Raw genomic sequence first — 57,671 nt, 5'->3', positions numbered from 1 at the left:
TGGGCATTGAAGAGAGCGGGCAAGGTCTCGGCGAGCACCCCGGCGGTGTCTTCCTGGCGGGTCTCCTTCCAGGCGCCGGGGATGTTCCAAACGCCGCGCCCGGTCATGATCATGGTGCGGGAGGGAGTGCAGACCGCCCCCGACCAAGAGCCCATTTGGTAAGCTCCCTCAAAGACCACGCCTTGCTCGGCGAGGCGGGAAAGGTGCGGGGTCTCCAGCGGGGACTGGGGATCGTAAATGGTGAGGTCATAGGGCGATTGGTCGTCGACGAGGATGAACAGGAAGTTAGGTCGCTCCCCGGCAAGGGCCACCGGACCTGCGACAAGACCCACAAGACCAGCGAGCGAAGAGAGGAATGGGATTTTCGAAAACATAGAATGAGGGACTTAGCTACGCGCGACCCCCTCTCCCCTTTCACCGAGCGTGCTCACCCTGTCGCACAGCGCTTTGCCCCCGCCAGCCGCCCCTCGCAGACCTTGCTACGGTGGATTCAGCCCCCGAAGCCCTCGAGGACGATCTTGCCCCGAGCGGTGCCGCTCTCGATACGGGCATGCTGCGCGCGCAGATTGGCGGCGGTGATGGGCCCGGCGACCTCGGTGAGCGTGCTCCGAACCTTACCCGCATCCACCAGGGTGGCGAGTTCGTTGAGCAACTGCCCCTGCCTGGCCTGGTCGGCAGTGGCAAAAACCGGGCGCGCGAACATGAATTCCCAGTGGATGGAGAGGGCCTTGCGCTTCATCACTTTCAAATCGATCTCCGCCGGATCATCGATGAGCCCGACGCGCCCCTGGGGTGCAATCAGCTCTGCGATAGCCTCCCAGTGCCGATCCGTCTGCGTGGTGGCAAAGACAAAACCGGGCTGCCCCAAGGGCGAAAGCGCCGCGAACTGGGCCGCGAGGGGCTCGCGATGATCGAGAACGTGATGGGCCCCGCATTCCTGCACCCAGGCCTTGGTCTCGGGTCGCGAGGCGGTGGCCACAATGGTGAGGTCGGTGAGCGCGGCCAGGAGCTGCAAAGTGATGGAGCCCACTCCCCCCGCCCCACCAATGACGAGAATGAGGTCCCCTCCCTCGGGCGTGGGACGCCGGACATCCAGCCGGTCAAAGAGCATTTCCCAAGCGGTGATGGCAGTGAGAGGCAGAGCAGCGGCTTCCGCAAAACTCAGGTTGGCGGGCTTGCGACCCACGATGCGCTCATCGACGAGATGGAACTCGGCATTGGTGCCCGGGCGAGCAATGCTGCCGGCATAGTAAACCTCGTCGCCCACTTGGAAGCCCTCCACCTGCGGCCCCACCGCACTGACCACACCCGCGGCATCGTAGCCCAGCACCTTCCAACCGCCATCCTCCGCGCCCAGGCGTTGGCGCACCTTGGCATCGACGGGATTGACCGAGACCGCCCGCACTTCCACCAGCAGATCCCGCCCCGTAACCACGGGCTTCTCCAAAGTGACATCCTGAAGGGCGTCCTCGCGGTCAATCGGTCCGGGATTCTGGTAGGCGACAGCTTTCATCATTGCCGACACCCTAACGAAAAAAGCCGCCGAGGAAAGACCCCGACGGCATTTTGGCAAAATTTCAGATTTTCACTTACCAGCGGCGACCGCGATCGTAGCGATCATAGCGGTTGTAACGGTCGTAGCCCCGGCGATAGTCGTGGTGATAGCGGTTGTGACGGTCGAGTTTGCGCTCGGCTTCCTTGCGTTTGTCCTTCTCCTTGCCGTAGTGGTAAAGAGAAAGGCCTGCAACGCCTGCAGCCACGAGAGCCGCGGTCTTGGGAACATCAATGCCGCCAGCCTGACCTCCGTAACTGCCGCCATAGCCGCTGTTTGCATAATAGGGATCGCTAGCACAGGAGGCGAAAAGGAGGGCGATGCTGGCCAGCGCGGTCGATTTGAGGACTTTTGCTTGCATACCCTCTTCAACGGGGCCCGGGGACGAGGTATTCACGGCTCGCCGAAAAAAATTTCGTCACCGCTGCCAGGCTTGCCAGAACTCCTCCGTTTGCTCAGCAGAAGGGATGACCTCGACCACAGTCGTCCCCGGGGGCAGCTCCTCCAGGCATTCCATCTCCTCGCGCGAGGTCACCCGCCGGTAAGCTAGCCCCCACATCGCGGCCCATTCCTGCAAATTCCGCCCATGGGAAGCGGTCAACCATTCGCGGGCCCGGGGGTCCATCCCTTGCAAGCGGGGCAAGCGATCGAAGATTCGCCCCCCGTCATTGTTCAAGACGACGAGCACGCGCTCTTCCTGCGCCACCCCGGCCAAAAGATGCGGCGCGGCCAAGTCATAGAGCACTGTCAAATCACCGAAAATCGCCCACGCGGCCCCTTCTTCCACCGAGGTCCCCAGCCACGCGGAGAGCTGGCCGTCAATGCCATTGGCCCCGCGACAAGCCCGCACCAAGGTGAGGGGGAAGTCCCGCTGCGCGAAATCGTTCCACTCGCGAATGGGCAGGCTATTGCCCAGGAAAAGGGAATCGGCGCGGGTGGCGTAGAGCGACAGCTCGCGCAGGAGGGCAGGCTCGGAATCCGGATGGGCCTCCAGCAATTCGTCACTCGAATTGGCCCGCCCCCGGCTGGCGGACAGGTGCTCGAGGACATCTCCAACCTCGTCCACTTCACCCAGGCCCTTCACCACCCGGGCCGGCTCGCCTTGAATCACCTCGCTGGCCCGCGCCAAACCCGGAAATCCCGAGCGCGTGATGGAGTAGACCTCGATTTCCGGTCTTTTTTCCAAATCCCGCCAAAAACGCCCCACCGGCACTTCCCCAATGCGCAAAACCTTGCCGGGGGGATTGTCCCGCAGCAGCCGATCGCCATCGACCAGTTGTTGCTCGCCCAAGGCCTCGCGCAAGCCACTGGTGGCATCGGCCAGCACGGGCGCTCCCAGATTCTGGCAAAAGTAGAACACCTCTTCCCGGTCCTGCTCATCCAGCCCGCCCACTAGGACAACCAGCCCTTTGAAAATTCCTTTCCGCAACCACTGGGCCAGCGGCGCGACATTGAAGGAGGTGCGCTCCCGCACGCCTTCCTCTACCGGGCCCGGCTGCCCCAAGTCGTCCTCTTCTTCCAAAGGGATATTGAGATGAAGCGGCCCACGGCCCTCCCAAAAGGTCACTCGATCCGCCGCATAAAGCCCGAAGATACCTTCTTGCTCAATTGCCTGGGGAGCCCCCGTGCCTCGAAAACTCTCCGGTCGATCCGCCGAAATGACTACCAGCGGGCGCTGTTGATAATAAGCCTCCACCACTGCGGGCAGCAGCTCGGCCACCGCGGTGCCACTGGTCACCACCACCGCACAAGGTTCGTCCGTGACCATGGTCCGCCCTAGAGCGAAGAACCCCGCCCCGCGCTCTTCAAAATGAGAGTAAACCTCGGCTCCTTCAATGCGAGCAATCCACTCCAGCAACGGGGCATTGCGCGCCCCGCCACACACCACGAATTGGCGCAACCCGCGCGCCAACAGCTCATCCAATTCTTTGCCCGGCTCCATCGCGGCCAATCAACCACAGCAAAGCCGGATTGGGTAGAAAAACCCCTTACTGCGCGGCAGCGGCATGAAGCGCCTTGCGCACGGGAGAGTCGTCCGAATTCGGGAAGTTCGCCCGCTGCACGAAGAGCAACTGGTAATTCCCCGCAACAGGATCGAACCACGCCTGCGTGCCATAGGCCCCGCCGTGACCATAGGTGCCCGGCGAAAGCGACTCCGATACCCCTTGGGGCTCGCGAATGACACAGCAGCCCACGGCCCAGCCATTGCCGGGAGTGAATCCCACCGCCAAATCACCGGTATTGACCGTGCGCAAGGTCTCGACGGACTCCTCCTTCAACAAACGCTCGCCATCCAGCTCGCCGCCACGCAAGAGACAGCGCGCGAACTGACCGTAATCCTCCGCCGTGGAAAAGAGCCCGCCATTGGCGAGAGGTAGCCGGGACTCGTCCTCCAAGGGCTTGCCGCGCAGAAAATGAATCTCACTTGCAAGCAACTCCTCACCCTCTTTGCGGTAACTGGTGGCGAGACGCTTCTGCTGCTCCTGGCTGGGGTAAAACGTGGTGTCCCCCATACCCAGCGGCGCGAAAATTCGTTTTTCAAAAAACTCCGGCAGCTCCACCCCACTGACGACCTCCACCACCCGGCCGGCGGTATTGATACCCGTTTGGGAATACTGCCAGCGCGAGCCGGGCTCGAATTGCAGGGGCTTCTGCGCCACCAGCGCGGTCAATTCATGAAGCTTGCTGATGCGCCCTTGCTCCTGACCGTTCAGCTCCGAGAGTCCGGCGGTGTGATTGAGACATTGCCGCAGGGTCACCTCCCGTTTTTCCCCTTCCGCATTCTTCAGCTCCGCAAACTCGGGGCAATACTTGCTGATGGGATCGTCGAGACTGACCTGACCGTCTTCCACCAACATCATCACCGCCACTCCCGTGACGGGCTTGGTCATAGAGGCGATCCAGAACAAGTCATCGGGCTTCATCTCGCGCTGCTCTTCGCGATTCGCCCAGCCTTGCGCCGCCAGATGCCGGGTGCCCTCACGACCCCCCACCAGAGTCACCACCCCGGCCATTTCTCCCGCCGCCATCTGCTCTTCCATGGCGGTAATGATTTTCTCATTCTTGCCAAAAATCGGCCCGGAAAGAAAAAGAGCCGCCCCCACCGTAAAAAGTCGCTTCATCATCCCCCACTCTACGGGAGATCACAAAGCGACCTGACGGGAAAATTGATCGCAAGCCAACTTACTCCGGAACCGGGAGTTCAAGCAGCTCGATCTTGCGGAATTCGATAGGCGCGCTCTCCGCTTGAAGGGAAATGGTGCCCCCTTCCAGCAAAGTGCCATCATCGAGCTGAGGGTGCTCATACTCAAAGACCACCTCGCCGTTGACGCGATGGATGATCTTCTCACTGCCATGAGCCTCGATTTCCAAGGTCACCCACTGATCACCGGGGAAGGTCTTGGATTGAGAATTGATGCAATGGCGCTTGTCCACCTTGCCTTCGTAGAAAATCTGCGTGCCCGGCGAACACACATTGGCCGTGGGGCGCTCCCCGTTTTCGCGGCCACCAAGCAGCTGCACTTCAATGCTGTTGGGAAAATCCTGATCCTTCCCCATGCTCTCGGCGGATTGACCATGAATCATCACTCCATTGTTTCGCCAAGCCCAGCCCGGCCCCTCTGCCACCTGCTCACCCACAAAGCGATATTCCACCCGTAGCTTGTAGTGAGAGAGCTCCTTTTCGTAAAAAAGGTGACCGAAAAGTGAGCCCCATTTCTCGTAGTTGTCATAGCACACCTTGAGCAAACCATCCTCCACGCGAAAGGTGTCCTTAGCATTTTCCCCCAACTCGTAGCCCTTGAACTTGGGCGTCCAGCCAGTGAGGTCCTTGCCATTGAACAGGCTTTTCCACTCTCCAGAAGCTTCCTCCGCCCCGGCTACCATCGTGCCACAGAGCGCAAGCGCCCCCATTATTGCATTTTTCATCATCTTGAAATCTCTACGCAACTTCCCCGCCAAACATGCAGGGAAATTTCCGGGTTCATCCCTCTTCACGCGGTCTCTCCTTCGTGACGCACCTCCACGGTGAGGGAAATTCCTCCGCGCGCGCCGAAGGCTCCCTTGATTTCCATCTCGGCCGGCTCGCAAACGGCGACCAGATCATCCAGAATGGTATTGATCACTTCCTCATTAAACGAGGCCGTGTTGCGCCAACTGGCGAGGTAGAATTTAAGCGACTTGGTCTCTACGCACCACTTGCCCGGCCGATAGCGAATCACGACATGAGCCGAATCAGGCTGGCCCGTCACCGGACAAAGAGAGGAAAACTCCGGGGCATCGAGGTGGATCCAATAATTGCGCCCGGGGCGGCAATTTTCGAAACGGTCGAGGATTTCACGGGAAGGACTGGTAGGGAGCGCGTTCTCGGATTTGCCGAGAAGTTTCGGTTCGGACTTCATCACTGGGCCGAAAATAGCTTTTCCATCTCGATGAAAAAGCGAAAAGGCCTCTTTCGTAAAAGAGCACTATGAACCGCCGACATTTCTTGCGCGATTTGGGCATTTCCTCTGCCGCTCTGCCCTTTCTCAGCAGTTTGCCCAGCTTTGCCGAGACAGCTACGGTCGGCCAACGCAAGCAGCGCCTGCTCATCGTCTTTTCCCCCAACGGGACCATTCCCGATCTCTTCTGGCCCAGCAACGATGAGGGCGGTCAACTGCAGCTCTCCCCCATTCTCAAGCCGCTGGAACCCTTCAAAAAAGACACCCTCGTCATCAAAGGACTCGCCAACAAAGTGCGCGGTGATGGCGACAGCCACATGCGCGGGATGTCCTGCCTGTTGACGGGGGCACCCTTGCTGAAAGGGAACATTCGCGGGGGCGGAGGCAATCCCGCAGGCTGGGCTTCCTCTCTCTCCATCGACCAGGAAATCCGCAATTTCCTGCAATCCCGGGACAACACCCGCACCCGCTTCGGCTCCCTGGAAGTCGGCGTCGCGGTCCCCAATCGCGCCGATCCCTGGACGCGCATGTCCTACGCCGGCGCCAACCGCCCCATGGCCCCGCTCAATGATCCGGAGGAAATGCTGGCCAAGCTCTACGGTCACTCCCAGGACAGCGCCACCTACGCCTCTTTGCTCGACGAATTGGGGGCCGACTTCAAGAAAGTGGCCAAAGGGCTCCCTCCCGAAGACCGTGCCCTCCTCGATCAACACCTCACCCTAGTGCGCCAGATGGAGGAGGAAATGAAAGCCGCTGCTGCCAGTGGCGAGCTGGTCCACCCCGAGCCCGAAATCGACCCCAATATCGAGCTGGTCAATGACAACACGCCCGAGATTGCCCGCATGCAAATGGACCTCCTCGTCAACGCTCTCGCCAATGACATGGCCCGCATCGGTTCCTTACAATTCATGCGCTCAGTCGGCCAAGCCCGCATGAACTGGCTCGGCATCGAGGACGGCCACCACTCCCTTTCCCACGAACCCGATGGCAACGAGCAAGCGCGCGAAAAGCTGGTCAAAATCAACACCTGGTTCGCCGAACAAGTGGCCTATCTCGCTCAAAAACTCCGCGATACCCCGGAGACCCATGGCGAGGGCAACATGCTGGACAACACCACCATCGTTTGGGTCAACGAGCTGGGCAAAGGCAACAACCACACCCTCGACGATATCCCCATCGTCCTCATCGGTGGCGGAGCGGGTTTCCAGCGCAATCGCTTGATCACCCTCCCCGAGCGCCAGCCCCTTAACCGACTCCACCTCAGCTTGGCCCAGTCCTTCGGCCATCAACTCGAGACCTTCGGCGACGCCCAACTGAGCCAAGGCGGAGCTCTCAACCTCGGCTAGCCGAAGCGCGTGGGGTTCAGACCCGCAATCTCGATTCCCGGCGCATCTCCGGCCACGATTTTTTCCACCAGACTTCCCGTCACCGGGGCCAAACTCAGCCCCATCATGGCGTGCCCGGTGGCGATGATGACATTCTCCCGTCCCGGAACGCGCCCGAGATAGGGCAAGCCATCCGGGGAGCAAGGCCGCAACCCCACCCAGGGCTCAATACCGACAAAATCCTCCGGTGAAAAGTCGGGGTAAAAGCGACAGAAGGATTCAATCACCCCTTGCAAGCGAGTCCGGTTCAACGAAGTGTCGGAACCACAAATCTCCATCGTGCCCGCCACTCGCAGAGAATCTCCCATCGGCGTCACCGCCACCCGACCTTCTTTCAGGAGGCTGCAAATCTGCACCGCTTTGCGCGGCTTCTTGAGAGTCAGACTGTAGCCCTTTCCCCCTTGCATGGGCAACTTGAGCCCCAAACGCTTGGCCAGCGAAAGCGACGCAATCCCGCCCGCCAGCACAAACTGATCGCCCGCAACCTCACTCCCCTTGGTCGTGCGCAAAGCAACCACGCGTCCGTTTTTCTCCACAAAATCCGTCCCCTCTTCCGCGAGAAAGACTCCCCCTGCCGCTGCGATCTCCTGCCGCAGAGCCTCCACAAAATCAAGGGGACGGAGATGGCAATCTTGCTCGAACCAAACCCCGCCGAGAGCCTCCACCCGCGCATCCGGCTCAAAATCTCGCAGACGCTCTTTTCCAAAAACCTCCACCTGCAAACCCAGTCGCTTGGCCTCCTCCGCGACCTCAGCTTCTTCCGCCAAACCGGCCTCGCTCTGACAAAGCATGAGCAAGCCGCGCTCCTGAAGAGAGAAACCACTCGCCCGAGCCAACTCAACGTGCAAGCGGCGGCTCTCCAAGCCCAAATCGCGCAAGAGTTCCTCGCTCCGCTTGACGTGGCCCGCGTTGGCATGACGGGCAAAAAGCCACAGCCAGCGAGCCAGCGCGGGGTCGAGACGCGGACGCAAAAAAAACGGGCTCTTCGGATTCAGCATCCACTTCAAGCCCTGGCCAATCACTCCGGGAGCGGCGAGGGGAATGAAGTGACTGGGCACGATCATGCCCGCATTGCCCTCCGAGCACCCCGAGGCTAAGGAAGCATCGCGCTCCACCACGGTCACCCGTCGGCCTGCCTTCGTCAGATAATAGGCACTGGCCAGGCCGACCACTCCGCCCCCGATCACAACCACCGATTTTCCCTCTTTTTGCATCCTACTTTTCTTCGAGCAATTAGACGGCTTCCCGGCTCAATGAACCATCAACCAAGCGCCAGATCCCCAGTGGATTGGCCGATTGCAACTCCGGTGGCAGCAGGCTTTCGGGCACGGCCTGCCACGCCACTGAACGAGTGAAGCGCCCAATGGCCCGGGTGCCCACCGAGCTACTCCCCCCATCGGAGGTGGCGGGATAAGGGCCGCCATGCACCATGGAAGGACAAACATCCACCCCCGTGGGAAACCCGTTCACAATCAACCTCCCTGCCCGGCGCGAGAGCAAAGACAGCAACGGACCGGCCTCAGCTAGGTCCTCCTCCGTGCCATGCACGCTCGCCGTCAGCTGCCCCTCCAGGGCCGCCGCCGCCGACAGAAAATCGTCTGTCGATTCACAGTCGATGAGCAAGGTCGCCGGACCGAAGACCTCTGCGCTGAGTTTCTCGTTTTGTAAAAAATCGGCAACCCCGGTCTGGAACACCGCCGGTCCCGCTTGACAGCCGGAGGCCTCCACCGCGGCCGTCTGGGTCACCCCGGGCTGAGCGCCCAGCTCACCCGCCGCACGCTCGTAATTTTTGGCAATACCCTCATGCAGCATGGTCGCGGCCGCTGCACCCGCCATCCCCGCACTGACCGTTTTGGCAAAATCCTCCTGCCCCGTGCCCGCCGTAAAGACGAGCCCCGGACTGGTGCAAAATTGCCCCACCCCCAAGGTCACCGACCCCACCAAACCTTCCGCAATGGCTTGGCCCCGCTCGGCCAAGGCTCCTGGCAGGATGAAAACCGGGTTCACCGAACTCATCTCCGCGAAGACCGGAATCGGCTCCTTGCGGGCAGCGGCCAGATCCATCAGAGCGCGCCCCCCCGTCCGCGACCCCGTGAAGCCAATGGCCTGAATCCCCGGATGCCGGGCCAAGGCCGAGCCAAGCTCAATGCCATCATCGAAAATCAGAGAAAAGACCCCCTCGGGCAATCCGCACTTGGCCACCGCCGCTTGCACGGCCCGACCCACCATCTCGGCCACCCCAGGATGAGCGGCATGAGCCCGCACCACCACCGGACAACCCGCCGCAAGAGCCGAAGCGGTATCACCACCGGCCACCGAGAAAGCCAACGGGAAATTACTCGCGCAAAATACCGCTACCGGGCCCCGCGGCCGCTGCATGGAACGAAGGTCGGGCTTGGGCACGGGCGCTCGCTCCGGTTGCGCCAAGTCGATACGCGCATCCACCCAAGAGCCCTCTTCCACCAAATCGGCGAAAAGACGAAGCTGACCCACAGTGCGCCCTTTCTCCCCGCGACAACGGGGCTCGGGCAAAGCGCTCTCCGCCATCATCCGAGGCACGATTTCCTCTTCCAGAGCGTCAATCTCTTCCGCAATAGCCCGCAAGAAAGTCGCGCGCTCTTTTCCCCCAATCTCTCCGTAGCTCGCAAAGGCCTCTACGGCCAAAGCAACCGCTTGCTCCACTCCTGCCAGGTCCTCGGCATGAAAAACAGTTTCCAAGTCCTCACCTGTGGCCGGGTTCTTCGCCTGCCAACTGCCACCTTTGCCCGCACCCTGCTGCTGACCAATGAGAGAATATCCTTCTAATTTCATAAAGTTATCTTTTTGTATCGAGTCCCTGCGGAAATTCTACCCCGAAACGATAAGGATCGTCGGTCCGCATAATGAAGTTCGTCTCGGCCGTCACAAAGGCCTGCCCGGTGACAATGGGGGTGATAGTGCGGGCGTCAAGACGCTGGTAGCGCCCCTCGAAGCAGGTGCCCAATATCCCCGCTTGGCGAAAGACCTCTCCCTCCGCCAACTTTCCGGACGCCGCCAGACAAGCCAGCTTGGCACTGGTGCCCGTGCCACAAGGCGATCGATCATAGGCTTTCCCCGGACAAAGGACAAAATTCTGACTATCCGCCGCCACTCCCGGAGCAGGGGTCGCAAACAGTTCCACGTGATCGATCAACCCGCCATCTTCACCCCGCAGCGCCGAAGCATCGAGCGCCTGCCGCACCGCCCAGGTGAAGCGAGTCAACTCCTCAATGGCACTCTGGCGAACGGGCGGTCCCTGTCCCTCAATGAGAAAAAACCAGTTCCCCCCCCAGGCGACATCTCCCACCACCTCGCCATACTCCGGCACCATCACGGCCACATTTTCCAAGTAACGATAGCTGGGAACATTGCTCACCGTGACTCGGCCATCCGCCGCGATCTCGGCAGTGACTACCCCGATGGGCGTTTCCAAGCGATGAACTCCCGCCTCGATCCGCCCCAGGTGCCTCAAAGTCTCCATCACCCCGATGGTGCCATGCAGACAGCCATTGAGATAGCCAGTATTGTTGAAAAAAACCACGCCCGACACACAGCTCTCGTCGGTCGGTTCGCAAAGATAAGCGCCCACCACGGCCTCGAAACCGCGGGGCTCGTGAATCAGAGCACAGCGCATCCAGTCCGCCTCTTGACGCAGATAATCGCGGGCCGCCGCCGCCCCCGCAACAGGAGCCTCCGGCCCTCCCGCTACGACCACCCTCGTAGGTTCCCCCGCCGTATGCGAGTCCACCACCTGCAAGCGTAGACCGCTCGCCTCCTCTTTCGTTCCCTGGCTCACGGTCGTTTTCAGTGCCCTTTCCCCTCCCAAGCGCTCCACCAATCGCGAAAGAGCTTCCACTGGGTGTGCAAGAACTGCCGCTGACTGTCACTCAGGGAATCGCTGGCATAGAGCTGATGACGATACTCCTCGTGCCCTTCCAGCACCATTAACTCCTTGTAATGCAAAACCAGGTCCGGCTGCTCATCGAAAGTCGACAAAACGGTGAGAGCTTCGGAAAGCTCCTGCGCCCATTTGCGAGCCTGACCATCCCCGGCAGCCGCGGCTTCGCATAACTCCACAAAACGCAGAATCTCCTTGGGCAAAGCATTGCCCACTCCGGTAATCGCTCCCTTGGCCCCACAGTTCACAAAACCATGGTAAACCTGCGTATCGACCCCTGCCATTAGAGTGAGTTCCGGGTCCCCGCTCGTGATGAATTCCGCCGCATAACTGAGAGACTTGGCGCCTCCGAACTCCTTGAAGCCCACCAAACTCGGAAACTCCGCGCGCAAGGCGAAGAAAAGATCCGCTTTGGTCTCGAAGCCATAGTAAGGACTGTTATAGATCACTGCTGGCAGCTCACCGCCGGCCTGAAGAATCGCGCGAAAGTGTTCCTTCTGCGCCGCCGGAGAAGCCCCCCGCGAGAGCACACGCGGGATCACCATCAGTCCCTGGGCTCCCACTTCGCGAGCATGGGCGGCATGTTCGGCCGCCAGTCGCGTATTTTGCGCCCCGGTGCCCACCACCACGGGCACTCCGGCCTCGACGAGACGCCGCACTCCTTCCTGCCGTTGCTCATCGGTCAAAAGCGGCCAGTCTCCCATCGAACCACAGTAGACCACTGCCCGCATACCTTGGGCGATCAGGTCCCTGGCAGTCGCGACCAGAGCCTCATAATTTACTTCCCCCGCCTCATTGCAGGGCGTCATCAGGGCCGGAATACATCCTTGAAAAATCGGAGCGTTCGTCATCTCGCCACCCAAGATAACGAAAGACCCCGCCCCCCGTCTTGATGGAAAAGGCAACGAATGTTGGCTTTTTGTTCAAGAGGGAAGCGGAGCCGGGGATTTCAGGGGGACCCGTGGGGAAAGGTTAGAAGATCCACATGAGAAGCTTCACCACCGCAGCCACGATACCGACGAGGCCACCCAGGATGGCGAGGACACTGGCAAAGCCTCCGCGCTTCGCAGGCGAAAGGGCGACAACCACACCAAAAAGTCCCGCCACGATAGCTAGACCGGCAAAGACAAAGCCGAGAACGGCTCCGGTGGCGAAACTCAATATCGCCGAAATGACGGCTACGATGGACGCAATACTAAAGGTTTCCGGACGGCGAGTGGTGACTTGTGTTTCCATAAATCTCCTATCGCATCCTCCAAGCCAACCGAGCCTCCCTCTCAATAAAGCTCAGAAAATCAGGCATCCGAATGCAGAAGATCATCGCGATCCGGAAAACGCTCCCTCTCATTCCGTGCGAAAAGAGCCACTCAGTTCAGGCAAAATGCACGATTTCACCGCGAAAAAAGAAAAGGCGGCGCACTTATCATCTAAGATGACCTTTTAGCTTCCAGAGGGTCCCACGCACATGGTAGATGCTATCTTATGAAATTTCCCTTGGGGCTCCTTCTCTTGTTAGCCTTCATTTTCCCCCTTTCTATTCAAGCTGAGGACGAGTTCTCCTTTCCCGAACTGAAAAAGTGGGCCTTGGAGAATCAGGAAAAATTTCCTTTCGCAGAGACCGGACGAAAGAACGGAAGCCCTTTCGCCCCCCTCACTACTTTTCCTGAGCTCGACCTCAACCATCAGGGAAAAGCCATTTCCGGCCTTCGTATCACTCTGCCCGATTGGACCGATGAGAACCTCGCATTGATGTTGACCGCTCCGCCCATTGCCGAATCCGGAGTCTTCTTTAAAACCGACTCCTTTCACTTTAGGGTCGTCCTTTTAGAGGATTCCAAAAGAACTTTTTACTTCAAGAGAAAGTTCTTCAGCAACCCTACAGCGAAGAGATATAAGGTCTTCCAATCTTTTTATCCCGACCGTGAGCAGTTTGTAGCCCAAACAATTTTTCGGCAAGACGAGCGGTCGGGAACCCTCCCCGGGGACACTCTTCTCGTCTTAATCCTTGACGACGAAAGCAAAAAGCTGCCTAAGACTGAAGTTGCCTTCACCATCGAGTCTGAACGCGGCTTGCGGGAATGGGGACAACTTCCCACCGCCCTCTCCGATTACGGTCCAGGGGCAAACTTCATCACCATTGAAGGGGAGGACCCTGGCAAGGCCAGCGAGCACGTCGAGAAAGCATATCAAATTTTTATCGCAGAGGGAGAAGAAGAAGCCAATCGATTCCTAGATGAAATCTTCCTCCATTTTCAGCAACGCGGTGGTAAGTATCAGGATTGGCACTCGGCTTTGTGGCATTCAGCCCAATACCGACATAAGAACGACAAGAACTGGAGCATCGTTGCCTACGGATATATTTACAAACAAGCGAAGAAGTGGGACGCCTATGAGCGGGGACGGACCATCGCTTCCAATTTAGCAACTTCTTATAACACCCTCTATCGCCATGCCGAAGGGCGAAAGCACATGGACATGTTCTACTTTCAGATGCATCGCATGGGCTACAGCTTTCAAATCCAGGATTATCCAGAAACTGGACCCGGCATTCCAATTCTACCCAACACACGCACCCGCGAGATTCCCCTCGACCCTCCAACGCCGATTTCTATTGTCTGGCAGTATGGCTTCCCCTACATCATGGATGACCTGCAACTGGACAGAACACACGTCTCGGCGCTGGAGGACCACGCCCACTACCTCTACCTCTCCGGCGAGCAAGAAGCAGCTATGGAATGGCGACTCTCTCTTCTCAATTTGCTCGAGCGGATGAAAGGTTTCAAAGAAGATTACGAAGTCGATGAACGTTGGTTGGAAATCAACAACTCGATTGCCTCCCAACTCTACGAACTCGGATACTATGCTGCCTCTTATTATCGCTATCAAAAGACGATCCACAGCAACGGTTTAAAAGCAGGCGCCTACGGATATCGCTCTCATCAATCAGCAAAAATCGGGATGGCCAATTGTCGCTCCGCCATTAGCTATGCAGAGGATGGTGAAATGGAACGCATCGCTAACGTTAAAGAGAAAATCCGGAAAAACCCTTTCCTTAACAAAGCGTCTTTTCAAAACGCCGAGTTGGTGGAAGCGAAGCATTACCTCATCCGCGGAGAAAGAGAAAACGGCATGGCTATTATTGATCGGTTGGCTGACGAAGAAGGCTACATCCCCGCCAAGGTGCAACAAGTCATCTATCACATCCAATCAGGCACCACCGCAGGCATGGAAAAAAAGCTCCTCGCGCTCCTCAAGCTTTACCGCGAACAAGGACTAAAAATCAAAGAGTGGCGACTCTATGCGGCTTACGCCGATCTCCTCATCCTGGAAGAACGCTGGGAGGAAGCACTCCAAATGCGTCGGGAAGCGCTGCGATTGACCCGAGCATTCGGTCTCACCGTGCATGAGGCTCACCAGGCCGCCCGACTTTCCCAGCTTTTACAGGCTTTCGGGCAAGAGTCGGAAGCAGAAGAGCTCGCCCGGGCAACTCGTGAAGTCGCACGGAACAAAACCCTCATTCCCCCATTCAACCGAAAAGTCATCGAAGGCATCCTCAGGAAAGAATTGCCACCCATCAGCCTCGCCTCGCGAGACGAAAACGCAAAGGCCAGCACCCATCTGCAACCGAATGCCGCCGTGGTGGTGCCCCTTGCCGCGAGCGGCGGCTATGGCAAGCTCACCCTCGCCAACCTTTCCGACCAAGCGGTCACCGGTCAACTGGAGCTCTCCGGCTTGCCCTCCTCTTGGCAGGAAAATGCGCTGGAAAGCGAAGTCACCATCAGCATCGGCGCTGGCGAAGCCCGCGCCCACCGCCCCCTCACCCTCGCTCCCGGCACCTTTTTGCTCCTCTCCCTCAATAATGAAAATCCCTATCAGGAAGGCGAACTTCTTGTCGAATGGCAACCCGAGGGCGAAAGCTCACAACGCTCGGCCTGGACCTTCAGCACAGCGGAGGAGGGCTTTAACAAAGCTGTTATTGATGCCGGTCACTATCACCTCAATGAGTTCTACGGAGTCCCGGTTTATCACCACTTGATCAAGCAAGCTGCCACCGACGAGGAAGACATGACCTTCCGCGTCCAGTCCTCCGCGCCTGCCCGCATCGAAGTTTACGACCTGGAAGACAAACCCCTCCTCGTCGACAACAATGGGGACGGCAATCTGATCGGAGCCGGAGACGGCCTCTTTTCCGACCAAAATCAGGATGGCCTGGTCGACACCCGATTGCGAAACGGGCTAGGAGCCATCCGCTTGCAAGTTTACCCCCAAGCCGGCTTGACGACAGACCTCACCTTGACCCTCTCCGGCCTCATCGACGGGGAATGGAGCGTCCTCGCAGAAGACACCCTGACCAACAAGTAAACTCTTCACCCCTTTGGGAAAATTGACCTTGGCAGAACTTTTCCCCACGGCCTCAGCCTCCTCAAACGCCCTTGGCTCGCCGCAAGCGGGTGGTGAGAAATCACAGGCAGAGTGGATTTGATGAGATTCATCACGTTCTCACCGGGAACTCCCTACAAATCTCTTCTTTTCCATTTTCTGCCAAGAGACAGAATCAAGCGGTGGTGCATCCAGATGATATCCAGGGCGAATTCCTCGCCAACCTTGCGCAACCTCTGTGGGGAAGCGAAATTTTTGACGAGGTCAGCGATACCGTGGCCTTCGTGAAAGATGCAGCCGGACGCTACCTGGCGGTAAACGAAACGCTAGTGCGCCGCTGTGGTGCACGCGGCAAGGCGGACCTCATCGGCAAAACTGCCCAAGAGGTTTTCCCCTCACCCCTGGGAGAGGATTTCACCCGGCAGGATCTCGAATTACTGGCCGGAGGCCCGACAATCCGCAGTCAGCTGGAGCTTCACCTCTACCCCGGGGGAGAGAGCGGCTGGTGCCTCACTTGGAAGCGAGCCCTTTTTGGCAAAGGAGGGGAAATCGTGGGGTTGACCGGTATTTCGCGCGACTTGACCAGCACGTCCGACGAGGCAGAGGAACTGGGCGAACTGGCTCAAGTCTTGCGCCATATTCGAGACCACCTCGAGGAGCCCCTCACGCTGGAGGAGCTCTCTCTTGCCAGCGGGCTTTCGCCCTTTCAAATCGGGCAACGCATCAAACGAATCTTCGGGCTGACCACCCGGCAATACATCACCCGAGCACGCATCGAGGCCGCCCGCCATCTACTCAAAAGCACCTCTCTTCCGCTGAGCGAAATCGCCCTACAGTGCGGCTTCAGCGATCAAAGCGCCCTCACCCGACAGTTCAAGCGCGCGGTCGGCATCACTCCAAAAATTTATCGCGACCAGTGAGTGGGACGAAGGAATGATTTGGCGATGCTTTCTACCGTGGCAGACGACCAGCGGACACCGCCCTTGCAGAGCGGAAAAGTTGGTAGAACGATAGTTAGAGCCCCATCCTAGGCAAAAATGACTTTTTCGCTTTCTTTTTTCCAAAAAAATTATCAGATCAAGTTCATGAAAATATTTTACTTGCTCGCTTTCAGTGTCACCTCCCTCTTCGGAATGGATCTTCCGCGTCATGTCTTCACTTTAGACAAACTCGCTGAAGCCAAGGCCGAAGCTTCTGAAAACAAGCAACCGCTGATTTTTGTTTATACGGATTTAGGCACGACGTGAGGCCCTTGCTTGGCTTCCAGTTCGGAAGCTTTCAAGACGTTCCGCCGAGTGGGTCCCGTGGTTTATGTCGACTCGGAGAAGGGCCAGATGGGACAGGCCCCTCCCGCAGTACGCACTTTGTCCTCCGAGCCCCACATGGGTAATACTATCCCCGTAGTCATGGTCACCACTGCAGACACCGAAGTAGGCCTGCAGGGTTTTAGCTACAGTGATCTCTCCGATTGTCGGGGTGCGGTGCGGGACCTGAAGAAAACCATCGAGGGACGTGATGTCACCGGGGCAAGCCCGCCTCCTGGTCCTCAACCCAATGACGAACCCTCGGGCTCGGCAAAAACCTCCTCCACCCTATTGGCGGAGGAACAGAGCTGGACCAATGCCGAGGGCAACACCATCACGGCAGCAGTCCTGATGGCGGACGAAAAAACGGTGACCTTTCTTTTGCCCAACGGGAAATCAGTGGGCTACCCCATCGCCAAACTTTCGGCCGCTTCTCAAGAAGAGGTGAGAGCTCTGCTGAAGTAACACCCCTTCCTACCTTCGGGTTTTCACGGCGACTGCTTCCCGGCCAGAGGGAGAGCAGTCGTTTTTCTTCAGTCAAAATCTGTCGTCAAGTCCTCTTGGGCAACCTTGGCGAAACAGCGTTCGATCTGGCTCGCCATCACCCGGGCTTCCGACAGCACCGGCAGCTCCTCGCGCGCAAAGAACTCCACTCCCGCGGTCTCCATGGTCTCCCGGGCCTCCCCACCGATGATCTCGCAGAGGAAAAACATCTTATAAATGCTGTAGGGGTAGGGAGGCGGATTCCCCTGTTTCTCACGGTCCCAGACGGCGAGAAGCTGACGAACCTCGACCTCAAATCCTGACTCTTCGTGAACTTCGCGCGCGACGGATTCGGCGGCGGATTGATTAACGTCGGCCCAGCCTCCCGGGAGAGCCCAACGGCCGCCGTCGGCCTTTTCGCTGACCAACATGACCTTTCCATCACGCAAGCAAAAGGCCCGCACATCAATTTTGGGGGTGGCATAGCCAAAATCCTCCGCCCGCCAATGATGCAACTGCTCACGAGTGAGAGTCCCTAGCCCCGTCATCAGTTCGCCAGACAACTCCAGCAAACGCTCATAGCGCTCCCGGTCATAAGGATCTTTTCCATAATGAAGGCCTGATTGGGCCAGAGCTTCGAGCTCACGAGCAAGGTGCAGAGCGTCCATAGGGGCACTCTGGACAGCTCGTTTCCTTTCGCAAGATTGGATTTCTCAACTCCCCACAACTGTGTCGGAAACCGGATCGTAAGGCACGGGGACGTCTTCCACCTCCCGCCAGGTCTCGGGCAGAATCTCGCTGCCCTCCGCTATTTGCCCTTGGGCCTCGTGCGGATCACCGGCCTCGGCGATGTGGAAGAGGGCATCTCCCTCATCGGCCACGCCCTCATTAGTCCGGCCAATGAGAATCCCGTTGCGGGTTGCCAGCACCGGTTGTTCCTCTTGGCCCATGATGTCGGCCACGAAGCCCAGGGTATCGCCCTCATGCACACCACGGCCCAAGGCCATCAGGGGAGTGAAGAGGCCGCCGGAAGGGGCCCGCTCCCACCAGCTGCGGCGGCAAAACACCGTCTCCACGGGGGTCGTCAGCCCCCGCGTCTTGGGCAGCATCTTCAACTCGCGCATCACCCGGATAACTCCGCGGAGACCGTATTTGATGGAGCCCGCATCAAGGCGCAGGGCTTCCCCTCCTTCGAAAAGCAGACAAGGTTTGCCTGCCTTGCGACACTCGGTGCGGAATGAGCCCTCTCGCTCACCCGCCAGCAGAGTCGCGGGGGCGGCGAAGACTTCAGCCAATTCCCGGGAACGCTTGTCCCCTTTCGTCACCCGCAATTGGGGCAAATTCGGCCGATTGACCGCCCCGGTATGGAGGTCGATGACGCAGTCCGCACAGGGAATCACGCACTCGGTCAAGGCGCGGGCAATGCGCCCCCCCACCGAACCCGTTTCCCCACCGGGAAAAAGACGGTTCAGGTCCCGCCGATCGGGCAAATAGCGGGAACGGGCGGCAAAGGCAGGACCGCTCACCACTGGAATCGCGAGCAGGGTGCCCCGAAGCGAACGGAGATAGTTCGAGGACAAAAGCCGCCGAATGATCTCCACCCCATTGAGTTCATCACCATGGACGGCGGCAGTGACCAGCAGGACCGGGCCTTCCTTCTTCCCCTGCACCACATGCACGGGGAGCGCAAGATTTTGCCCGGTGAGGTAGCGCCCGATGGGCAGAGTCACCATCTCGCGCTGGCCGCCTTTGACCGTGACTCCCTGGAACTCATAGGAGGGTAGCTTCTTTGCCATGGCGAGTTAACCTTTTCCGCGGGTCTTGGTCTTGCCTTCCCGCGCGTTCTTTTCGATGTGCAAGATGATGGAATTGGCGATGTTCTTCTTGGTCGCCACCTCAATACCTTCCAAGCCAGGCGAGGAATTCACCTCCATAATGACGGGGCCGTGATTGCTTCGCAGCAAGTCTACCCCGGCCACTCCCAACCCCATGACCTTGGCGGCCCGGACGGCGGTCGCGCGCTCCTCGGGAGTGATCTTGACCAAGGTGGCATTGCCGCCCCGGTGCAAATTGGAGCGGAATTCGCCCTCCTTCCCCTGTCGCTTCATGGAAGCCACCACCTTGTCGCCAATGACAAAACAACGAATATCAGCTCCACCCGCTTCCTTGATGAACTCCTGCACCAGAATGTTCACATTCACCCCCCGGAAAGCCTCGATCACGGATTCCGCCGCTTTATCGGTTTCCGCCAAGACCACGCCGACACCTTGGGTGCCTTCCAGCAGTTTCACCACCAGAGGAGCACCGCCAGCCACTTTGATCAAATCCTTGGTCGCCTTCGGGTCGCGCGCAAAGCCAGTGACCGGCAGACCCACCCCGCGACGGGCAAGGAGCTGCAAACTGCGCAATTTGTCCCGCGAGCGGGAAATAGCCACCGACTCGTTGACCGAATACACGCCCATCATCTCGAATTGGCGCACCACGGCGGTGCCGAAAAAGGTGTAGCTCGCTCCAATGCGGGGAATAACGGCATCGAATCCAGACAAGTCCTTGTCTCCAATGAAGATTTTGGGGTTGTGGGCGGCGATGTTCATGTGGGTGCGGGCGTAATCAATGACCTGCACCTCGTGACCGCGTTCGGTGGCCGCTTCGACGAGACGGCGGGTGGAATAAAGCTTCGAATTTCTGGAGAGGATACCAATCTTCACACGCGAGCGATAACGCTCCTCATGGACTTTGGCTAGTCATGAAATGCAAAGTGCCCCGAAAAAAACAGGATTTTCCCCGGAATCATGCAAAGCGCAATCCCATCGTCTCCTTTCCTCCCCCATTCCCTACTAACTCCCTAAAAAAGAACCATCGAAACAACTATTGTTTTTGACCCAAACTGATAACAAAACACCTTAGGCTCGACTTCCGAAAAAAAACGCCGCCCCAGTTTCCCGGGACGGCGTTCAGATAAAGTTTGCCTGTAGACGGCCTAGTTCATGAGCTCTTCGAGCACATCCCCCATCCCGGCCACGACCTGATTGGGGTTCTCGACAAGGCCGGCGGCAAGAAGAGCGTTATCAGCGAGCTGCTTGGCGACTTTTTCCGCCAGCTCGGGTTTGCTCTCGCGGAAGGTGGCCAGCTTTTTGATGAGGCTGTGGCGGGGGTTGACCTCCAGATTGGCCTTCAGGGCAGGAGCATCGGTGCCCATGGCCTTCATCATGGCGCGCATGTGAGCATTGGGAGCATCCTTGGGCGTCATCGCCACCACAGCGTGGCTGACGAGGCGTTTGCCGGCCTCCACTTTGGCCACTTTGTCACCCAAAGCGCCGCCCATCCAGGCAACGAGACCCTTGGTGCTCTCCTCATCGAGAGCCTCCCCTTCTTCGTCGGCCACGTCATCAAGCTCGATATCACTGCGATTGGCGGAGACGATCTTCTTCTCTTTATAGGTGCCGAGAGTCTCGAGCACATAGTCGTCGACGGACTCGGTGAAGAAGGCGACTTCGAGGCCGCGCTTCTTGAAGGCTTCGAGGTAAGGACCGGTTTCGATGCCTTCGCGATTGGGGCCGACGAGGAAGTAGATTTCCTCCTGCCCGTCCTTCATGCGATCGATGTATTCCTGCAGGGAAGTGCTCTTGCCGGGCTCGGTCATGGAGCTTTCGAAGCGAAGCAGACCGGCGAGGGCTTCCTGGTGCTCGTAGCTCTGCACCACGCCCTCCTTGAGGAAGCGGCCGAAGCGCACGTAGAACTCCTGATACTTCTCGGGGTCGCTCTTGGCCTCTTTTTCAAGGAATTTGAGGAAGCGCTTGGTCATCACGTCCCCGAGCTTGCGCACGAGGGCGCTGTCCTGCATGGACTCGCGGGAGATATTCAGAGGAAGGTCTTCGGAGTCGATGACTCCTTTGAGGAAGCGCAACCACTCGGGAAGAAGATTCTCCGGAGCAGCATCGATGAGGACCTTTTTGCAGTAGAGGCTCACGCCGGGAGGGGTCTGCCCCATGCCCATGCGCTCCATATTGTCGTCGGGGACGAAAAGGATGGAATTAATCATCAGCGGCGCATCGGCGCTGAAGTGAAAGGTGTAGCGGGGGTCCTGGAAGTCTTTGCCGACGAACTTGTAGAACTCCTTGTATTGCTCTTCGCTGACTTCGCTCTTGGGCTTCAGCCAGATGGCCTCCACGGTATTGACCACCTCGCCATTGAGCTTCACCGGGAAGCCCACAAAGTTGGAATAGCGTTCGATAATGGCCTTGATGGTGTCGGGCTTGGCGAACTCCTCGAACTCGTCCTTGAGGTGGACCACGACCTTAACCCCACGGCTCAGGTCGGCGCTTTCCTCAATGGAATAGCCGGTGGCCCCGTCGCTCTCCCAGCGGAGGTCTTCGCCATTTTCCTGCCAGGAGCGGGAAAAGACCTCGACCTTGTCAGCCACCATGAAGGCGCTGTAAAAGCCGACCCCGAACTGACCGATGACGTCGGCACTGTTGCCATTTTCCTTGAGGGCTTCGAGGAATTTCTTGGTGCCGGATCTGGCGATGGTGCCGATATTGGCCACCAGTTCCTCCCGGGTCATCCCGATGCCGGAATCGGCGATGGTGAGGGTTTTGGCCTCCTCGTCGGTGGTGAGATTGATTTCGAGAGCCTTGTCACTCTCGAAGACTCCCTCGCCCTTGAGTTGTTGCAGGCGCATCTTCTCCAAAGCATCGGAGGCATTGGAGATGAGTTCGCGGACAAAAATCTCGCGGTCGGTGTAGAGTGAATGGATAACAATATCCAGTAGCTGCCGCACTTCGGCCTGAAACTCGTGTTTTTGAACGTCGCTCATAGATGGGTGATTGCTAGAAAGCGGCGGAAGATAGGAAGAAGGGACGGACTGTCAACAGGCGGTTGCAGATTTTGTCTCCCTGCTGGGGAGACGCCAAAAGAAAAAAACGCTCCCCCGGGGGGCCGTGTGGGGGCACGGACCGGGGAGCGCTGGCGGCAAGGGGGGCTTGCCGATTTAGGGAGAGTGCCCTGGGGGGAGATTTGCCCTGGGGGGAGCAAAGAAGAGCACTGGGGTATTTTTTGGGGGGCTGGGAAGTGAAGGCCCTTCGGGGGCACCACGGGGGGAAAGGGATGGTGGAAGGGCCAGGGGGCGGTGGGGACACTTGGGGGAAGGACGGGCGCGCTTCGGGGAATCTTTGGCAGAGGGGAAGGAAGACGCCCGGGGGAGTTCCGGGGAGGGAGTCCGGTGGGGAAAATCGTTAGGCGGCGAGCTCGCGGCGTGAGACCGCCAGATAAGCCTCTCTCAACTCGTCACGCGCCCGGTAGAGACGCATTTTGGTGGCGCTCAGTTTGAGGTTCATCCGCTCGGAAATCTCTTCGAGGCTATATCCGGAGACGAACTTCAGCATCAGGATCCGTTGCTTGTCATCATCGAGCCGGGCCATGGCCTGACGGAAGTCTTCCGCCAAATCCTCAGTGCCCACGTCCGAAATGTCAGCTTTCTCCAAAGTGACCGCTTCGTCCATGAACTCGCTCTCCTTATCCCGTCGGCGAGCCATTGACCCTCGACGATTCAAGCCCATGTTGGAGACGATGCGAAAGAGCCAGGTCTTGAAAGAAGAGCGACCCTCGAACTGGTGAATTTTCTGAAAAACTCGCAGAAAAGCATCTTGGCAAACTTCTTCGGCGTCGTAGCGGTTTCCGATGAGCTTCACACAGTAATTGAAGACGAGTCCTTCATGCCGGCGAATCAATTCTTCGTAGCTTCCGAGTTCAGCGGGCAGCTCGCTTTTGCAACGGGCGACCAATTCCTCGTCGGACAATTGGCGCAGGTCGCGGGAGGCTCGGGCTTCAGCCCCGGAAAGAGAGATGATATTATCGGCCCCGGTGCGAGCATGGCTCTTGGCAACTCGCGTTTCGGAGCGAGTGGCTGCGTTGTATTCATGATTGAGGCTTAACATGGCACCAGACCCTAGCGCTCGCAGCGTGCCAACTCCTCAAAAACTCACCCAATCGAATTATATTCAGAGATATATGAGGATTGTCAGTTTTTAACCACCCGGACCAAACCACCCCTTTTTGCAAAGATTCTTTCCCCCCGATGGAAAGAAAGTTTCAATAAGGAACGAGCTCTTGGTTTGCTGGCAAGAGAGCCAGGCTCAGGCTTCGATCTCATAGAGGCCGATCTTCTTGCGTAAAGTCACACGAGAGATTCCCAACCAAGCACTCACCTTGCCCAAATGGCCTCCGGAAAGCTCGAGCGCGGTCGTGATGAGCTGTTTTTCCAGCTCACTGACCAATTGCTCGTGGACCTTTCCGGCACCAGCGTCCCTGGCTTCTTCCAGGAGGAGGCGGACGGGTGCGAGAATGGCGAGGGCGAAGTCCTCCCCGCTCTTTTCAGGCTCTTCGGGCAACCCGGCCAGAGCGAAGGCCACTTGCTCCGGGGAGACCGAAAATCCCCGGCTACGCACCACGAGCTGGGAAACAACATTGTTCAACTCCCTGGCATTGCCGGGCCACGAATGAGCCAGCAACTTCTCCAAAGCAGCTGGCGAGAAGTCGGGCCTCGGCAGCTGATACTTGCGTGCCGCCACATCGGCAAACTCCTCCAGCAGCTCGGCGACATCGTCACCACGCTCGCGCAAAGGAGGCAACAGGATGGTAGCGGTGTTGATTCGGTAATAGAGGTCCTCGCGGAACTGCCCTTCCCCAATCAGGCGGGTGAGCGACTGGTGGGTGGCCGCCAGCACCCTGACATCGACCCGAATATCAGTCGTGCTCCCGAGTTGCTGAAACACTCCCTCTTGCAGCACACGCAAGAGCTTGACCTGCACCGGCATGGGCAAGTCACCAATTTCGTCCAGAAACAAAGTGCCCCCGTCGGCTTGCTGAAAACGGCCCACGCGATTGGCCACGGCCCCTGTGAAAGCCCCCCGCACATGCCCAAAGAGTTCGCTTTCCAGCAAATTATCGGGAATGGCGCCACAGTTGACGGCCACGAAAGGCCGGTCCGCCCGCTCGCTGTGCTGAAAGAGGGCCCGCGCCACCAGCTCCTTGCCAGTGCCAGTCTCACCTTGAATCAGCACGGTGGCCGTCGTGGGAGCAAAGCGTCCGATCTCCTTGTAAACTTTCCGCATCGCGGCACAGCGGCCCAGCATCACCACGCGGCCAGAGGCCGTTCCCGCCGAACCCATCTCGATGCGTTTGCCCATCGTGCGGCTGGCGCGCAGCCCTTGGCTGACCACTTCCACCAGCTCTTTGGCATCGAAGGGGCGCACGAGGTAATCATAGGCTCCCTGCTTGGTGGCCTCGATCGCCAATTCGGTGTTGGCATTGGCGCTCATCAGGATCACCGGTCGATGGGGAGCCTCCGCGCGCAATTTCTGCAGCAGCTCCATCCCCCCCATCCCCGGCAAGCGAAAGGCGGTGAGGACGAGGTCGAAATCCCGACCTTCCGCCCCTGCCCCGTTCTGGGTCGCCAGCTCCAGGGCGAGAGCCCCATCGGCACAGATGACCACCTCGTGCCCCTCTCCGCCCTTGCCCAAAATCATCTCAATGGATTCAGCCACAGAGGAATCAGACTCCACGAGGAGAATGCGGCTGGGAGAAGGTGATGACGAAGGTCCTTTCATCAACTGGCGAAGGTTCTGCGAGCGAGAGACTGGGTGGGCTGCTCTTTCAACTCCAGCCACAAGCCATGGTGCCCCTCTTCACCGGGAGCTTCGGGGCCGATTTTGCCGCCCCAGAGTTCCACAGCCATTTTACAAAAATACAAACCCAAGCCTTGCGGGGAGGCTGGCGTAGCCGCAAATGCGGAAGCAGAAGACGCCGCGAAAAAGGCCGCTTCCTCTGCCGTCAAAGGAGTTTCCTCGCGAACCGTCAGGCGCACTCCTCCCTGGCTGGGAGCCAACGAGAGCACCACTTCGTCCCCCCGGGAGCTCCGGCGAAGGGCTCGCTCCAGCACGTTCTGAGTCACCCGGGCCAGATGGGTCCGCTCCGCAAGAACCGTCGGCACCGTTCCTCCCGGCACCGCTTCCAGCCGGACCGAGACCCCTTGCTTTTCGGCCAGGAGACGATGGCTTTCCCGACTCTCCACCGCCACCTCCCACCAGTCCACTCCCTGCTCCTTGGCCAGCAAGGCAGGCTCAAATTGCGTCAATTCGGAGTGAAAAGCCTCCGCCACGAAGTGAATCAACTCGCGTTGCCTCTCGGCCTGCACCCCCGCCCGGGCCAGGGCCTGGCGCAGATCCTCCCGATCCAGTTGCCCCTCCACGAACTGAAGGTTCATGAGGATGATCGACAGCGGATTGCTCAAATCGTGCACAATGCAATCGAGCAAAATATCCTTCCGCTCCCGTTCCTTGGCCAAGCGACGCTGGTGGAGAGAGACCTCGTGAGCATACTGGAGATAGCGTTGCTCGCTGCGATGCTTCTGGTTCGCCAGGGAGAGGACGAGCACTTCCTGCCCTTCTTCTTTCAGCGCCCGGGCTTCAAAGAACCGGTATTCTCCCTCCACCCCGGATTCCTCCCAAATGCCGGACTCCACTTCTTCCTGCCCCCCCTGCCAGCAATCGCGAGCAGCCCCGGCGAGGAAATCGCAGAGAAAGGGCGACCGCTCGGCCAAAAGCGCCCCGGACCCGAAAACGTCCTCAAACCACTTCGGGACCGGGCCGGCCGGCCGGAAGTCGGCTTCGGCAGAAGGGCGCATCAGGATCACCAGATCGAGGCGACTCACAACTGCTGACAGGATTTTACGGTCGGGGACGTCTTCTCGCATGGGCCATAAAGTTCAATCGTCGCGGTCACCTCCGCCTTTTTGGATCAAGGAGGCGGCCAAGGCATGGAACGCCTCACTCACCCCCGTGCGAGCTTTGGCACTGGTGTAGTCCACCGTCAGACCAAGCTCGACAAAGGGGCGCAGATCATCCTCGCTGACCTCCCACTCGCTGCGCAAGTCACATTTGTTGACCAGCAGACGCGCTTTTGCCTGGGGGAAATCCTGAGAAATCTCGCTCAACTCCTCCGCCACCGCCTCGAGGGTTTCCCGCCGGGTGCCGTCGGCAACGAAAAGAAAGCCATCCGCTCCCCGCAGATAGGACTTCTTGACCGCCGCGAACTGGTCCCGTCCGGCCAAATCCCAGATCATGAGCAGGACTTGCTGTCCTTGAATTTCCTCCTGCCGCTGATCAATCTTCACCCCCACCGTAGTGAGGTAATCTTCGGAAAACAGCCCCTTCACGTATTGCTGGACAAGACTCGTCTTCCCCACCGCAAAGCCTCCTATCAGACAAATCTTTTTCTTAATCATTTCGCTTCTCGATTCGCACGCTAATCCCCTCACCCGCCTGCGACAGATCTTCACTCAAGCTGGCCTCCACTTCGCCGTGGTTCCACCCTTCCTCCCGGAGTCGCGCCTCCACATGCTGCAAGCGCTTCTCTTCCACCAGGCGATTGGGCTCCCGATTCTCCCCGATGAGGGGATGAGCGGTCAGCTGAATGGTTAGTTCCTGCAGCCCGGCGGCCATCAACTCACTGAGTTCGACAATCTGAGCCAGCTTGGCCTCAAAATGGCGAACGTCCTCATTCTCCAAAGTCCCTCCCACATAACGAATGGTGGAGCCCTCAATCTGGTCCACCAGCTCATCCATACGCACCTGGGTGCGATTGCCCAGTCCCGTGGTATCGATCGTCCACCCTTCCTGCAGGGGGATGATTCGCCGTTCCACCAGCGCCAGTTCGGCCGCCGTCAGGTCTCCGGCAAGAAAGAGCGTCCCCTCTGTCAAGCGGCTTTCCAAGGCGGGAATATCCTGCCACAAGCTCTCCAGCAGGGCTTTGCTTTTCCTTTCGCTCAGGCGCCGGGCTTCCTCTTGCGCCTCCTGGCTGGAAGCCAATTCCCGTTTCAGCTCCGCCAAATCTGCCTGCCAATCGCGACGCCATTCCTGCAGAGTGGCCTCCCTGCGAGTGACAAAGGGCTCTTCTGCCGAGGTGAAGGAATCAAAATCGAAGCGGATGCGGGTCAGGTTCAGCCCCTCTTTTTCCGCCAAGGCCGCCGGGTCGGCCGCGAGAGGGTCGCGCACCCCCCGCACCAGACGCTGCCGCCACCAGCCGGTTCGCTCCACCGCCGTCACTGCCAGTCCGGGTTCCGCCCGCAAGGAACTCTCGTAGTGATCCCAGCGACGCTGTTCCCAGAGATTGACCGCAATGACGGCAAGGGCGAAGGCTGCCACCAGGGCAAGAAAAAGCCAGACCCGCCAAAGGCCGCGTCCCCCCTTTTCCTGTCCCTTTTCCACCCGGCGCTCAATGAGAGCAGTGCGCAAGACAGGCCGCGCTCTTTCCAGCTCCGAGGTATCTCCAGAGAAATTTTCCAACAGCGGCTGCAGCTCTCCGTGCAAATGTTCGTGAATCTCCTTCAGCTTTTCGCGGGCTTCACGACTCGGCACCCCATGCACCACCGCCGCCAGAACCAAGGAGGGCCCCACCTCAATCAGGACCTCTCGGTCGCCAAAAGTGAAGCTGCCCAACTCCTCGTCGTCCCCGTCTTCGGAGGTCCTCCCCCGGGCGAAGGAATCTTTGACGAAACTGCGGATGGCCGTGAACATGCCCGAGACCACATCCGCTTCCCCATCGACCTCGTTGGCGGGATTGAGGGCCGCGTGCAAGAGAAGAAGCCCGGTATCGCGCTGCATGAGGTAAACTTCCTCAATGCGGAAACTGCGGGTCTTGAGCAGGACAAACTCGGAATAGGGCTTGCCTGCCATCTTGGCCTGCACCCGCCACTTCAAGCGCTCGGCAGAGGTCGCATTCTGAATTGATCGATTCAACTCCTCCGCCATGCCCCGGAACAAATCGAGCACGTAGCTCCGGATAGCCGGACCCATGATGGGGAAGAGAGCCTTGGTGAGAGGCTCTTTGTCGAGGTTGACCGAGCGCTGGATGGCCGACTCGGTGCCTGCTTGCAGGGCCGCCACCAACTCGTCAAAAGACGCTTTCTCCTCTTTGCGTCGACGCAAGGCCTCGGCCAAATTTTGAGCCAGCCATTCCGGTGATTGAGTCTGCGCCAATTTCTGCCGCAAGGCCTCCAGCTCGGTGATTTCCTTCCCGAGCAACAAAGAGCGCAAAGCCTGCCAGGTCTCCCCCGAAGGCGGGTCCCCTTCCCCCGCCCCGGGCCGCACTCCCCCCCAATCCTCCTCGGATTCGGAGGTCGCCAGGTGAGGGGGCCGGTGGGAGTCATTCATCGCCATCAAAAGGAAACCCCCTGCTCTAACAGATCACAAAAAAGATGCTTCTGCGGGGCAGCCGGTTTCCCGGCACAAATCTCAGCCGCGCAAGGTGCGGGCCAGTTGCTCGAGAGATTCCGCGATTTGGCTGCGGGGAACGGAGGCGGCCTCCACCTCATCGGAGCGCTTTTGCATCGCTTCCCGAAGCTCGCTCAAACTTTTGTCAACGGCGGCCCGCATTTGATCGATCTCATCGTTCAGCTTTTGCTCCAGTTTGCTAAAGCGATCTTCATAGCCCACCATCTGCTCACCAAAGATGAGCTGGCGGATTTGTGCGACTTGCGGATCGCCATGGGGGGCTGCCTCCGGAAGGGCTTGACCGTTATTTGTTGGCGCTTCTCCCTCCTTGTGATTCTCCCCGTTCTTCTGTTGTGCACTCATTGACGCGTTGCTTGATGTTGCCGATTTTCCTCCCCTTTGCCCTTTTGGAGAAAGGGGAAACTGAAATCTATAGAAGTTTGTCGAGAATGACCAGCGTTCTGTGCTATTAAATTTCCCACAAATTTCGAAAGACCAGGGAGGGGATTTTCTCTTTTTTCATCGCCTCAGCGGCGGCCCTCGAGCACTTCCACCGCCGCCAAGACCTCAAGAAAAGGAACGGCCTCAAAGAGAGCAAAGGCCCGGTGCCCCTTGAGCCGGGCTCCCGCACTGGCCGGACTGACAAGGCCACAGAAAAAGCGGGCCAGCTGTCTCGGCGAGCGCAAGGCCGGCTGCCGTTCCCCTTTGACAGCCTGAATGACCTCCAGTTCTTCCAGCCCCAACTCCCGGTTGACTCGCTCGGGCAGAGGCTTCTGCAGCCCCCGGCAAGCGCTGCACTTGCCACAGCGCCCGACCCCTTCTTCCCCGAAGTAGGCGAGCAAACGCACGGTCAGGCAATGGGGCTCGGCCAAGAAGTCCACCACCCGGTCCAAGCGCTCGACATCGCGTTCTTCCCGCTGCAAGAAGACCTCACCCATCATGGCGGCGAGACCGCGCACCTCGGTGGCATCGGCCGCCCGCAAGCGGCGGAAGGATTTCCGCACCTTCGATGGCTTCACCACGATGTCGCCATGAGCTTCGAGCCAATCGAAGGTTTTTCGGACTTTTTCCACCTGCTCGCCCAGCTTTTCCGCCGTTTCCTCTAGGGAGAAAGAAAGCCAGCTGCGCCCGGGACGGCCTGCCGCAAAGAGCCTTTGTAGATACGCCTGCCGCTCCGGAGTGTGTCCGGCCAAGGCCTCCCTCTCCCCCCGGGTGAAGCGGACCGCGCGCTCGGCGAAAAAAGAACCCCGTGACTCAATCCACCCCTGCAGCTCCAGATAAGCTAGCAAGGTCTCCATCACCACCGGCTTGACGTCGCAGCTGCGGGAGAGTTCGTAGAGGCTGAGGTCAAAGTCCCTCCCCACCAACAAGACATGCTCCAAGACACTCTTGATGGCCTGCGGATCAGGGGTGTCGCCATAGATGAAATTCTCAAGCACCGTGAGGTCGTCGAGACAAGCCAATACCTCGCAGTGGGACTCCTCCCCGTCTCGCCCGGCCCGTCCCACTTCCTGGACATAATTCTCCAAAGTCTTGGGGAGATTGTAGTGAACAACGCCCCGGATATTGCCTTTGTCGATGCCCATGCCAAAGGCGATGGTCGCCACCACAATACGCACCTCATCATTCATGAAGCCACTCTGCACCTCCTCACGCGCCTCCGCCCGCATCCCGGCATGATAGGCCCGGGCGGAATGACCGGCCCGCTGCAAGAGCCCGGCCACGGTCTCCGCCGTCTGCTGCAGAGTGACATAAACTATGAGGGCTCCGGCCACCTCGCCCACCTTTTCCACCAGCAAGCGGTCCCGCGTGGCAGGCGCGCAAGGGGTCACGTGCAGCGCCAGATTCTCACGCCGAAAGCCGGTCTGCACCCTATCCTCCTCCGCAATCTGGAAAGCCCGGGCAATATCCGCAGCCACTGCGGGCGTTGCGGTGGCGGTGAGGGCAAGGCAGCGCTTGATGCCAAATTGGCGGGCAGCCTCCGCTAGCTTGAGATAATCCGGGCGGAAGTTGTGGCCCCATTCCGAGATGCAGTGGGCCTCGTCCACCGCGAGCAGCTCGATAGTCACTTGCCCCAGAGCAGCGCGGAACCTCTCGTTGGCAAACCGCTCCGGCGCCACATAGAGGAGGGTGATCTCTCCCGCCCGCAGCTTGCGGTAGACCTCTCGCACGCCCTCGGCGTCCAGCGAGCTATCCAGCCGCTCGGCCGCCACTCCCCGGCTCTGCAAGACCTCCACCTGCTCCCGCATCAAAGCCATCAGAGGAGAAACCACCACGGTGAGCCCCTCCCAACAGAGAGCTGGCAGCTGGTAGCAAAGACTCTTCCCTCCCCCCGTGGGAAAAATGGCCAAGGACGAGCGACCGGCCAAGAGCGCCTCGATGACCTCCTCTTGACCGGAGCGCAGCCCGCTAAAACCAAAGACCTCCCGCAGGAGCCTGAGATACTCTTCCCGAGGACTCTCCGCCCCCTTGCCGCCTTCTGCCATCGTGCCATTCGGCCACAAATTTATCTCCAGAACAAGCGCGGACCCGGGGAGCGCCCTTCCCGCCCCCTGTCATCAATCTTCTTGAGAGCGTGGCTGTTGATAAAAAATCGGGGAGCGATGGTCGCGATAGCTGACCCCGGCCGGTGTCAGGGAGCCGTCGTCCCACACCAAGCGCCGGCAATCCTCCACCCAATTGAAAGGTGCATAGCGTTCCACGAAGGGGGTCTCATCCAGCATTTCAATCATGGCCTCAATAGCCTTGCGCTGCTCTTCCGCATCCGGATCAGGCGCATTGGTCCAGTTCGCCCCATTATTCCATTCCGTGACCCACAAGGGGCGCTGCACCCGATCATGGATTCTCTTCAGAAAACCATAAAATTGATCGGCCGCAGCCCGTTCGTCGCCAGGATTCGGGATGGCGCGATAGTAATGAACGGCGACAAAATCGACCCGCAGACCCTCTTTCTCCGCGCGATCCATGAATTGGTAAAGCCAGTTCAGACCGCCATCGGAAGTGGAGGGAGAGCCCAATCGCAAGCCGGTCCCCAGCAACTCGGGCCATCCCCGGATGGCATCCTCCACACTCATATTGGCCTGATCAGGGCGATCCGGTTCATTGTATCCCAAGAGATGATTGATGCCCTTGTCCTTCCAATTCTGGTTCATCCCCGGCCAGTATCTCTTCTGCTTGATGGCCACGTATTCGACATCCAGTGAGGAGCGGGCCCCGATATTCCAGTCGTAAAACCAACCTACGTCGAGATTGCCGGTGATGCCGCCCGCAATACCCTTCTTCGCCGTCCAGCGCCAGGGAAAGACCCGGATGAAGCGCACCGAGTCCTGCAAGCCTGCGGGCAGTTCCTCAATGACCACATCAGCGTCCTGCGCCACGTAGTTCCGGCTCACCCCCGTGCCGTCCTCATTCTCGGCCAGAGTCGCAGTGTAGCCCCGTTTCAGCACGAATGAGGAAGCCGTCCCGGCCAAGGCCCCAATCGCCTCACTGCCATAGTTTTGGTAGCAGACAAAGCCCGCCCGTTCTCCCTTCAGGCCCTGGTCGGAAAAAAGAGTCAGCGCCTGATAGTCGGGGCCGTGGGGAATGACCACCGTCCCCGTGCCGTAGGCCACAAGGCGGATGTTTTTATCCACCACCGCAGGTTCATGGTTCACCACCAGACGTTCGAGATAGCGCTTGGCCACAATCGAAGGCTTCAAGTCCGGAAAGAGCGCCCAGCCATCGGAAGCGGTGAAATGGAGATAGCTCTCCGGCAAGGCATCTTCCTCGCCCGGAAAACTCACCACCGTGCCTGGCTCCGGCTCGATCACCTGGCGGGGACTCGGCTTCTGTTCTTTCACCTCGTAGTCCTTGGCCCGGGTCAGAGGTTTTCCCGGCTGGTTAAGAGGGCCCGCCAGCCCCTCGCCTGGCGGCATGAGCAGAGAAACATACCGGCGATCAAAGACACTCAAATCCGGCAAAGCCACTTCCACCGCCACCCCATCCTCGCCCCGCAACAGGACAAATCCGTTCGCCGAGCCCTCGAAATCGGCCTCCACTGGCCCGGGAGCCCCCCGCACCAGCCACTCCCGCGCACCAGCTGCCCCCGCCAGCGCCATCAGCATCACTGCGACCAGCCATCCGCTCTTGTTCTTCTCCATCACAGCCTTTTCATAAATGACCATCCTCCCCAAGCAAAGAGCCAAACCCCTCGAGGGCATCCCCCTTTCGGGTGACCACGATCACGATTTTTCCCCCGCCCGGGGTGGATTGGACGTGACTTTGTCTCCCCGCAGAGGCTCATTGATAGCGAGGGACGAGCTCTTCGTTTCCCTGAAAATACACATTCCAACCTTCCATCGAATCATGTTTGAAGTCTTCCAAAGCGAAAACAGCGAGAAATACTACTTCCGCCTCAAAGCCGGCAATGGTGAAACCATCCTCCAAAGCCAGGCCTACAAAGATAAAGCCAGTGCCCTCAAGGGGGTGGAATCCGTGAAGAAAAATGGCACCAGCGAGGAGAACTTCGAGATTCGCGAAGCGGCCAATGGCAAGGGCTACTTCGTCTTGAAAGCTGGCAACGGGCAAATCATTGGCCAGAGCCAACAATACAAATCCGAATCCGGCCTGCAAAACGGCATTCAATCCACGATGAAAAACGCCGCTGGTGAGATCAAGGATCTGACCGCCTAGGACCCGCCTTCCGCGCCACCGCCCGGTGGTGGCGCGTCACCTCCCCCGCCGGGGGTGCTACTTCCCCCGCTTGCGCAGATAGGGAGGAATATCGAGATCCTCGCCATCAATCAGATTGGGGCTTTCTCCCTCGAATTTTCCGCGCGGGCCACCGTCGAGTTCCAGCTCGGGCTGGCCGCTGGAAGCTGGCTTACCAGTGGCAGGCTTGCGCTCGGGCAAATCCTGCGGTTTGTGGGCTTCTTTCCAGTCAGCCTCTTCCGCCTCTTTCTCCCCGTCGTCGGACTTCTCCCCCACTGGCTTCTCTTTGCGCGCCTCCGGCTTGGGAGAGGACTCCCCTCCCCCCGGCTCGCTTCCGGATGACTTCTTGTCGACCTCAGTCGCGTCCTTTGGGGCAGGCTTCTCCGCGGGCTTGGCGAGGGTAGCCGGATCGGGCTTTTCCTCCTCCAGCTCATCCCCATCGTCCTCCTTGTCGTCCTCCGCGCTCCCGGAGGAAGCCTTTTCAGCAGAAGCCGTCTCTTCTTCCCGCTGTTTCCGCACGGGCTCGTCCTCTTCCTTTTCTCCGGAAACAGAATCCTCGGCTGATTCTTCTTCCTCCGCAGAATCCTCCGCGACGGCCGAATCCGGCTCGGCAGCCTCTTCTCCGGCTAGCGGAAAATCATTTTTTTTTACCTCTTCCTCTTCAGCCTTCTCCTCTTCTCCCGGATTCACATTTTGAAAGCTGATCGCGGGAACGAAGGTTCCTCCGGGATCCACCTCATCCTCGTCCTCGTCTTCCTCCCCCTCTACGGCCTCCACCTGGCCTTTGCTCGGCATGGTGGCGGTCAACTTGTTCTCCGGAAGGGCGCTGATGACCGTGACGCTGAGGGACTCGCCCATGCCCTCGTCGATGGCAGCACCGAAAAGGATATGAGCCGACTCGGGCACGTGCTTGGTGAGCCCCTGCATGAGAAGCTCGACCTCGTATAGGGTCATGTCCGGTCCCCCACTCACATGCACCAGCACGGACTCCGCATCTTCCAACAAGCTTCCCCGGTCGAGAAGAGGGCTGGAGAGCGCGTTCTTGAGCGCGGACTGGGCCCGGTTCTTGCCCTTGGCAATGCCCGAGCCGAAGAGACAGCGCGAACGATTGGTCTTCAGGGCCGTCATCAGATCATCGAGCCCCACATTGACGAGACCCGGACGAATGACGAGACGGGTCACGGCCTTGATGCTCTCGGAAATCATCCGATCGGCCGCCGTGAAGGCTTCGTGGATGCCCTGCTTGGCGAGCACCAATTCCCCCATGCGGCCATTGTCGAAGGTCACTAGGGCATTGGAAAGAACGGCCAACTCGTTGAGCGCGGTTTCCGCCTGTTCGCGACGACGTTGCCCCTCAAAGGAGAAGGGCATAGTGGCAAAGACCACCACAAAGGCGCCCTCCTCGCGGGCGATCCGGGTCACAATCGGTGCCGCCCCCGAGCCGGTGCCCCCACCCAGACCAACGCAAAGAAAAACGATTTTGCGGCCGCGCACAGCTTCGCGGAATTCGGCCTCCACCTCTTGGATGGCTTGTTTCCCCAACTCCGGGTCACCCCCCGCTCCCAGGCCCTTGGTCAGATTCGGCCCCAGCTGCAACTTCTCGCGGGCCACCGATTGGGCCAGGGTGCGCATATCGGTATTGAGGGCGAGCAGCTCGGCTCCCTCCATGCCATCCAAGGCAGCGCGGTCCAGCATATTGGCCCCGGCCCCACCCAGACCGACGACTTTGAGGGAAGAGGAGGGGATGGTCTGCTGCCGATTTCTTTCAAATGGAATCATAGTGTTGGGAAGGTTTCGGCAGGCTTATCATTTGCCCTTCCGTCAAGGCCAGCTCGAACCAGAAAAAGCGTGGCTGTAATTTTGGGAAAGAAGGGAAATCAAGGACTCAGGAGCACCCGGGGCCACTGGCCGCCTCGGGCAGCCGCGAGAGCCGCCGAAAAATCCGCCAAGGCAAAAGGCGGAGAGAATAAGGGGGCGAGACTCTTCGCCACCTCCTCTCGCGCCGCCCAAGCGACAGCCTCCCGCAGGTGGTCCGGGGCATAGTTGTGCACCCCCCGGATGTGGAGACAGGACTTCACCACCACCTGCCCATCAATCTCCACCTGACAATGATCATGGACCAGGCCCGTGGTGACGTAATGCCCCCCCGGGCGCAGCCAGGAAAGCCCCTCCCTGACCACCGAAGCCACCCCTGCCGTCTCCACCACCAAATCAAGCGGAGGAGGACCAGTCTCCGGCAGGGGAAGCGCCCCGAGCGACCGCCCGAGAGCGAGACGACTCTCCACTGGCTCGCTGAGATAAACCTCCTTGACCCCACGGGCCCGGAGAAGCGCCACCGCACAGAGACCCAGAAAGCCCCCTCCTTGCACGGCCACCCGCTGGCAGACTGCGGGGACCTCCGCGAGGGCATTCACCACCGTGGCAAAACCACAGTTGAGCGAAGCCGCCAGACTATCGGCCACCCCCTCCGGCACCGGAAAGACAGCCGTGCCCGGGCGCAAGAGGATATGACTGGCATAGGTCCCCAGCCACCCTCGCTCGTCCTCGGCGGCATGCCCATATTTCAGTAAGTGGTGGCACTTCTGCGGCAGCTGCCAACTGCGGCAGGGAATACATTCACCGCAAGAAGCAGCCAGACTCCACGTCACTCGCTGACCCTCTTTGACCTCCTCCCGCCGGGAAGCCGCAACCACCCCAACCCCCTCGTGACCGAGCACACAGGGAACCGGTGCCTCGCGACGCCCCGACAAGGTGTGCAAATCGGAACCACAAAGAGCTGCCCGCTGAAGGGCCACCAGAACTTCGCCCGGCCCGGGTTCCGGGAGAATCGCCTCTTCCAAACGAAGCTCTTCCCCCACTCCCAAGAATAACAAGCGCCGCCCCTTCACACTTCTTCAGGAGTGAGCCAACGGAAGCTGCGCACCTCAAAACGACGGCCAAAATCCGGCAGTCCGTCATCCTTCTCCGGATTGAGGCCAAAGCGATCAGCCCGAACGGGCTGGGGCGAGCGCTGCACCACCGCTTCGCACCAGGCCCGGGCCTGCACCTTGCCACTGGCCGACCGGCTTTCCCCATAAGCCCGCACCACAAAGGTATCGGAACGCACGAAGAGATTGTGCCCGAGGGTTTGCAACATGTCGGCCTGGGTCAGGAAACCAAGAGCGCCCCACGCCGTCGTCTCGGGCTTATGAGTCTGCTCAATGCGAGTCGGCTCCTTGATGTGGTCACTGTGGGTGAAGCTCGGCAAGGAACGGGAATTGTCGAGCGGATAGACCGCCTGGAAGTCTCCATTGATCCCCGAGCGGTCGATGGCCGCTTGCAGGCAGCCCTTCAAGCCTTCCGGCCCATCCACCAAACGGCGATTGACGAAATCAGACATCGAGAGGAACGGCCCCCGGGTCTTGACCTGATAGACAATCTCCTCAGCCAAACGACGCACCTCGGTGCGGCTCAGCTTCCGCGTAGCGGTCCACGCCGCCTGACTATCAGCCTCTCCTCCATCATATCCATCGAGGGGAGTATTGAGAATGCGGGGGAAAGAGACCTGACCGCCCTGCTCGGTATCGACCGTCGAAAGCAAAATGGCTTCCCAAGCCTCGACGCTGGTGGAGTTGACATTGAAGCCACCATCCGAAACCAGCACGGAGGCTGCCCGGTGATAGTCCAAGAGATGATCCAAGGGGTCCTCCTTACTCGTCTTGTGCAATCGCAGGCGACCATTGGGCAGCGGGTTCAAGTCCGGACTTGTGGCAAAGTCCCGCTTGTCCCCCCGATCCCCGGTGGAGAGGAAATAGCGATCCCAGAGGCTATGGTTCAACTCGTAGCTGAGGTCGAAGATCAGGGTATTTTCAAAAGCGGCGTCGGCCAACATTCTCCGTGCCGCGTGGGCCCAGTTTTCTTCGTTGGAGACTCCGCCCCCGTTGCTGTCCGAGCGCCCGTCAGTGGAGTGCCCGATGGAATCCTTGTTCCAACCACCCTGGCGACTATTCAGCACCGAATCCAAGCGAGGCTCGGTGCGGTCAATCGGCATGCGGGGATCGATCAGGGAATTTCCCAAGGCATAAGTCGGATGCCAAATCAGTTCGGAGAATTTGACATGCTGCAAGGCACCGAGCGACTGCACTCCAGCCTGGCGACGGGGAGCATCAAAGAGAATTCTCCGCGCCACGTTCTCAGAAGGCGGATTGAAAGGATCGGAGATACTTTTCCCATCCCGATAGCCCGGATTCATGGAATGCCAGCTCACCCGGTCGTCAAAAAGATCGCGAGTGTAGATCCCGAAGAAATGAGGAGCTTCATCATTCACATTCTCGTAAGGAGAGCGGAAGGAGTAGGAAGCCCGCAAGTTCCAGTTGGCAATCGCAGCGGATTCCAAATGAGGCGTATTGGCCAGCTTACCCCAACGGCGGTTGGACGCGTGTTCATCGAACCAACGGAGGCGGAAGCCATCCCTCGTCCGCCGATCGGGCAACACCTCCACCACGCCGTTGTTCCCCGAAATCGGCATCAAGACTGTATTCCGATCACTCCAAGAAACAGGCAATTCATCTTCATCGCCATATTGGAATGCACAGGAAACAAACTGACCGTGAGGCAGATTACTGAAATCGGACAAGGAAATTTCTCCTTGGGCACGCCCCTCAATGGGCTTCCAATACATATAATAATCATCGGCCTGTGTGTATCTGGCAGCCTGCACATCACCAGACGGCTTCACCGAAACATACTCCCGCCACTCGTAGGGCTGGGCCGGAATGAAATTATCATAGAAGACCCCCGGCGGCTTGTTCGCAACCGGATCCTCCTCCAACTGGAAAAGGGCATCGAACCGATCATCCTTGGATGTAAACTCATCCATGTAAAAGGAACGCTTCGCATCGGGAGGAACATTGGGGGAAAGGTAATTCGCCGCCAGATTGTGCTCATTGTAAGGCTGATTGTTGGCAGGAGAAAAGAGAACAGTCTCCCCGGGCTCAATGGTCACCCCCCCCAGGCGGAAATACATCGTGCCCCGGCGCCAACCGGAACCATCGCCACCGTTTTCGTTCTGCAAACTTCCCCAGTTCATGCGATAGCGCATCTGTGCCAGATCGATGCGATGCATCCCCTGGATGGTGCGAATCTCCAATTGGAGGGGAGGGTCAAAGCTAACCTCCGCCACCTTGCCGCCATTGATGAACAAGTTGATCATCGAAGGCGGAACCTCCAAGGGAAAGTTATAGGGATTCCACAGAGCGACCCGGGGATAGATGTGGGCCCGCAGTCCCCACTTCTTGAAGCCCTGCTGACCGGTGTCGAAGGTGCTGATATTGTAGTAGGTCGAACCTTCCACCAAAACTGGGGCAATATCATTCTCCGTCCGATTGCGGAACTTGACCGGAAAGTGATTGTGTCCACCATGGCCGCCAAAGTTTTGGTTCGCTTCCGTTTGCCCGGACTCGGCGGCGACTTCGATGTCTCCCAAGTTATAGCGATTTCCCCGCGTGACCCACTCCCGCATGAGCTCGAACTTGGGAGAAATGTTTTTCAAGCGCTCGGCTTGGCCTCCATCAAAGGTCAAGGCCGCTTCCATCTGGTTGCGAGGGCCGATGACATTATCCTCATCGTTCAAGCCCAGGTAAGCCGAGTCCGACTCGTCCAAACTGGCGATATTTCCCGGGCTGATGAAATAGGCCGTCAAATCCTGCTTCAGTCCCCCCTCACGGGCATCGGCCAGCACGGACCGGGATTGGGTGGTGAAATCGTGGAAATACTGGCCGACTTCATAATTGTCCATGCCATCCAGAAGCTCCAACTGTTGGTCCGTGATGAGCTTGGCCCGCACCTCGTTCGAAATTTCGTCCCCGTTTTCCGCCCCCGAGAAGGAGGCATCCTGCGCCAATTGCAGACGGCGCATTTGATTCACCGGATTCGCCAGATCTTCGTAGGGATCAACCGTTCCGATGTTGGCCTTGGCTCCCAAATCCCCCACCCACCAAGCGTAGGCCCCGTTCGGTTTATCCGAACCCTGGGCATCCTTCTTCAGATTGGGATCGCTCAAAGGGACGACCGGAGCCTTCACCAGCCCGTCGGAGAGGGCGTCCGCCCCCAAGGTGCCCCGTCCCACCAGAGTCATCATCTCTGTCCCATCTTCCCGATCCTCGGGCACATAGTTTGTATCCGACTCATTCCCACTGACCAGAACGGAGAGACGGTCGTCCTCCGCGTCCCAGCCATAGACGGACCGCATATCTTTCAGCCCTCCGTCCTGAGCATCCCGTTGGATGACGGGCATGCCATCTTCCAGGGTCGTGCGCCAGACGCTCACCCAGTGGGGATGCTCCACCCCTTCCACCTCCTCGGTATCGGGTCGACGGTCCAGAAGGGAAGAAGGAGCCGAGACCCGTTGGTCAGGCCCCATTGTCTCTTGCAGCTCCCCCAGGGCGAGAGAGAGTGCCAGTCTCGCATTGGCTCGCGCAGCTTGCAGACTCCGGGATTCAGACGTGGTTCTGATCTGCACCATACTGAGCTGCAGAACTCCAATCGCGAGCATGCTGAGTAAGACCAGCATGGTCACGGTCACGACCATCGCAAAGCCGTGTTCCTCGTTTCTCGTTCCCCTGTAGTTGCCGATTTTCATTTGTTATTTCGGTAGCAAGTGATTTGCGCCATCAAACGAGAGAACTCTTTCAGGTTCTCTCTACTCAAGTTATCTCAATTGACTCCCCCTCATTCCTTCGTGAGCTTTTGCAAGCCTTGGCGAATGGTGGCGGGAAAATCAGTGGTAATCGAAAGGGAGCCCAGGTTGAGGTATTTGGCAGCCTTCGAGACCTCGTTCAGGGTCCAGTTGTGATATTCGTATCCGCCCTCTTTCAGGTCCTGCACAAACTTATCGTCGATTGCGGGGTGGATATTGGTGGAGAGCCCGTTGGCCCCGGTCTCCGCGAGCATTTCGTGCACGGTTTTCACCGAGGGAGTCAGGCGGGGACGACGTTTATCAAAGGCCACCAACAGCATTGTGCGACAGGAGGGCTTGGCCAATTTCCACTGCTTGACGAAGTCCGCGTTGAAGGAAATAACGACCAATTGCTCGGGTTCCAAATCGGTTTCCTCGAAGGTTTTGCTCAGGGCGGGCACAATCTCCGGCCCACACTTCACTTCGATATAGATAGCCTTCTCGCTGGGCACGGTTTCCAGCACCTCTGCAATAGTGGGAATCTGGGCACCGGCATATTTCGGGCTTTTCCAAGAGCCGACCTCCAGCTCACGCAATTCTTCCAAAGTGGAATCGGCCACCACCAGCTTCTTCCCCGCCACTCGGGCGGTATCCTTGTCGTGGATGCAGACAATGTGTCCGTCCTTGGTGAGATGGAAGTCCCCTTCGACCGCGTCCGCTCCTTGCTCCCAGGCCAACTCGAAGGCAGGCAAGGTATTTTCCGGAGCATCACCGGAAGCGCCGCGATGGGCCACGATAAAAAGAGAGACGGCAATTTCTAAAGATAAAGACATATTTCGATGAGTTCGATGTTTATTGAGTTTTTCCGGCGGCTTCAGGCATCACCTTTTGTTGCCGGGGCGTCCCGTGAATGCGGGCATGAGCGGAATAACTGGACCGATCGTAGAGAGAGCCATCGACCTCGACATTCATATCGAGGAGGAGAAGAGTGTTCTCATCGCTCTGCCAAGTCTCCCCTAGCGCGACTTCTGCACCTTGGTAGCGGACGGAATCTGAAATCCGCACCGCATCGATGAGCCCATTGAAAAGAGATCCTCCTTGTCCGCGACGATCGACGTCTCCCCCGATGATGAGGGGCAGATTATTGGGCACCCTTTCTCCCTCACCTGTGGCCGACTCCACCAAAACACCATCGAGATAAAGCCGGGCCTCCTTCCCGTCATACACCCCTGCCAAGTGGTGCCACTCATTGGCCTGCAACATCGGCTGGGCAGCCCGTGCGCTCAGGTAGGAATCACCGAGGCGAATGGAGAAAACGGGGCGGCCGTCACTCACAAAGAGACCGAATTCCGAGCTCTCCGCTTTGGAAACCAGACCCGTGCGGGAGTCAAAACTCCGCCCCTGGAACCAAGCTTCCACGGTCAATTCCGATTGATAGTTCAACTGGGAAGAGGCCACGGAGAGATATTGGTCGACGCCATTGAGGTCGATGGCGTGGTTCTCTTTCTCCAACCAAGGGGCGGACAAAGTGTAAGGGAGGGGAATCTCGCGAACAGGCAGCGGGTAGCGAGATGAATCAGTGAGATACTCGACCTCCATCGACAAGACGGGGGAAGAAAAGGCTTCGTCGAGAATACCGGCCGAGCGGGTGACCCGGAACTCAACAAGACCAGTCTCCCCGGGCGCGATGGAAAGGTGCTCGTGGTCGGGGGAGAAGCGCCAGCGGTTGTCCCGGCTCTGCGGAAAGAGATTCACCTGCAGGGCCCGGTCCACGGGATTGCTGATTTCGACCTCGACCACTTGATCCACCACCCCGTCGGCTTGCACCGTGATTTTCGGGCTTGGCACGACTCCGGCTCCCGCGACGGTGCGCAGCTTGGCCAACAAATCCGGCGTAATCTCCCGCACATCGAGAGCCTCTCCAACGGGATAGGCCGTGATTCCGACCTGATTTTCCCTCACCGTGACGACGTGATAGTGATGCAACGCACCAGCGGAGGGAAGCGCGCCTGACTGATGGCCCCCTGTCGTGGCGAGGGTCACATAGTCGATTCCATCCTTCGCATCCGTGCGCATGTAGTGCACATGGCCCGCAAACACGGCAGAGACATTGCCAGCCTTCACCAGCTCCTGATGAACTTTCCCCCAGTCATCACCGTAGTTGTTGCCAATCCACCGGGGGTGGTGGAGGAAAAGAAAGACGTGCTTGCTGTCCCCGGCCTTGGCGAGCATCTCCTGCAACCAAGTGAACTGCTCTTCAGACATTTTCTGGTTCTCGGGATTGCCGAAGGACTTCTCGTTGGTTTCCGGATTCCCCTCATCCGAGTAGAGGACAATGAAAAAGCAATCCTTGTGCTCGAAGGCATACCAGAGAGGCCCAAAATGGGTCTCATAGGACTCATCATGCTGACCCAGGGGCGCGTCGTCCCCCCGCCAGTAAACATCATGATTTCCCGCAACCGGGAACCAGGGACAGATCAGATTGTTCATGATGCCCTTGTATTCCCGCATTTGGGGCAGCCAGTCGGCAGTCGTGTTGTAACCCTGGATGAGGTCCCCGACCGTCATCACCAGATCCGGCTCCAGCAAGTTCACATCACGGACCGCATCGGCGAGAATATTGACCCCCGAGTCCGGGCCTCCCGTGCGGTCACCGAATACGGCGAAAGTGAACATAGGCTCCTCATTGGTGAGCTCGAGAGCGGCTCCCTCGCGATTGGTGAAGAAACGATCTTCACTCGCGGGAACCGTGGCGTGCTTCTCATTGTGATGATGAGTGTGGCGCTGATGGACCAGATTTTTCAGGTCCTGGCCCTGACCCTTCAGGAGAAGGGACAAAGAAAGAACCAAGACGGCTCGTCCGGCGCGACAACAGGGGTGCTTGCTCATGTGGCCGGGAACAAGGCACGGGCCAAGACTTCATCATAGCTCGCAAATGTGACAATTTTGATACAAATTCCGTCACAAGCCCTTATTCATGTGTCGAAATTGACACTTTAATTTGGTTCCCGCTCCCGCAGGGGAAACGGAACTTCTGGCCCGTGAAAAAAGCTCTTTTTTTAGGAATCCTGCTGGCCACCCTCACCTCACTCCTTGGCGAAGAGGAGGTTCAATATCGCAGCCTGCGAGTTCTCTGCTTGGGAGATGCGCCCCCCTTTGAGCAGGAAATCCGTAATGGCGTTCGCTACGAGCTGGATCCACCCGAGGGTTCCATCCCACCTGCCAGCGTGATGGTGACTGGTCTCAACACGACGGATGAGAAGGCGGGCTTTCGCCTCCAGCTCGGCCGCTTGTCGGAGAGCCGCCAGTTCAAGGTCGGGGACGAAGTTCCGGTCTTGACCCTGAAAAATGAGGAGGGCGAAACCTGGTTTTCCTCCCGCCTGCCGGACTACCCGCGCACTCTGCTGGTGATGTGGCGCTTGAAAGGCGAGGACTGGTTCAAGCCCCGCCACCTTTTCCTCCCCGACAATGCCAACGACAGCTCCGTGCGCGTTCTCAACTTGACGGGACAAACCATGGGCATCGCCTTCGCCGATCAGAAAGTGAGCGCCATCCCCGGCAAACCGGTTTCTCTCGCCTTTCCCAGCGGAGCTTCCGCCGAGTTTGCCATCCTCTACTCGCAAGCTGGCGGAGGGGTGCGGCCTTGTCTGCAAACTCTGCTCCAACAGAGCCGCAACCGCAGCCAGCAATTCTTCGTCTATGCGGCAGACACCGCCGAGAGCCGTGTTCCCTACAAGGTGACCTCCCTCCAGGACAACTACACCATGCGAACGGACCTCGGCCCCGAGCCTACGCAAGCAAAGGCGGAAGACTAAACCTCCCCGCCCTCATTCCGCCTCGGTGATCCGACGGAGGACTTCCTGATAGCCCTCCATGACATCACCGAGGTCCTGCCGAAAGCGATCTTTGTCCAACTTCTTGCCGGTTTCCGCATCCCACAGCCGACAGGTATCGGGGCTGACCTCATCGGCGAGCACGATTTCTCCCGACGACAAACGGCCAAATTCGATTTTGAAGTCAATGAGGCGAAGCCCGCACTTCTGAAAGAAGTCGATGAGGACTTCATTGACGACAAGGGCCTGCTTTTTCAAAAAAGCACATTCCTCCTCAGTAGCCAGGCCCATCTCGCGAGCATAGTCGTCGTTGATCAAGGGGTCGCCCAATTCATCGGACTTGTAGCTGAACTCCACGATGGGCTGCTGGAAGGGAGTGCCCTCGGCCACCCCCGTGCGGCGGCAAAAGCTCCCCGCCGCCACATTGCGCACAATGACCTCCACCATCAGGATCTCCACTTTTTTGACCATCAAATTCACCTCATCCCCATCGGCCGCAAGGTGAGTGGGCACCCCTTTTTTCTCCAACATGTTGTAAAGAAGGAGGGTGATGGCCTTGTTCAGCCGCCCCTTGCTTTCAAAGACGGCCTTTTTCTCCGCGTTGAACGCGGTGGCGTCGTCCTTGTATTCCATGCGGAGAACTTCCGGATCGTCGGTGGTGTAGAGACGCTTGGCCTTGCCTTCGTAAAGTGGTTCCATGCCCTTTGCTACCGCTCTCGGGCGAACTCGAAAAGCCCGAAATCGCCCCCATGACCCAAAGCTGTCTTCCCCTTTCCCTGCGGAAACGCCAGAAACCAATCGTGTCTGATGCCGTAACCCTGCGCAGTCTCTGCCGCGCACCTGAAATTGGAGCCAATTCGTATCAATTACAAATCGGCGGGGTGAGTCTTGTCATCGACGCGGGGATGCATCCCAAACAAGACGGGGCCGAGGCCCTTCCCCGCTATGATTTGCTGGCACCGGACAGCGTGGATGCCATCTTTATTTCCCACGCCCATCTCGACCACATCGGCACCCTCCCCGTCCTCCAGCAGGAACAGCCCCGGGCCCGCGTCTACATGACCCCGGAGGTGGTCGATCTGGCGGAGGCTCTCCTGCACAACTCGGTCAACGTCATGACCAGTCAGGCCGAAGAACTGGCCATCGACGACTACCCTCTCTTCACCCACGGGGACCTCGACGACCTCTCCCAAGTCTGGCAAGGCTATCCCTACCGCCGCTCCTTCGCCGCCTTGGCCGATGAAGAAGTGACCGCCACCTTTTACGATGCCGGGCACGTGCTTGGCTCCGCTGGCATTCTCTTCGAAGGGGCCGGTCAACGGATTTTCTACAGCGGGGACGTGCAGTTCACCGATCAAAGCCTCATCAAAGGGGCCGACTTTTCCGACCTGGGACCACTGGATACTCTCATCGTGGAAACCACCCGCGGGAATGCCCCCTCCGACCCCACCTTCGACCGGGAGGCCGAAGTGGCCCGCCTGATTGCCGACTTGACCGAAACCATCCATCGCCGGGGTTCGGCCTTGATTCCGGTCTTTGCGATGGGAAAGACCCAGGAGGTTCTCACCATGATTCAGAATGCCAAGGAGGCGGGTGAGCTTCCGGACGCCCCGGTCACCATTGGCGGGCTCTCGACCAAGATGACCACCATCTACGATCGCTATGCCAGCAATGCCAATCGCAAGCGGCCGGACTTCCGCATCCTGCGCGACATGGAGCTGCGAGCCGGCACCCGGCGTCGGGGCAAGTCAGTGCCCATTCGTTATCAAGAGGGCGCTATTTATGCGCTCTCCAGCGGTATGATGTCGGAAAACACCGTGTCCAACAAATTTGCCCGCCAGTTTCTCCCCAATCCGGCCAATTCCCTTCACTTCGTCGGCTACTCGGACCCCTCCACTCCCTCTTACGCCATCAGGCAAGCTTCCACCGGAGACGCCATCTCCCTCGACGAGCGCCGGGAGCCGGTGCCTCTCCGGTGCCAGGTGGAGGAATACCAGTTCTCCGGCCATGCCGACCGGGAGCTCTTGCTGGACTTCATCCTGGCCTCCGGGGCCAAACAGGTCTTTCTCGTCCATGGCGACCTCGAGGCTTCCCGCTGGTTCGAGCGGGAGCTTGCACAACGGGCTCCGCAAATGACCGCCATCATCCCGGAACCCGGCTACGAGTATTCGCTGCGCTAGCCCTGCCGTCTCCGCACCCCCAGGGCTCCCAGCAGAGCGCCCAAACCCAGCACGAGGCTGGAGGGCTCGGGAATAGTCGTGATGCGAACGGCATTGAGGCGGGCCCGATTCGAATCGCTGTTCTCGCGCACGAAGATATCGTAGGCGCTTACCCCGTCGCTCTCCAATTCAAAGACAAACGGATCTGTTGCGTGGGAGCCGAAGGACTCGGTGTGGATGGTCTCCGCGTTGTTTCTCCGGCTTGCGACAATGACGGGAGAGATGGAATTGGGATCCGCGTCCCAGGCCCAAACTTCGACGCGATAAATCCCAACCGGCAAATCGCCAGCCCCTCCAATGAGGATCCCCACTGCTGCCGAGCCGCCATCTTCAAAGACAAAATCCCGGGTGAGAGCAGTCGCGGTGCCCCCTGCTCCTGTGGACGAGGCAGGACGCAAACGGGAAGCGTTCCCGCCCACGGTAAAGAGCTGGAAATTGATGCCGTTGACCTCCACCGCAGCGGACCCGCCATTGGTGGCATCCAGGGAAGCAAAGCCCGGCGCGGTATCAATGACCCCGGAAGTATCGCCGCCACTCAAACGGGTGGAATCGATGTCGATAGCGTAGGTGACCGCCTGCGCCACACCCGCCCCCAGAAGAGACAGGCCCAGCAAATAGCCGATAGAGGTTTTCATTACCTCTAGCAAACCCAAAGGAAGTTTCGCTGGCAAGCTAGTTTTTCAGCTCATCGACCTCCTTGCGCAACTGCTTGAGCTCTTTCTTAAAGCTCGGCAATTGACTGCGGAGAACGACCAGCTTTTTCTCTTCCCGCAAAGGGATGGGAGGCGTTCCCCAGTAAACACCCGGCTTGGTGACACTGCCAGGAACCCCTGACCGCGTCGCCAGAACGACACCGTCGGTGACTTCCAGATGACCCGCGATCCCGCATTGGGCCGCGATAGTAACGTTGTTGCCGATGCGGCAACTCCCCGCAATCCCCGTTTGCGCCACGATGAGACAGTGTTTGCCAATCGTCACATTGTGACCGATCTGCACCAAGTTATCGATTTTTGTGCCTTCTCCAATCAAGGTTTTGCCGAAGCGAGCCCGGTCGATGGTGGTGTTGGCACCCACTTCGACCTCGTCTTCCAGAACCACGATGCCAACTTGAGGGATAGCCCGATGGCGCCCGTCCACGGTCTCGTAACCGTAGCCCTCCGAGCCGATAACCGCGCCCGGTTGCACGACCACCCGGTTGCCGAGCTGGCAGCGCTCACGAATCACCACATTGCCATGGAGAAGGCAATCACTCCCGATTTCAACCTCTCGTTCCACCACCGTGCCCGGACCGATTTCACTACCCACGCCGATGCGCACGCCCTCCTCGATGACGGCATGGGCCCGCACCATCACGCCAGCGACTTCCGCCGTGGGGTGGACAAAGGCCGTGGGATGAATCTCCGCCGCAAAAGGGCGCTTGGCAGAGGCCCCTTCCATCACTTGGCTAAAAGCCAGCGAAGGGTTGGCGACATCGATAAGCACAATGCCCTCCCGGGGCACGGGAGCTTGCTCCACGACCAACACCACTCCGGCAGCGGTGCCTCGGTAGGCGGGGAGATACTTTTCGTTGCCCAGAAAGCTCAAGTCTGTCGGCCCCGCTTCATCGAGAGCAGCAAAGCCACTCACAGAAAATTCGGGATCCCCGACACGAAGACGCCCTCCGCAGAGGGCGACGATTTCGGAAACGGTCAGCTTCACGAAAAATAACAAGCTCAGGATTCCAGTTACTCCGCCGGAGCGTCCTTGTTCAACTCGGTCAGAAGAGATTCGGTGATATCGAAAGTGTCCTTGGAGTAGAGAACGACCGGCACCTGGGTCGTGCTGTTGCCGGATTTGTCAAAGACGAAGTCATAGCCTTCCGCTTTCGCCTTCTCCTCCAAGAGCTGGGAGATTTCTTCCAAAATGCCTCGCATCTGGCGCTGCATCTCGTCCTGCACCTGACGGCGCTTGCGGTCCAAATACTCCTTCAAGGAGCGGGTCATCGCGATGCCATCGTTTTGCTTGCGCTGGATTTCATCGTAGATTTCCTTCTTTTTCGCTTCGTTGAGAGAAGGGTCCTCGAACTGCTTGCGAAGGGTGTTGAGTTCCTCTTCCAGCTCTTGGATTTCCTGCTGCTTCTCATTGTTGGCCTTGGTCAGGAGAGCCTGCTTCTCATTCAACTCCTGCTGGGCCTCTTCGGTGCGGTAGTAATCCTTGAGAAGGCGCTTCATATCCACGGTGGCAACCTTCAGGTCCTGAGCTCCAAGCTGGGCGAAGGAAAGAAGAGCGAACAATGCGGCAAAGAAAAATCCTGTTTTCATAAACTCGATGGGGTAGACGTTTGTCTCGTCGCCAGACGTTGGCGGGCTTTTTGCCGTCCGTCAACGATTCTGCTTCCCTTTTAACGCCTCCTTGCCCGTCGCTTGCCTAAATTTTCCCATTTTGTCATGACTACCTCCACTTCCTCCGCCGATCTCCGTGCAGAACGAGCGCACTGGAGCCGTCCAGTCGCCTTCGTCCCCACCATGGGGGCCCTGCACGAAGGTCATCTCAGCCTCTTCCAGCAGGCCCGCGCAGCGGTGGGCGAGAAGGGGCATGTCGTCGCCTCCATCTTCGTCAATCCCCTGCAATTTGACCGCCCGGAGGACTTGCAGAGCTACCCCCGCACCCTCAGCGAAGACCTGGAGCTCTGCCAAAAGGAAGGCGTCGATCACGTCTTCTGCCCCCGGGGAGAAGACTTCTACGCCCCGGACCACTCCATCCAAGTGCTGGAAAGCCGCCTCGCCCGCCACCTGTGCGGAGCAACCCGCCCGGGACACTTCGACGGTGTCTGCACGGTCGTGCTCAAGCTCTTCAACCTGGTGCAACCCACCTGCGCCATTTTTGGCAAAAAAGACTACCAACAACTGGCCATCATCCGCCGACTGGTGCGCGACCTCTCGGTGCCCATCGAGATCATCGGAGCCGAGACCTTTCGCGAAAAAGACGGTCTCGCGCTCTCTTCCCGCAACCGCAACCTCTCCCCCGCCGACCGAGCGGATGCCCCCCGCCTGCGCCGGGCCCTCCTCGCGGGAGAGAACCTCGCCGTCACCGGAGAGCGCTCTCCGCAAAAATATCTCGCCGCCGCCCATGCCCAGCTCCAGGAGGCTCCCGCGAGCTTTCGCCTCGACTATCTGGAACTCGTCTCCCGCGCCACCCTGCAACCTCTCGCCAGCGTCAACGAGCCCGCCCTCCTCGCCATCGCCGCCTTCTATGGCCCCGTGCGCCTCATCGACAACATCGAGGTCGATGCCCGCTGACGACCTTTCCCCGCGCTTTCCCTCCCTTCCCGCTGGACCTGCCCCCGCCGCTGGGTGAGGCTGCTCCAATGCTAGCGTTTTCCACCTGCTGGAACAATTCCCGCCACAGTGACGGAGAAGCCATGGTCGATGAAATCCTCGAGCTCGGCTTCGACCACCTCGAGCTCTCCCACGGCATGACCATCGCCAAGCTCCCCGGCCTGCAAAAGGCCTACCGGGAAGGCAAATTCACCTGCGTCGGCGTCCACAACTACTTCCCCTCCCCCACCGAGGTGATGATCGACGCCCCCGACGCCTACGAATACACCTCCCACCGGCCCCACGAACGCCAGCGGGCGATGGACATGACGCTCAAGACCCTCGATATCGCCGCCGAGTTCGAAGCCTCCTACGTGGTCCTCCACATGGGCTCCATCCCACAGATGCCGCACAAAAAGTGGACCGGCCAACTCACCTCCCTCGTCAAAGACGGCCAACAAGACAGCCCGGCCTACGTCAAACACAAGATCAAGTGCATCAAAAAGCGGGAAAAACACGGCCCCCTCTACTTCGAACGCGCCTGCCGGGCCCTCGAAACCATCGCCGCACGGGCGGCGGAGCTGAATCTGAAGCTGGCCGTGGAATCCCGCTCCAAATACGAGGACATGCCCACCGAGCGCGAAATGGTGGCCCTGCAAGAACGCTTTGCCGACCACCCACATGTTGTCTACTGGCACGACTTCGGCCACGTGCAGTTGAAGCACAACCTCGGTCTCTTGGAGCACGCCGACTGGCTGCGCAAAATGCAGCCCTATCTCTACGGAGCCCACGTGCACGACGTGGAATGGCCGGCCCGCGATCACCGCGTGCCCTTCTTGGGCGAGCTCGACTACCGCGATCTTCTGCGCTTTTTCCCTCCGGAGTCTCCCCTAACCTGGGAACTCTCCCCCACTCGGAAAGCAGACCAAATTCGCGGCGCCCTCGAAATTTGGAAGAAGCTTTTCCCGAAATCGGAATAGCAGACGTAATAGAATCAACGCTCAAGAAATTTAAAACATCACCCCAATCCAACTAACACAAAAAGAGAAATCAGTAACAAAAAATAAGAAGCAACAAATTATAAGGCTTGCAACTAGAAAGCAATTTTGAGACAGATAGACCGGTGGTTCTTTGAGTCCATTCCCTAATGGGCAGCCCATCATATGAATTCTTTTCCTCCCCATGGATACAACAACTCGCCCTTTCCCGACAGCTGGTAAACTGACTCTACTGGCTCTGGCCACCCTGCCGCTCGGTCATCTTGCACAAGGCCAAACGACTTTTGACTACACCTACGCCTTCTCAGACGACAGTGTCGACCGGGATTTTTTTGTGAGAAACCGCACGACTCCGACCAACTCTGAGGCTAGCGCGGTCAACGGGGTTTTTGGTGGTCGCGGACTCAATTCCGCAGGCGAAACTGCTGCGGCGGGTTTCGCGATGGGCATTCAATCTCAGTTTTTGAGTGGCGGAGGCTCCAATCACGAGGCTTTCGTGGGCTTTACCGGATCCCAAGCGGATCTTTCGGCCGGCGGCACCTACAATTACACGATGGCTTGGGGACCCGGTAATGGAGGACGAAACTCACTTGATGGTCCCGGAACCTATACCGCCGAGAATCTGGTCTTCCAAATTGGTTTGATCAACACTGCCTCCATGGGAAGTGGCACCTACTTCACCAGCACCGATTCTCTCTACCTCACCGGCATCGAAACCGACTGGACCAAGTCAGGCGACACCTATGACCTGACCTTCCCCACCGCAGGCACCGTCTCGTTGGATAGTGGGACGCTGAGTGTGGATCTCCAGCTGAGAGATGAAGCCGGCACCGTTCTCTATGATTTCGGGGCGGCCCAATTTCGCTATGCCGACCCCAGTCTCACCGAAGTGCAACCCTATTATCTCTTTGACCTTGGGCTGTCCTTCGATGCTGCTGGCGATGTCACTGCCAACTTCACAGCGGACGAGTATTTCCAATATATCGGCAGTGAATCCACGCCGGAGTATACCTACCTTGCCGGTCGGGAGAATGTGGCCTCGGGAAGCTCGCCTGCCGTAGGTTCGAATCTGGAGTCTCTCTCCTCCCTCTATGCAGGTCTTGGTATCGACATCAACGATAACATCAACGTCGGCAACACCGGAGCCTCTTACGACACTTTCTCTCCCATTCCCGAACCCTCCACCCTGCTTCTCGGGATGAGCCCGCTGCTTCTCGCGATGCGTCGCCGACGCAAGTCCTAGTTTTTTGAACAAGAATTCATTTCTGTAGGCCTTGGCGGACTTTCCAAAGTTCGCCAAGGCTTTTTTCGTTACTGTTCCTGCAAGTAGCGCCGGACGGCCGTCCGTTCGGGGTGCTTGTGGAGAAGTTGCTGCAAGAGTGCTCGTCCCCGCTCCACTTGCCCCAGTTCGATCAAGCAGACCGCTTGACCCTGTAAGGCATCGGCATTCCGGGGTTCGCGACGCAGGACCGCTTCATAGCTCTGCAAAGCGCTCTGGACATCCCTCAAGGAGCCCAGCTGCAAAGCAGCACGATCCAAGAGCAAGGGGACGGAACCGGGGAATCGCTGCAAACCGGCTTCCAGCGCGCTGAGCGCCTTGAGGCCTACCCCATCTGCCAGCTCAATCTGGGCGAGAATACGGAACGGCCGCTCATTGTGAAGAATGCTCTTTTGCCCCGCTGCCACGAGCCACTTCTTCGCTTCCTCCTTTCGCCCCAGCTTCCACAGCGCCTCGCCGGCATTCGTTGCCGCCAAGCCGGAGTTGCGATCTATCTCCTGAGCTTCCTCAAAAAGTCTGAATGCGTCCTCCCAGCGTCCCTCCCTCATCCTCTCCGCTCCCAGGTGAATGGGAGCCAGCAAACTGCGGGGATTTTCCCGCCGCTCGTGGACAAAAAGGGTTTCACTATCGCGCCAGAGACGAGCTTGCCAACAAGCGACCAATGCCAGAAGAACCACCAGGAGACCCAGCCCCAGATGGATTCCCCGCGACCAGTTCCGACCCTTGCCAGCCAGATTGGCCACCAGCGGGGCAAGCGCCAGAACAAGCGCGGCATGAAGCAAATAGGAGTAGCGGTCAGCAACCATGTAAAAGCTGACCGGGATGAGACCGCTTACCGGGAGCCAGAGGAGAACAAATGCCAATCCCCCCCACCAAACGATTCGATACAGACGCCAACGGTAAACCAAGCCGGCCAGAAGCCCCAAAGCCAGAAGAGGCTTGATCCCCTGTTGGAAAAAAGAATCGGGCGGGTAAATCCAGAGAATGCGTTCTCCCGGCCAAAGAAAATGCTCCAGATACCACCAGAAAGTATAGGGCAAGAGGAGGACGCGTTGACCAACAGGTAAGGAATCCGCTACCCCGGCGTGCCCACCCGTTCTCTGTAAAAAAAGGGTCCACGCCGAGACCACTAGGGCAGTGAGAAAGAAGGGGAGGACGGGCCCGACCCATTTTTTGAAAGATTGGGATAAGGAGCCTTCCCGCAAGGCCTGGACTAGAAAGAGAATGACTGACAGCGGCACCACGGCAGGTTTAGCCAAAGCGGCCGCGGCAAAAGCGGCGAGGGAGAGCCCGTAGGAACGCCGTTTCCGCCTCTGCAACCATTCCTCCCAAAACCACCAGGACCAGAAGAAAAAGGCACCACTGAGGACATCCTTCCGCGCGCTCACCCATGCCACGCTTTGCAGGCGCAGGGGATGCACCGCCCAGAGTAACGCCAGAATTCCCGCCAGAAGCGGCTGTCCCGTCAGTTTTTTGAGAAGGGCAAACAGGCCCATACTCGCCAGTAGGTGCCAAACCAAATTGACCGCATGGTGGCCGGATGCACTCTCGAGTCCAAAAAGCTGCACATCCAACATATGGCTCCACCACGTCAAGGGATGCCAGAGGTTGGTTTGGCCACTTCCGGTGAGGGCCCAACCCAAGCTCTCCGCGCTCAAGCCTCGTCTCACCTGCTCATTCCCAGTGACGTAAATCGGGTCGTCATAGGAAATAAAATCGAAGGACACGACCTGCCCCAAAGTAAGAATGACAGCCGCCGCCAGCATGAGGCAGACCCCTCTCTTCGCCGGACACTTGCGCTCAATGGCCATGCCTAGTCCTAGAAGGTGACCTGTCCCCCGTCAACGACGAGCCTGCGCGCCGGGAGCTTTCCCCTCGAAGGGAAAAACCCGCCCGGGAAAAAGGACCCGGCACGGGTTTGTCAAAGCGAAAGAAAGGACTCTCTCACAAATCGAGCCCGGTCCAGGCCGCGTTGTTCGCACTGGAGGCGACGACCGCTTCGATAAAGGCCATCCCCCGGATGCCATCGTCGATGCGGGGATAATCCAAGGCCACGGCATCGGGCTCCTTGCCATCTTCCACCGCGCGAATGTGGTTCGCAAAGTTGCGGTAGAGATTGGCGAAGGCTTCCAAGTAACCCTCGGGGTGACCGGCAGGAGTGCGGCAATTGGCCGTGGCCGCTTCCCCGAGATAACCCTGACCCGCGCGCCAGATTTCCGTCGGCTTGTCGAGGCGGTGAACTTGCAAAGTATTGGGCTCAAGCTGATGCCACTCGAGCCCGCCTTTTTCGCCGTAGACCCGCAGGCTGAGATTGTTCTCGCAACCCACCGAGATTTGCGAGGCATGAAGCACCCCCTTGGCTCCGTTTTCAAAACGCAGCAAGACATTGCCATCATCGTCGAGCAGACGCCCGTCGACAAAGCTGGTCAAATCGGCCGCGAGTTCGGAAATGGTGAGCCCGGAGACGTATTCGGCTAGGTTTTCGGCATGAGTACCGATGTCGCCCATACAACCAGCCGCCCCGGAGCGCTTGGGATCCGTGCGCCACTCGGCCTGCTTGGCCCCGTCGGCCTCCAATCGGGTGGCCAGCCAGCCCTGGGGATACTCGACGACCACTTTGCGGATTTTGCCAAACTCGCCCGCCGTGACCATTTCGCGAGCCTGCTTGACCATGGGGTAGCCGGGGTAGTTGTGGGTCAGGCAATAGAGCTTGCCGCTGGCTGCGATGACTTTCTTCAGCTCCTTGGCCTCGGCAAGATCGAGGGTGGCAGGCTTGTCGGACAAGACATGGAAACCACCCTCCAGCGCGGCTTTCGCTGCCGGGAAGTGCATGTGATTGGGAGTGACGATGGCCACGAAGTCCATGCGCTCACCAACCGGCCGCTTGGATTCGGCCTCAATCATCTCCTCGAAGGTGCCGTAGCAGCGGTCCTCGGGGAGGAGCAGATCCTTACCGGAGGCTTTGGACTTCTCGGGCGTGGAGCTGAAGGCCCCGCAGACGAGTTCAACCTGCTGATCAATGGCTGCGGCGATGCGGTGCACCCCCCCGATGAAGGCCCCCCGGCCTCCGCCAATCATTCCCATGCGGATTTTTCGTTCGCTAAAAGACATTGCTTTGGAGTGTTCTACTGATTTTTCTTATCGAAGGCGGAGTCGAAAACGACATCGGAAGGAGCGAAATCGAGACTACGGGTGAACTGGCAACTCTCGGTCGCTCCGTGGATGCGGTCCATGCGGCCGTCTTCCCACTCCACGGAGAGAGGCCCCTGATAACCAACATCATTCAGCGCAACAATGACTTCCTCGAAGTCGACATCGCCGCGCCCCACGCTACGGAAGTCCCAATAACGGCTGGGATTGGTGAAGTCGGTGTGGCCGCCGAAGACGCCCACGGTGCCATCGCCATGGCCCCACCAGGCATCCTTCATGTGAGCATGGAAGATGCGGTCGCCGAAGTCGCGAATGAAGCGCACGTAGTCCACTCCCTGGTAGCCGAGGTGGCTGGGGTCGTAGTTGAAGCCGAAGCGCGGGTGGTTCTCCACCGCCTGCAACGCGCGCGCAGCGGAAGCAATGTCGAAGGCGATCTCGGTGGGATGGACCTCCAGAGCAAAGTAAACATCCTCCTGCTCGAAGGCATCGAGAATGGGCGTCCAGCGCTTGGCGAAGTCCACAAAGCCTTTTTCCAAAAAAGCCTGGTCGGTGGGCGGGAAGGCGTAGAGGGCGTGCCAAATGCTGGAGCCGGTGAAGCCATTGACGACCACTTGGCCACTTCCAGCCGGGAACTTGGCCATGTAATCCTTGCCGGCATCCATGAACTTGCGGGCAGCCTTGCCGGTATCGATCATCTCTTGAGCCGCACGCTGGCGCACACCCTCCGGATCGCCGTCTCCCCAGATTTCGGGAGTGAGAATGGCCTGGTGACGCTCGTCGATATTATCGCAGACCGCCTGACCGACCAAATGGTTGGAAATGGCGTAGCAAACAAGATCATTGGCCGCGAGCAAGTCCCAGACGGACTCCACATAGCCCTCTTCATTGAGAGCCCGCTGGACATCGAAGTGATCCCCCCAGCAGGCGAGCTCCACCCCGTCGTAGCCCATCTCACGGACTTTCGGCAGCAATTCGGCAATCGGCAGGTCGGCCCACTGGCCGGTGAAAAGTGTAACAGGTCTTGGCATAGAATTTTTCAGGTTATCGAGTTCGCTTCAATTAACGGGGCGAGGACTACGCGAGGTCAAAGCGATTCTTGAGCGCTTCCGCAAATTTTTCCTCAAGTTGACGGTAAACTGTCGCGTATTCTTCCCGGGGCAAGACATCGCGACCCTCCGCAGGAGCGGAAAAGGCCTCTTCCAAGGTTGAAAGATCGTCGCCCCGGGCGACGGCAGCCCGCAAAGCCGCTCCCAGAGCCGCCGAGCCAGCCACCGAGAGACGGCGCACTTTTTTTCCAAAAATATCAGCGACAATTTGGGCAATGCCGTTGTTCTCGGAGGCTCCCCCGGTGAGGAGAACTTCCTCCGTTTCCACGCCCAGCCAATCGGAATGACGCTTCATGTTGAGGAACTGCCCCTCGATGACGCCCCGCACCCATTCATCGGCAGTGGGCTCTCCAGCAAAGCCGACTGGAATGAAGTCGGTGGAATTCACCCGGGGTGTGATCTCGTTGCCCACAAAGGGGAGAATGACGCGTCCGCCCAGAGCGGGTTCGCTGCGGGCAAGCCCCGCCACATCGAAGTCCTCCCAGGACAGATCGAAGCGATCCTTCACCGCCTCCCGGGCAAGGGAGCCGTTGAGGAAGCAGATAAGGCTCATGTTTCCTCCCATGGGATTGCCAAACACATGTCCAAAGCCCCGCGGATCGGTGCGGGGCTCGCTCATAGCGGCAAAAAGGGTGTCGCTGGTGCCTAAGCTGATGACCACTTTGCCCGGCTGGGCCGCTCCCATGCCAACGAGACTGCTGGGATTATCCCCCGTCCACAGCACCACTTGGCAAGAGGGGTTGAGATTGTATTTGTTGGTGAAATAGGAGGAAACAGGGCCCGCCACGGTATCGGCCGGAGCGACAGCCGGGAGCTTGCGGCGCAGCTCCGGCGCGGTCGCGGCCAGCAAATCCTCGTCCCAGTCATTGGCAACCAGATTCATGAGATTCATGCCCGCCCCATCTCCCGTATCGATGGCCACGCTTTTCCCCGCGAGGACGCTGGCCAAGAAAGAACTGACGAGGTGAATGCTCCCGGTGGCCGCATAGCCATCGGGATCGGTCTGGAAAAACTTGCGGATTTGCGGGCCGGTGAAGCGCTCGATGGGCACCGAGCCACTGCGGCGACAGACCTCTTCCGCGCCCCCCAGAGCACTTCCAATCTCGGCACACTGCGCGGTGGTGGAGGTATCCATCCAGATGGGGGACGTTTCACGAGCCAGGACCGGAGCCAGCTGGTCGGCGAGACTTTTCTCGCGCTGGAGACCAGAAAGAGCGTGGTTGAACCCGTTCTTCAAGTAGACGCTGCCATGCTGTTGGCCGGAGCCCGAAACCGCTTCCACCTTGTCGAGAGGGGCCCCGGCCAGCTGCAGCTGGCGGAAAACGGCGTCCAGCGCATCCAACCACATCAAGGGGCTGGAGTGGACCTCGCCCCCACGACCGCCGGGGAGAAAACCGGAGGGCATGCCGTATTGGGGCAGGTCTTTGCCAAAGGAGACGGAGGCTTCCGCCACAATTTTGCCCTCCGCAGTATCGAGGATGAGGGCGGAGAGACTTTGAGTCGAAGAGTCGAGACCAAGAACGAGAGACATATTAAATACTATGCATTTACAAGTTGTGAGACCGAGAGGAACGAAGTAGAAAAAATCGGTAGATCGTCAAAAAAGCGCGTTTTTTTCGCGAAAAGATTCGGCTGTGAGACGTTTAATTGGCACGAGCGATGCTGTCTCTTAGATGCCGTGTTGCTTGAATGGCGCGGAGGTCAAAAGTGGTTTCAT

The 57,671-nt window shown here is 58.9% G+C and carries 48 protein-coding genes (1 of these 48 only partly in view); 11 read left to right on the top strand and 37 right to left on the bottom strand.

Annotated elements, in window-relative coordinates; translation table 11 throughout:
• From JIN78_RS03650 to queF, 7 genes are all read right to left on the bottom strand, one after another.
• Nucleotides 1–374 carry the 5' end (the start) of a sulfatase family protein gene (locus JIN78_RS03650; protein ID WP_200390576.1) on the bottom strand. Its footprint begins 1,117 nt before the window's first position, so only the first 374 of its 1,491 coding nucleotides appear in the window; the start codon lies at nt 372–374; its stop codon lies beyond the left edge, outside the window.
• 116 nt (nt 375–490) lie between these two features.
• Entirely contained in the window at nt 491–1,513 is a 1,023-nt protein-coding gene (locus tag JIN78_RS03645; protein ID WP_200390585.1) for a zinc-binding alcohol dehydrogenase family protein, read from the bottom strand.
• A 76-nt stretch (nt 1,514–1,589) separates the two neighbouring features.
• Nucleotides 1,590–1,913, bottom strand: coding sequence for a hypothetical protein (locus JIN78_RS03640; protein WP_200390575.1), 324 nt, complete (start codon nt 1,911–1,913; stop codon nt 1,590–1,592).
• 57 nt (nt 1,914–1,970) lie between these two features.
• Nucleotides 1,971–3,494, bottom strand: coding sequence for a thiamine pyrophosphate-binding protein (locus tag JIN78_RS03635; protein WP_200390574.1), 1,524 nt, complete (start codon nt 3,492–3,494; stop codon nt 1,971–1,973).
• 46 nt (nt 3,495–3,540) lie between these two features.
• Nucleotides 3,541–4,677: a serine hydrolase domain-containing protein gene (locus JIN78_RS03630; protein ID WP_200390573.1), complete on the bottom strand. Its 1,137-nt coding sequence runs from the start codon at nt 4,675–4,677 to the stop codon at nt 3,541–3,543.
• Nucleotides 4,678–4,735: 58 nt separating this feature from the next.
• The gene (locus JIN78_RS03625) at nt 4,736–5,479 is read right to left on the bottom strand and encodes a 3-keto-disaccharide hydrolase (protein ID WP_200390572.1); all 744 of its coding nucleotides are present in this window, start codon (nt 5,477–5,479) and stop codon (nt 4,736–4,738) included.
• A gap of 65 nt (nt 5,480–5,544) precedes the next feature.
• Nucleotides 5,545–5,952, bottom strand: coding sequence for a preQ(1) synthase (gene queF / locus JIN78_RS03620; RefSeq protein ID WP_200390571.1), 408 nt, complete (start codon nt 5,950–5,952; stop codon nt 5,545–5,547).
• A gap of 68 nt (nt 5,953–6,020) precedes the next feature.
• Here queF and JIN78_RS03615 point away from each other — a divergent pair, with 68 nt between their 5' ends.
• On the top strand, nt 6,021–7,337 hold the full coding sequence (locus JIN78_RS03615; RefSeq protein ID WP_200390570.1) for a DUF1552 domain-containing protein: 1,317 nt from the start codon (nt 6,021–6,023) through the stop codon (nt 7,335–7,337).
• On the opposite strand, the gene JIN78_RS03610 is transcribed toward JIN78_RS03615, so the two are convergent.
• The 5 genes from JIN78_RS03610 to JIN78_RS03590 all read right to left on the bottom strand — a co-directional run bounded on the left by JIN78_RS03610 (nt 7,334) and on the right by JIN78_RS03590 (nt 12,528).
• The gene (locus JIN78_RS03610) at nt 7,334–8,590 is read right to left on the bottom strand and encodes an NAD(P)/FAD-dependent oxidoreductase (RefSeq protein WP_200390569.1); all 1,257 of its coding nucleotides are present in this window, start codon (nt 8,588–8,590) and stop codon (nt 7,334–7,336) included. The two genes, JIN78_RS03615 and JIN78_RS03610, sit on opposite strands and share 4 nt — an antisense overlap.
• A gap of 19 nt (nt 8,591–8,609) precedes the next feature.
• On the bottom strand, nt 8,610–10,187 hold the full coding sequence (locus JIN78_RS03605) for an aldehyde dehydrogenase (NADP(+)) (protein WP_200390568.1): 1,578 nt from the start codon (nt 10,185–10,187) through the stop codon (nt 8,610–8,612).
• Nucleotides 10,188–10,191: 4 nt separating this feature from the next.
• On the bottom strand, nt 10,192–11,190 hold the full coding sequence (locus tag JIN78_RS03600) for a proline racemase family protein (RefSeq protein ID WP_200390567.1): 999 nt from the start codon (nt 11,188–11,190) through the stop codon (nt 10,192–10,194).
• Nucleotides 11,191–11,198: 8 nt separating this feature from the next.
• On the bottom strand, nt 11,199–12,143 hold the full coding sequence (locus tag JIN78_RS03595) for a dihydrodipicolinate synthase family protein (RefSeq protein WP_200390566.1): 945 nt from the start codon (nt 12,141–12,143) through the stop codon (nt 11,199–11,201).
• Between the two features lie 121 nt (nt 12,144–12,264).
• Nucleotides 12,265–12,528 carry a hypothetical protein gene (locus JIN78_RS03590; protein ID WP_200390565.1) on the bottom strand — a complete coding sequence of 88 codons (264 nt, stop codon included), beginning with the start codon at nt 12,526–12,528 and terminating at the stop codon, nt 12,265–12,267.
• 246 nt (nt 12,529–12,774) lie between these two features.
• Between JIN78_RS03590 and JIN78_RS03585 the strand changes: the two genes are divergently transcribed.
• The 4 genes from JIN78_RS03585 to JIN78_RS03570 all read left to right on the top strand — a co-directional run bounded on the left by JIN78_RS03585 (nt 12,775) and on the right by JIN78_RS03570 (nt 17,441).
• Entirely contained in the window at nt 12,775–15,654 is a 2,880-nt protein-coding gene (locus JIN78_RS03585) for a tetratricopeptide repeat protein (RefSeq protein WP_200390564.1), read from the top strand.
• A 71-nt stretch (nt 15,655–15,725) separates the two neighbouring features.
• Nucleotides 15,726–16,592 carry an AraC family transcriptional regulator gene (locus tag JIN78_RS03580; RefSeq protein ID WP_200390563.1) on the top strand — a complete coding sequence of 289 codons (867 nt, stop codon included), beginning with the start codon at nt 15,726–15,728 and terminating at the stop codon, nt 16,590–16,592.
• Between the two features lie 165 nt (nt 16,593–16,757).
• On the top strand, nt 16,758–16,919 hold the full coding sequence (locus JIN78_RS03575) for a hypothetical protein (protein WP_200390562.1): 162 nt from the start codon (nt 16,758–16,760) through the stop codon (nt 16,917–16,919).
• Nucleotides 16,920–17,078: 159 nt separating this feature from the next.
• Nucleotides 17,079–17,441 carry a hypothetical protein gene (locus JIN78_RS03570; protein WP_200390561.1) on the top strand — a complete coding sequence of 121 codons (363 nt, stop codon included), beginning with the start codon at nt 17,079–17,081 and terminating at the stop codon, nt 17,439–17,441.
• A 68-nt stretch (nt 17,442–17,509) separates the two neighbouring features.
• Here JIN78_RS03570 and JIN78_RS03565 read toward each other — a convergent pair whose 3' ends face one another.
• The 12 genes from JIN78_RS03565 to JIN78_RS03510 all read right to left on the bottom strand — a co-directional run bounded on the left by JIN78_RS03565 (nt 17,510) and on the right by JIN78_RS03510 (nt 32,892).
• A complete protein-coding gene (locus JIN78_RS03565; protein WP_200390560.1) occupies nt 17,510–18,127 on the bottom strand; it encodes an NUDIX hydrolase in 618 nt (205 codons plus the stop codon).
• Between the two features lie 45 nt (nt 18,128–18,172).
• A complete protein-coding gene (locus JIN78_RS03560; protein WP_200390559.1) occupies nt 18,173–19,255 on the bottom strand; it encodes a succinylglutamate desuccinylase/aspartoacylase family protein in 1,083 nt (360 codons plus the stop codon).
• A gap of 6 nt (nt 19,256–19,261) precedes the next feature.
• Complete coding sequence (gene rimK, locus JIN78_RS03555; RefSeq protein WP_200390558.1) at nt 19,262–20,167, bottom strand: 30S ribosomal protein S6--L-glutamate ligase; 906 nt, start codon at nt 20,165–20,167, stop codon at nt 19,262–19,264.
• 272 nt (nt 20,168–20,439) lie between these two features.
• Nucleotides 20,440–22,275, bottom strand: a complete 1,836-nt coding sequence (htpG, locus tag JIN78_RS03550) for a molecular chaperone HtpG (RefSeq protein WP_200390557.1) — start codon at nt 22,273–22,275, stop codon at nt 20,440–20,442.
• 418 nt (nt 22,276–22,693) lie between these two features.
• Nucleotides 22,694–23,395: an RNA polymerase sigma factor gene (locus JIN78_RS03545; protein ID WP_200390556.1), complete on the bottom strand. Its 702-nt coding sequence runs from the start codon at nt 23,393–23,395 to the stop codon at nt 22,694–22,696.
• 198 nt (nt 23,396–23,593) lie between these two features.
• Nucleotides 23,594–25,066: a sigma-54-dependent transcriptional regulator gene (locus JIN78_RS03540; protein WP_200390555.1), complete on the bottom strand. Its 1,473-nt coding sequence runs from the start codon at nt 25,064–25,066 to the stop codon at nt 23,594–23,596.
• On the bottom strand, nt 25,066–26,211 hold the full coding sequence (locus JIN78_RS03535; protein ID WP_200390554.1) for a sensor histidine kinase: 1,146 nt from the start codon (nt 26,209–26,211) through the stop codon (nt 25,066–25,068). Before JIN78_RS03535 ends, JIN78_RS03540 begins: the two co-directional genes overlap by 1 nt.
• A 12-nt stretch (nt 26,212–26,223) precedes the next feature.
• Nucleotides 26,224–26,742 carry a Rab family GTPase gene (locus JIN78_RS03530; RefSeq protein ID WP_200390553.1) on the bottom strand — a complete coding sequence of 173 codons (519 nt, stop codon included), beginning with the start codon at nt 26,740–26,742 and terminating at the stop codon, nt 26,224–26,226.
• Nucleotides 26,735–28,669: a hypothetical protein gene (locus JIN78_RS03525; RefSeq protein WP_200390552.1), complete on the bottom strand. Its 1,935-nt coding sequence runs from the start codon at nt 28,667–28,669 to the stop codon at nt 26,735–26,737. The genes JIN78_RS03530 and JIN78_RS03525 overlap by 8 nt, the downstream gene beginning before the upstream one ends.
• Nucleotides 28,670–28,750: 81 nt before the next feature.
• On the bottom strand, nt 28,751–29,092 hold the full coding sequence (locus JIN78_RS03520) for a hypothetical protein (RefSeq protein WP_200390551.1): 342 nt from the start codon (nt 29,090–29,092) through the stop codon (nt 28,751–28,753).
• A 164-nt stretch (nt 29,093–29,256) separates the two neighbouring features.
• Nucleotides 29,257–31,215 (bottom strand): RecQ family ATP-dependent DNA helicase, encoded by a 1,959-nt coding sequence (locus JIN78_RS03515; protein ID WP_200390550.1) that lies wholly within the window; start codon nt 31,213–31,215, stop codon nt 29,257–29,259.
• 72 nt (nt 31,216–31,287) lie between these two features.
• Nucleotides 31,288–32,892 (bottom strand): glycosyl hydrolase, encoded by a 1,605-nt coding sequence (locus JIN78_RS03510; protein WP_200390549.1) that lies wholly within the window; start codon nt 32,890–32,892, stop codon nt 31,288–31,290.
• Between the two features lie 181 nt (nt 32,893–33,073).
• Between JIN78_RS03510 and JIN78_RS03505 the strand changes: the two genes are divergently transcribed.
• Nucleotides 33,074–33,400 (top strand): YegP family protein, encoded by a 327-nt coding sequence (locus tag JIN78_RS03505; protein ID WP_200390548.1) that lies wholly within the window; start codon nt 33,074–33,076, stop codon nt 33,398–33,400.
• 57 nt (nt 33,401–33,457) lie between these two features.
• Here JIN78_RS03505 and JIN78_RS03500 read toward each other — a convergent pair whose 3' ends face one another.
• From JIN78_RS03500 to JIN78_RS03480, 5 genes are all read right to left on the bottom strand, one after another.
• On the bottom strand, nt 33,458–35,197 hold the full coding sequence (locus JIN78_RS03500) for a hypothetical protein (protein WP_200390547.1): 1,740 nt from the start codon (nt 35,195–35,197) through the stop codon (nt 33,458–33,460).
• A 98-nt stretch (nt 35,198–35,295) separates the two neighbouring features.
• Entirely contained in the window at nt 35,296–36,291 is a 996-nt protein-coding gene (locus JIN78_RS03495; RefSeq protein ID WP_200390546.1) for an alcohol dehydrogenase catalytic domain-containing protein, read from the bottom strand.
• 11 nt (nt 36,292–36,302) lie between these two features.
• A complete protein-coding gene (locus JIN78_RS03490; RefSeq protein WP_200390545.1) occupies nt 36,303–40,037 on the bottom strand; it encodes a hypothetical protein in 3,735 nt (1,244 codons plus the stop codon).
• A gap of 89 nt (nt 40,038–40,126) precedes the next feature.
• Nucleotides 40,127–40,906 (bottom strand): glycerophosphodiester phosphodiesterase, encoded by a 780-nt coding sequence (locus JIN78_RS03485; RefSeq protein ID WP_200390544.1) that lies wholly within the window; start codon nt 40,904–40,906, stop codon nt 40,127–40,129.
• Between the two features lie 19 nt (nt 40,907–40,925).
• Nucleotides 40,926–42,962: a LamG-like jellyroll fold domain-containing protein gene (locus JIN78_RS03480; RefSeq protein ID WP_200390543.1), complete on the bottom strand. Its 2,037-nt coding sequence runs from the start codon at nt 42,960–42,962 to the stop codon at nt 40,926–40,928.
• Between the two features lie 152 nt (nt 42,963–43,114).
• Here JIN78_RS03480 and JIN78_RS03475 point away from each other — a divergent pair, with 152 nt between their 5' ends.
• Nucleotides 43,115–43,888 carry a hypothetical protein gene (locus JIN78_RS03475; RefSeq protein ID WP_200390542.1) on the top strand — a complete coding sequence of 258 codons (774 nt, stop codon included), beginning with the start codon at nt 43,115–43,117 and terminating at the stop codon, nt 43,886–43,888.
• A 12-nt stretch (nt 43,889–43,900) separates the two neighbouring features.
• Here the strand turns inward: JIN78_RS03475 and purC are convergent, their stop codons facing one another.
• Complete coding sequence (purC, locus tag JIN78_RS03470) at nt 43,901–44,605, bottom strand: phosphoribosylaminoimidazolesuccinocarboxamide synthase (RefSeq protein ID WP_200390541.1); 705 nt, start codon at nt 44,603–44,605, stop codon at nt 43,901–43,903.
• A 101-nt stretch (nt 44,606–44,706) separates the two neighbouring features.
• On the opposite strand from purC, the gene JIN78_RS03465 reads away from it, so the two are divergent.
• On the top strand, nt 44,707–46,086 hold the full coding sequence (locus tag JIN78_RS03465) for an MBL fold metallo-hydrolase (RefSeq protein WP_200390540.1): 1,380 nt from the start codon (nt 44,707–44,709) through the stop codon (nt 46,084–46,086).
• On the opposite strand, the gene JIN78_RS03460 is transcribed toward JIN78_RS03465, so the two are convergent.
• The 3 genes from JIN78_RS03460 to JIN78_RS03450 are packed head-to-tail and all read right to left on the bottom strand — an operon-like array spanning nt 46,083 to nt 48,425.
• Nucleotides 46,083–46,760, bottom strand: coding sequence for a PEP-CTERM sorting domain-containing protein (locus tag JIN78_RS03460; RefSeq protein WP_200390539.1), 678 nt, complete (start codon nt 46,758–46,760; stop codon nt 46,083–46,085). The genes JIN78_RS03465 and JIN78_RS03460 overlap by 4 nt on opposite strands.
• A gap of 37 nt (nt 46,761–46,797) precedes the next feature.
• Nucleotides 46,798–47,823: a UDP-3-O-(3-hydroxymyristoyl)glucosamine N-acyltransferase gene (lpxD, locus tag JIN78_RS03455; protein WP_200390538.1), complete on the bottom strand. Its 1,026-nt coding sequence runs from the start codon at nt 47,821–47,823 to the stop codon at nt 46,798–46,800.
• Nucleotides 47,824–47,849: 26 nt separating this feature from the next.
• Entirely contained in the window at nt 47,850–48,425 is a 576-nt protein-coding gene (locus JIN78_RS03450; RefSeq protein WP_200390537.1) for an OmpH/Skp family outer membrane protein, read from the bottom strand.
• A 126-nt stretch (nt 48,426–48,551) separates the two neighbouring features.
• On the opposite strand from JIN78_RS03450, the gene panC reads away from it, so the two are divergent.
• From panC to JIN78_RS03435, 3 genes are all read left to right on the top strand, one after another.
• Nucleotides 48,552–49,403, top strand: a complete 852-nt coding sequence (gene panC / locus JIN78_RS03445; RefSeq protein ID WP_200390536.1) for a pantoate--beta-alanine ligase — start codon at nt 48,552–48,554, stop codon at nt 49,401–49,403.
• Nucleotides 49,404–49,471: 68 nt separating this feature from the next.
• The gene (locus JIN78_RS03440; RefSeq protein ID WP_200390535.1) at nt 49,472–50,401 is read left to right on the top strand and encodes a sugar phosphate isomerase/epimerase family protein; all 930 of its coding nucleotides are present in this window, start codon (nt 49,472–49,474) and stop codon (nt 50,399–50,401) included.
• 202 nt (nt 50,402–50,603) lie between these two features.
• Nucleotides 50,604–51,662 (top strand): hypothetical protein, encoded by a 1,059-nt coding sequence (locus JIN78_RS03435; protein WP_200390534.1) that lies wholly within the window; start codon nt 50,604–50,606, stop codon nt 51,660–51,662.
• 68 nt (nt 51,663–51,730) lie between these two features.
• On the opposite strand, the gene JIN78_RS03430 is transcribed toward JIN78_RS03435, so the two are convergent.
• The 4 genes from JIN78_RS03430 to JIN78_RS03415 form a co-directional block, all read right to left on the bottom strand.
• Nucleotides 51,731–53,509: a tetratricopeptide repeat protein gene (locus tag JIN78_RS03430; RefSeq protein WP_200390533.1), complete on the bottom strand. Its 1,779-nt coding sequence runs from the start codon at nt 53,507–53,509 to the stop codon at nt 51,731–51,733.
• A gap of 133 nt (nt 53,510–53,642) precedes the next feature.
• Entirely contained in the window at nt 53,643–54,809 is a 1,167-nt protein-coding gene (locus tag JIN78_RS03425) for a Gfo/Idh/MocA family protein (protein ID WP_200390532.1), read from the bottom strand.
• A gap of 14 nt (nt 54,810–54,823) precedes the next feature.
• Complete coding sequence (locus JIN78_RS03420) at nt 54,824–55,876, bottom strand: sugar phosphate isomerase/epimerase family protein (protein WP_200390531.1); 1,053 nt, start codon at nt 55,874–55,876, stop codon at nt 54,824–54,826.
• Nucleotides 55,877–55,922: 46 nt separating this feature from the next.
• Nucleotides 55,923–57,485: a xylulokinase gene (locus JIN78_RS03415; RefSeq protein WP_200390530.1), complete on the bottom strand. Its 1,563-nt coding sequence runs from the start codon at nt 57,483–57,485 to the stop codon at nt 55,923–55,925.
• Nucleotides 57,486–57,671: the final 186 nt, after the last annotated feature.

Origin of the sequence: Roseibacillus ishigakijimensis (genome assembly GCF_016595415.1) — a bacterium.
Lineage (GTDB): Bacteria > Verrucomicrobiota > Verrucomicrobiia > Verrucomicrobiales > Akkermansiaceae > Roseibacillus > Roseibacillus ishigakijimensis.
This window is presented reverse-complemented; position numbering and strand designations above follow the sequence as displayed.

What these genes read in the sequence shown, in the direction of transcription:
- JIN78_RS03645 (WP_200390585.1), bottom strand. Translation starts at nt 1,513, where the DNA reads ATGAAAGCTGTCGCCTACCAGAATCCCGGACCGATTGACCGCGAGGAC.
- JIN78_RS03640 (WP_200390575.1), bottom strand. Translation starts at nt 1,913, where the DNA reads ATGCAAGCAAAAGTCCTCAAATCGACCGCGCTGGCCAGCATCGCCCTC.
- JIN78_RS03635 (WP_200390574.1), bottom strand. Translation starts at nt 3,494, where the DNA reads ATGGAGCCGGGCAAAGAATTGGATGAGCTGTTGGCGCGCGGGTTGCGC.
- JIN78_RS03630 (WP_200390573.1), bottom strand. Translation starts at nt 4,677, where the DNA reads ATGATGAAGCGACTTTTTACGGTGGGGGCGGCTCTTTTTCTTTCCGGG.
- JIN78_RS03625 (WP_200390572.1), bottom strand. Translation starts at nt 5,479, where the DNA reads ATGAAAAATGCAATAATGGGGGCGCTTGCGCTCTGTGGCACGATGGTA.
- queF (WP_200390571.1), bottom strand. Translation starts at nt 5,952, where the DNA reads ATGAAGTCCGAACCGAAACTTCTCGGCAAATCCGAGAACGCGCTCCCT.
- JIN78_RS03615 (WP_200390570.1), top strand. Translation starts at nt 6,021, where the DNA reads ATGAACCGCCGACATTTCTTGCGCGATTTGGGCATTTCCTCTGCCGCT.
- JIN78_RS03610 (WP_200390569.1), bottom strand. Translation starts at nt 8,590, where the DNA reads ATGCAAAAAGAGGGAAAATCGGTGGTTGTGATCGGGGGCGGAGTGGTC.
- JIN78_RS03605 (WP_200390568.1), bottom strand. Translation starts at nt 10,187, where the DNA reads ATGAAATTAGAAGGATATTCTCTCATTGGTCAGCAGCAGGGTGCGGGC.
- JIN78_RS03595 (WP_200390566.1), bottom strand. Translation starts at nt 12,143, where the DNA reads ATGACGAACGCTCCGATTTTTCAAGGATGTATTCCGGCCCTGATGACG.
- JIN78_RS03590 (WP_200390565.1), bottom strand. Translation starts at nt 12,528, where the DNA reads ATGGAAACACAAGTCACCACTCGCCGTCCGGAAACCTTTAGTATTGCG.
- JIN78_RS03585 (WP_200390564.1), top strand. Translation starts at nt 12,775, where the DNA reads ATGAAATTTCCCTTGGGGCTCCTTCTCTTGTTAGCCTTCATTTTCCCC.
- JIN78_RS03575 (WP_200390562.1), top strand. Translation starts at nt 16,758, where the DNA reads ATGAAAATATTTTACTTGCTCGCTTTCAGTGTCACCTCCCTCTTCGGA.
- JIN78_RS03570 (WP_200390561.1), top strand. Translation starts at nt 17,079, where the DNA reads ATGGTCACCACTGCAGACACCGAAGTAGGCCTGCAGGGTTTTAGCTAC.
- JIN78_RS03565 (WP_200390560.1), bottom strand. Translation starts at nt 18,127, where the DNA reads ATGGACGCTCTGCACCTTGCTCGTGAGCTCGAAGCTCTGGCCCAATCA.
- JIN78_RS03560 (WP_200390559.1), bottom strand. Translation starts at nt 19,255, where the DNA reads ATGGCAAAGAAGCTACCCTCCTATGAGTTCCAGGGAGTCACGGTCAAA.
- htpG (WP_200390557.1), bottom strand. Translation starts at nt 22,275, where the DNA reads ATGAGCGACGTTCAAAAACACGAGTTTCAGGCCGAAGTGCGGCAGCTA.
- JIN78_RS03545 (WP_200390556.1), bottom strand. Translation starts at nt 23,395, where the DNA reads ATGTTAAGCCTCAATCATGAATACAACGCAGCCACTCGCTCCGAAACG.
- JIN78_RS03540 (WP_200390555.1), bottom strand. Translation starts at nt 25,066, where the DNA reads ATGAAAGGACCTTCGTCATCACCTTCTCCCAGCCGCATTCTCCTCGTG.
- JIN78_RS03535 (WP_200390554.1), bottom strand. Translation starts at nt 26,211, where the DNA reads ATGCGAGAAGACGTCCCCGACCGTAAAATCCTGTCAGCAGTTGTGAGT.
- JIN78_RS03530 (WP_200390553.1), bottom strand. Translation starts at nt 26,742, where the DNA reads ATGATTAAGAAAAAGATTTGTCTGATAGGAGGCTTTGCGGTGGGGAAG.
- JIN78_RS03525 (WP_200390552.1), bottom strand. Translation starts at nt 28,669, where the DNA reads ATGAATGACTCCCACCGGCCCCCTCACCTGGCGACCTCCGAATCCGAG.
- JIN78_RS03520 (WP_200390551.1), bottom strand. Translation starts at nt 29,092, where the DNA reads ATGAGTGCACAACAGAAGAACGGGGAGAATCACAAGGAGGGAGAAGCG.
- JIN78_RS03515 (WP_200390550.1), bottom strand. Translation starts at nt 31,215, where the DNA reads ATGGCAGAAGGCGGCAAGGGGGCGGAGAGTCCTCGGGAAGAGTATCTC.
- JIN78_RS03510 (WP_200390549.1), bottom strand. Translation starts at nt 32,892, where the DNA reads ATGGTCATTTATGAAAAGGCTGTGATGGAGAAGAACAAGAGCGGATGG.
- JIN78_RS03505 (WP_200390548.1), top strand. Translation starts at nt 33,074, where the DNA reads ATGTTTGAAGTCTTCCAAAGCGAAAACAGCGAGAAATACTACTTCCGC.
- JIN78_RS03500 (WP_200390547.1), bottom strand. Translation starts at nt 35,197, where the DNA reads ATGATTCCATTTGAAAGAAATCGGCAGCAGACCATCCCCTCCTCTTCC.
- JIN78_RS03490 (WP_200390545.1), bottom strand. Translation starts at nt 40,037, where the DNA reads ATGAAAATCGGCAACTACAGGGGAACGAGAAACGAGGAACACGGCTTT.
- JIN78_RS03485 (WP_200390544.1), bottom strand. Translation starts at nt 40,906, where the DNA reads ATGTCTTTATCTTTAGAAATTGCCGTCTCTCTTTTTATCGTGGCCCAT.
- JIN78_RS03480 (WP_200390543.1), bottom strand. Translation starts at nt 42,962, where the DNA reads ATGAGCAAGCACCCCTGTTGTCGCGCCGGACGAGCCGTCTTGGTTCTT.
- purC (WP_200390541.1), bottom strand. Translation starts at nt 44,605, where the DNA reads ATGGAACCACTTTACGAAGGCAAGGCCAAGCGTCTCTACACCACCGAC.
- JIN78_RS03460 (WP_200390539.1), bottom strand. Translation starts at nt 46,760, where the DNA reads ATGAAAACCTCTATCGGCTATTTGCTGGGCCTGTCTCTTCTGGGGGCG.
- JIN78_RS03450 (WP_200390537.1), bottom strand. Translation starts at nt 48,425, where the DNA reads ATGAAAACAGGATTTTTCTTTGCCGCATTGTTCGCTCTTCTTTCCTTC.
- panC (WP_200390536.1), top strand. Translation starts at nt 48,552, where the DNA reads ATGACTACCTCCACTTCCTCCGCCGATCTCCGTGCAGAACGAGCGCAC.
- JIN78_RS03440 (WP_200390535.1), top strand. Translation starts at nt 49,472, where the DNA reads ATGCTAGCGTTTTCCACCTGCTGGAACAATTCCCGCCACAGTGACGGA.
- JIN78_RS03435 (WP_200390534.1), top strand. Translation starts at nt 50,604, where the DNA reads ATGGATACAACAACTCGCCCTTTCCCGACAGCTGGTAAACTGACTCTA.
- JIN78_RS03430 (WP_200390533.1), bottom strand. Translation starts at nt 53,509, where the DNA reads ATGGCCATTGAGCGCAAGTGTCCGGCGAAGAGAGGGGTCTGCCTCATG.
- JIN78_RS03425 (WP_200390532.1), bottom strand. Translation starts at nt 54,809, where the DNA reads ATGTCTTTTAGCGAACGAAAAATCCGCATGGGAATGATTGGCGGAGGC.
- JIN78_RS03420 (WP_200390531.1), bottom strand. Translation starts at nt 55,876, where the DNA reads ATGCCAAGACCTGTTACACTTTTCACCGGCCAGTGGGCCGACCTGCCG.
- JIN78_RS03415 (WP_200390530.1), bottom strand. Translation starts at nt 57,485, where the DNA reads ATGTCTCTCGTTCTTGGTCTCGACTCTTCGACTCAAAGTCTCTCCGCC.